This is a genomic window from Stenomitos frigidus ULC18 (assembly GCF_003003795.1).
Taxonomy (GTDB): Bacteria; Cyanobacteriota; Cyanobacteriia; order Leptolyngbyales; family Leptolyngbyaceae; genus Stenomitos; species Stenomitos frigidus_A.
This window is the reverse complement of record NZ_PVWK01000126.1, coordinates 1-57,671: the sequence shown is the minus strand read 5'-3', so window position 1 is coordinate 57,671 and position 57,671 is coordinate 1. Positions and strand designations below refer to the sequence as shown.

Annotated in this window: 52 protein-coding genes, 1 tRNA gene and 1 pseudogene (1 of these 54 running past the window's edge); 27 read left to right on the top strand and 27 right to left on the bottom strand. The window is 51.4% G+C overall.

The genetic code is table 11. The features are described from left to right. Both C7B82_RS23755 and C7B82_RS23750 read right to left on the bottom strand, forming a co-directional pair. Positions 1-844, bottom strand: partial view of a hemolysin family protein gene (locus C7B82_RS23755; protein ID WP_106259146.1) — the 5' portion only. 593 nt of this gene lie to the left of the window's left edge; 844 of the gene's 1,437 nt are visible here — the first part of the coding sequence; it begins with the start codon at positions 842-844; its stop codon lies off the left edge, out of view. A 132-nt stretch (positions 845-976) separates the two neighbouring features. Beyond that, entirely contained in the window at positions 977-1,711 is a 735-nt protein-coding gene (locus tag C7B82_RS23750) for a hypothetical protein (protein WP_245940065.1), read from the bottom strand. 152 nt (positions 1,712-1,863) lie between these two features. Here C7B82_RS23750 and C7B82_RS23745 point away from each other — a divergent pair. Next, positions 1,864-1,936: transfer RNA gene (locus C7B82_RS23745), tRNA-Ile, on the top strand. Positions 1,937-1,976: 40 nt separating this feature from the next. Here C7B82_RS23745 and C7B82_RS23740 read toward each other — a convergent pair. After that, positions 1,977-2,468, bottom strand: a complete 492-nt coding sequence (locus tag C7B82_RS23740) for a hypothetical protein (protein WP_106259144.1) — start codon at positions 2,466-2,468, stop codon at positions 1,977-1,979. 210 nt (positions 2,469-2,678) lie between these two features. Between C7B82_RS23740 and pyrE the strand changes: the two genes are divergently transcribed. Further along, the gene (gene pyrE / locus C7B82_RS23735) at positions 2,679-3,299 is read left to right on the top strand and encodes an orotate phosphoribosyltransferase (RefSeq protein ID WP_106259143.1); all 621 of its coding nucleotides are present in this window, start codon (positions 2,679-2,681) and stop codon (positions 3,297-3,299) included. 156 nt (positions 3,300-3,455) lie between these two features. Next, positions 3,456-4,181: a DUF4333 domain-containing protein gene (locus tag C7B82_RS23730; RefSeq protein ID WP_106259141.1), complete on the top strand. Its 726-nt coding sequence runs from the start codon at positions 3,456-3,458 to the stop codon at positions 4,179-4,181. Here C7B82_RS23730 and larC read toward each other — a convergent pair. Next, positions 4,178-5,677, bottom strand: a complete 1,500-nt coding sequence (larC, locus tag C7B82_RS23725; protein WP_106259139.1) for a nickel pincer cofactor biosynthesis protein LarC — start codon at positions 5,675-5,677, stop codon at positions 4,178-4,180. The two genes, C7B82_RS23730 and larC, sit on opposite strands and share 4 nt — an antisense overlap. A gap of 231 nt (positions 5,678-5,908) precedes the next feature. Between larC and C7B82_RS23720 the strand changes: the two genes are divergently transcribed. The 4 genes from C7B82_RS23720 to C7B82_RS32635 all read left to right on the top strand — a co-directional run bounded on the left by C7B82_RS23720 (position 5,909) and on the right by C7B82_RS32635 (position 11,294). After that, a complete protein-coding gene (locus C7B82_RS23720; RefSeq protein ID WP_106259138.1) occupies positions 5,909-6,592 on the top strand; it encodes an L-threonylcarbamoyladenylate synthase in 684 nt (227 codons plus the stop codon). A gap of 364 nt (positions 6,593-6,956) precedes the next feature. Continuing rightward, positions 6,957-8,240 (top strand): HetZ-related protein, encoded by a 1,284-nt coding sequence (locus C7B82_RS23715; protein WP_106259211.1) that lies wholly within the window; start codon positions 6,957-6,959, stop codon positions 8,238-8,240. A 124-nt stretch (positions 8,241-8,364) separates the two neighbouring features. Then, positions 8,365-10,590: a PAS domain-containing sensor histidine kinase gene (locus tag C7B82_RS23710; RefSeq protein WP_106259136.1), complete on the top strand. Its 2,226-nt coding sequence runs from the start codon at positions 8,365-8,367 to the stop codon at positions 10,588-10,590. Positions 10,591-11,108: 518 nt separating this feature from the next. Further along, on the top strand, positions 11,109-11,294 hold the full coding sequence (locus C7B82_RS32635; protein ID WP_181357634.1) for a response regulator: 186 nt from the start codon (positions 11,109-11,111) through the stop codon (positions 11,292-11,294). A gap of 138 nt (positions 11,295-11,432) precedes the next feature. Here the strand turns inward: C7B82_RS32635 and C7B82_RS23700 are convergent, their stop codons facing one another. Together C7B82_RS23700 and C7B82_RS23695 are read right to left on the bottom strand one after the other, a co-directional pair. Continuing rightward, positions 11,433-11,804 carry a Lin0512 family protein gene (locus tag C7B82_RS23700; protein ID WP_106259134.1) on the bottom strand — a complete coding sequence of 124 codons (372 nt, stop codon included), beginning with the start codon at positions 11,802-11,804 and terminating at the stop codon, positions 11,433-11,435. Between the two features lie 93 nt (positions 11,805-11,897). Further along, the gene (locus tag C7B82_RS23695; protein ID WP_106259133.1) at positions 11,898-14,432 is read right to left on the bottom strand and encodes a sigma 54-interacting transcriptional regulator; all 2,535 of its coding nucleotides are present in this window, start codon (positions 14,430-14,432) and stop codon (positions 11,898-11,900) included. Between the two features lie 355 nt (positions 14,433-14,787). On the opposite strand from C7B82_RS23695, the gene C7B82_RS23690 reads away from it, so the two are divergent. The 7 genes from C7B82_RS23690 (at position 14,788) to C7B82_RS23660 (ending at position 21,702) form a co-directional block, all read left to right on the top strand. Then, the gene (locus tag C7B82_RS23690) at positions 14,788-15,990 is read left to right on the top strand and encodes an ABC transporter substrate-binding protein (RefSeq protein ID WP_245940064.1); all 1,203 of its coding nucleotides are present in this window, start codon (positions 14,788-14,790) and stop codon (positions 15,988-15,990) included. Between the two features lie 61 nt (positions 15,991-16,051). Further along, positions 16,052-16,957 carry a carbohydrate ABC transporter permease gene (locus C7B82_RS23685; protein ID WP_245940063.1) on the top strand — a complete coding sequence of 302 codons (906 nt, stop codon included), beginning with the start codon at positions 16,052-16,054 and terminating at the stop codon, positions 16,955-16,957. Positions 16,958-16,980: 23 nt separating this feature from the next. Further along, the gene (locus tag C7B82_RS23680; RefSeq protein ID WP_106259128.1) at positions 16,981-17,808 is read left to right on the top strand and encodes a carbohydrate ABC transporter permease; all 828 of its coding nucleotides are present in this window, start codon (positions 16,981-16,983) and stop codon (positions 17,806-17,808) included. Positions 17,809-17,940: 132 nt separating this feature from the next. Further along, on the top strand, positions 17,941-18,750 hold the full coding sequence (locus C7B82_RS23675) for a YebC/PmpR family DNA-binding transcriptional regulator (RefSeq protein ID WP_106259126.1): 810 nt from the start codon (positions 17,941-17,943) through the stop codon (positions 18,748-18,750). 96 nt (positions 18,751-18,846) lie between these two features. Beyond that, positions 18,847-19,254: a hypothetical protein gene (locus C7B82_RS23670; protein ID WP_106259125.1), complete on the top strand. Its 408-nt coding sequence runs from the start codon at positions 18,847-18,849 to the stop codon at positions 19,252-19,254. A gap of 95 nt (positions 19,255-19,349) precedes the next feature. Further along, positions 19,350-19,988, top strand: a complete 639-nt coding sequence (locus C7B82_RS23665) for a DUF1003 domain-containing protein (RefSeq protein WP_106259123.1) — start codon at positions 19,350-19,352, stop codon at positions 19,986-19,988. 229 nt (positions 19,989-20,217) lie between these two features. Continuing rightward, complete coding sequence (locus C7B82_RS23660; RefSeq protein WP_106259122.1) at positions 20,218-21,702, top strand: family 10 glycosylhydrolase; 1,485 nt, start codon at positions 20,218-20,220, stop codon at positions 21,700-21,702. Between the two features lie 80 nt (positions 21,703-21,782). On the opposite strand, the gene hemB is transcribed toward C7B82_RS23660, so the two are convergent. Further along, on the bottom strand, positions 21,783-22,766 hold the full coding sequence (gene hemB / locus C7B82_RS23655) for a porphobilinogen synthase (protein WP_106259121.1): 984 nt from the start codon (positions 22,764-22,766) through the stop codon (positions 21,783-21,785). Positions 22,767-22,896: 130 nt separating this feature from the next. After that, entirely contained in the window at positions 22,897-23,466 is a 570-nt protein-coding gene (locus tag C7B82_RS23650) for a class I SAM-dependent methyltransferase (protein WP_281259036.1), read from the bottom strand. Positions 23,467-23,644: 178 nt separating this feature from the next. Here C7B82_RS23650 and C7B82_RS23645 point away from each other — a divergent pair, with 178 nt between their 5' ends. Then, positions 23,645-24,031 (top strand): nuclear transport factor 2 family protein, encoded by a 387-nt coding sequence (locus tag C7B82_RS23645; RefSeq protein ID WP_106259118.1) that lies wholly within the window; start codon positions 23,645-23,647, stop codon positions 24,029-24,031. A 202-nt stretch (positions 24,032-24,233) separates the two neighbouring features. Here the strand turns inward: C7B82_RS23645 and rpiA are convergent, their stop codons facing one another. Continuing rightward, a complete protein-coding gene (gene rpiA / locus C7B82_RS23640; protein WP_106259116.1) occupies positions 24,234-24,947 on the bottom strand; it encodes a ribose-5-phosphate isomerase RpiA in 714 nt (237 codons plus the stop codon). A gap of 192 nt (positions 24,948-25,139) precedes the next feature. On the opposite strand from rpiA, the gene C7B82_RS23635 reads away from it, so the two are divergent. Further along, positions 25,140-26,135, top strand: coding sequence for a tetratricopeptide repeat protein (locus tag C7B82_RS23635; RefSeq protein ID WP_181357633.1), 996 nt, complete (start codon positions 25,140-25,142; stop codon positions 26,133-26,135). Between the two features lie 22 nt (positions 26,136-26,157). Here the strand turns inward: C7B82_RS23635 and C7B82_RS23630 are convergent, their stop codons facing one another. From C7B82_RS23630 to C7B82_RS23585, 10 genes are all read right to left on the bottom strand, one after another. After that, positions 26,158-28,803, bottom strand: coding sequence for a single-stranded-DNA-specific exonuclease RecJ (locus tag C7B82_RS23630; protein WP_106259113.1), 2,646 nt, complete (start codon positions 28,801-28,803; stop codon positions 26,158-26,160). A gap of 145 nt (positions 28,804-28,948) precedes the next feature. After that, positions 28,949-30,838 (bottom strand): glutathione-regulated potassium-efflux system protein KefC, encoded by a 1,890-nt coding sequence (gene kefC, locus C7B82_RS23625; RefSeq protein ID WP_106259111.1) that lies wholly within the window; start codon positions 30,836-30,838, stop codon positions 28,949-28,951. Further along, positions 30,831-31,466, bottom strand: a complete 636-nt coding sequence (kefF, locus tag C7B82_RS23620; protein WP_106259110.1) for a glutathione-regulated potassium-efflux system oxidoreductase KefF — start codon at positions 31,464-31,466, stop codon at positions 30,831-30,833. Before kefF ends, kefC begins: the two co-directional genes overlap by 8 nt. A 160-nt stretch (positions 31,467-31,626) precedes the next feature. Beyond that, positions 31,627-32,529: a DMT family transporter gene (locus C7B82_RS23615; protein ID WP_106259109.1), complete on the bottom strand. Its 903-nt coding sequence runs from the start codon at positions 32,527-32,529 to the stop codon at positions 31,627-31,629. 51 nt (positions 32,530-32,580) lie between these two features. Beyond that, a complete protein-coding gene (locus C7B82_RS23610; RefSeq protein WP_106259108.1) occupies positions 32,581-33,036 on the bottom strand; it encodes a GNAT family N-acetyltransferase in 456 nt (151 codons plus the stop codon). A 40-nt stretch (positions 33,037-33,076) separates the two neighbouring features. Further along, positions 33,077-34,630 (bottom strand): phytoene desaturase family protein, encoded by a 1,554-nt coding sequence (locus C7B82_RS23605; protein ID WP_106259106.1) that lies wholly within the window; start codon positions 34,628-34,630, stop codon positions 33,077-33,079. A 69-nt stretch (positions 34,631-34,699) separates the two neighbouring features. Then, positions 34,700-34,951 carry a UPF0175 family protein gene (locus C7B82_RS23600; protein ID WP_106259105.1) on the bottom strand — a complete coding sequence of 84 codons (252 nt, stop codon included), beginning with the start codon at positions 34,949-34,951 and terminating at the stop codon, positions 34,700-34,702. A 207-nt stretch (positions 34,952-35,158) separates the two neighbouring features. Continuing rightward, positions 35,159-36,817 carry a hypothetical protein gene (locus tag C7B82_RS23595; protein ID WP_106259103.1) on the bottom strand — a complete coding sequence of 553 codons (1,659 nt, stop codon included), beginning with the start codon at positions 36,815-36,817 and terminating at the stop codon, positions 35,159-35,161. A gap of 154 nt (positions 36,818-36,971) precedes the next feature. Continuing rightward, entirely contained in the window at positions 36,972-39,725 is a 2,754-nt protein-coding gene (locus tag C7B82_RS23590) for a valine--tRNA ligase (protein WP_106259102.1), read from the bottom strand. A gap of 17 nt (positions 39,726-39,742) precedes the next feature. Beyond that, positions 39,743-40,039 carry a hypothetical protein gene (locus tag C7B82_RS23585; protein ID WP_106259100.1) on the bottom strand — a complete coding sequence of 99 codons (297 nt, stop codon included), beginning with the start codon at positions 40,037-40,039 and terminating at the stop codon, positions 39,743-39,745. Positions 40,040-40,128: 89 nt separating this feature from the next. On the opposite strand from C7B82_RS23585, the gene C7B82_RS32630 reads away from it, so the two are divergent. Further along, positions 40,129-40,281 carry a hypothetical protein gene (locus C7B82_RS32630; RefSeq protein WP_181357632.1) on the top strand — a complete coding sequence of 51 codons (153 nt, stop codon included), beginning with the start codon at positions 40,129-40,131 and terminating at the stop codon, positions 40,279-40,281. A 75-nt stretch (positions 40,282-40,356) separates the two neighbouring features. On the opposite strand, the gene C7B82_RS31640 is transcribed toward C7B82_RS32630, so the two are convergent. Then, positions 40,357-41,298, bottom strand: a complete 942-nt coding sequence (locus C7B82_RS31640; RefSeq protein ID WP_146141245.1) for a pentapeptide repeat-containing protein — start codon at positions 41,296-41,298, stop codon at positions 40,357-40,359. 474 nt (positions 41,299-41,772) lie between these two features. Here C7B82_RS31640 and C7B82_RS33960 point away from each other — a divergent pair, with 474 nt between their 5' ends. From C7B82_RS33960 to C7B82_RS23560, 4 genes are all read left to right on the top strand, one after another. Next, positions 41,773-41,994, top strand: a complete 222-nt coding sequence (locus C7B82_RS33960) for a hypothetical protein (RefSeq protein WP_245940062.1) — start codon at positions 41,773-41,775, stop codon at positions 41,992-41,994. After that, on the top strand, positions 41,889-42,113 hold the full coding sequence (locus tag C7B82_RS35280; protein ID WP_422632163.1) for a tetratricopeptide repeat protein: 225 nt from the start codon (positions 41,889-41,891) through the stop codon (positions 42,111-42,113). Before C7B82_RS33960 ends, C7B82_RS35280 begins: the two co-directional genes overlap by 106 nt. A gap of 50 nt (positions 42,114-42,163) precedes the next feature. Continuing rightward, complete coding sequence (locus tag C7B82_RS23565; protein WP_106259097.1) at positions 42,164-42,391, top strand: hypothetical protein; 228 nt, start codon at positions 42,164-42,166, stop codon at positions 42,389-42,391. Between the two features lie 125 nt (positions 42,392-42,516). Then, positions 42,517-42,819: a PIN domain-containing protein gene (locus C7B82_RS23560; protein WP_219904663.1), complete on the top strand. Its 303-nt coding sequence runs from the start codon at positions 42,517-42,519 to the stop codon at positions 42,817-42,819. A gap of 45 nt (positions 42,820-42,864) precedes the next feature. On the opposite strand, the gene C7B82_RS23555 is transcribed toward C7B82_RS23560, so the two are convergent. From C7B82_RS23555 to cysH, 5 genes are all read right to left on the bottom strand, one after another. After that, complete coding sequence (locus C7B82_RS23555) at positions 42,865-43,314, bottom strand: type II toxin-antitoxin system VapC family toxin (RefSeq protein WP_106259095.1); 450 nt, start codon at positions 43,312-43,314, stop codon at positions 42,865-42,867. After that, on the bottom strand, positions 43,298-43,525 hold the full coding sequence (locus tag C7B82_RS23550) for a hypothetical protein (RefSeq protein ID WP_106259093.1): 228 nt from the start codon (positions 43,523-43,525) through the stop codon (positions 43,298-43,300). The genes C7B82_RS23555 and C7B82_RS23550 overlap by 17 nt, the downstream gene beginning before the upstream one ends. Positions 43,526-43,636: 111 nt before the next feature. Then, positions 43,637-44,944, bottom strand: coding sequence for an exonuclease subunit SbcD (sbcD, locus tag C7B82_RS23545; protein WP_106259092.1), 1,308 nt, complete (start codon positions 44,942-44,944; stop codon positions 43,637-43,639). Between the two features lie 177 nt (positions 44,945-45,121). Then, a complete protein-coding gene (locus C7B82_RS23540; RefSeq protein ID WP_106259090.1) occupies positions 45,122-45,937 on the bottom strand; it encodes an SDR family oxidoreductase in 816 nt (271 codons plus the stop codon). Positions 45,938-46,106: 169 nt separating this feature from the next. Continuing rightward, positions 46,107-46,838 carry a phosphoadenosine phosphosulfate reductase gene (gene cysH, locus C7B82_RS23535; RefSeq protein WP_106259088.1) on the bottom strand — a complete coding sequence of 244 codons (732 nt, stop codon included), beginning with the start codon at positions 46,836-46,838 and terminating at the stop codon, positions 46,107-46,109. Between the two features lie 154 nt (positions 46,839-46,992). Between cysH and C7B82_RS34400 the strand changes: the two genes are divergently transcribed. The 3 genes from C7B82_RS34400 (at position 46,993) to C7B82_RS23520 (ending at position 50,186) form a co-directional block, all read left to right on the top strand. Further along, positions 46,993-47,364, top strand: a complete 372-nt coding sequence (locus tag C7B82_RS34400; RefSeq protein ID WP_339375294.1) for a glutaredoxin family protein — start codon at positions 46,993-46,995, stop codon at positions 47,362-47,364. Positions 47,365-47,556: 192 nt separating this feature from the next. Further along, entirely contained in the window at positions 47,557-49,083 is a 1,527-nt protein-coding gene (locus C7B82_RS23525; RefSeq protein WP_106259087.1) for a UDP-N-acetylmuramoyl-L-alanyl-D-glutamate--2,6-diaminopimelate ligase, read from the top strand. Positions 49,084-49,214: 131 nt separating this feature from the next. Further along, a complete protein-coding gene (locus tag C7B82_RS23520) occupies positions 49,215-50,186 on the top strand; it encodes a hypothetical protein (RefSeq protein ID WP_219904662.1) in 972 nt (323 codons plus the stop codon). A 108-nt stretch (positions 50,187-50,294) separates the two neighbouring features. Here C7B82_RS23520 and C7B82_RS23515 read toward each other — a convergent pair whose 3' ends face one another. Continuing rightward, positions 50,295-51,329, bottom strand: a complete 1,035-nt coding sequence (locus tag C7B82_RS23515) for an STAS-like domain-containing protein (protein ID WP_106259084.1) — start codon at positions 51,327-51,329, stop codon at positions 50,295-50,297. A gap of 274 nt (positions 51,330-51,603) precedes the next feature. Between C7B82_RS23515 and C7B82_RS23510 the strand changes: the two genes are divergently transcribed. The 3 genes from C7B82_RS23510 to C7B82_RS23485 all read left to right on the top strand — a co-directional run bounded on the left by C7B82_RS23510 (position 51,604) and on the right by C7B82_RS23485 (position 57,302). After that, a complete protein-coding gene (locus tag C7B82_RS23510) occupies positions 51,604-52,236 on the top strand; it encodes a Uma2 family endonuclease (RefSeq protein ID WP_106259082.1) in 633 nt (210 codons plus the stop codon). 134 nt (positions 52,237-52,370) lie between these two features. Then, positions 52,371-52,895 (top strand): hypothetical protein, encoded by a 525-nt coding sequence (locus C7B82_RS23505; protein WP_106259081.1) that lies wholly within the window; start codon positions 52,371-52,373, stop codon positions 52,893-52,895. Between the two features lie 225 nt (positions 52,896-53,120). After that, positions 53,121-57,302 carry a DUF2157 domain-containing protein gene (locus C7B82_RS23485; RefSeq protein ID WP_181357631.1) on the top strand — a complete coding sequence of 1,394 codons (4,182 nt, stop codon included), beginning with the start codon at positions 53,121-53,123 and terminating at the stop codon, positions 57,300-57,302. Between the two features lie 114 nt (positions 57,303-57,416). Here C7B82_RS23485 and C7B82_RS23480 read toward each other — a convergent pair. Beyond that, positions 57,417-57,671: pseudogene (locus tag C7B82_RS23480) on the bottom strand (photosystem II q(b) protein); the annotation flags it as partial.

Sequence of the window (57,671 nt, the reverse complement as noted above, 5' to 3'; positions counted from 1 at the left end):
ACGGTTCTTGCGCCAGTGGCTCTGCTAATTCTTGAAAATGAATGAGACCACGTACGTCATCGAGCGACTCACCGATGATGGGGTAGCGTGAGTGTCCCGATTGCGCGACTTCCTCTAGCAGTTGCTTGAAGGTGGCATCGTAGGGGATCGCATCAATGCTCGTGCGCGTCACCATCACTTCACCTGCGGAGGCGTCACCAAACTCAAACACATTGCTGAGCAACTGCCGCTCTTCTGCTTCTAGCCCAGTCGACTCGCTTGACATCGCAATGATGAGCTGCAACTCTTCGGGCGTCACCTGGTTTGACCACCCTTGACCAGTGTATTGAATGCCGCCTAACCGCAGCAGCAGACGGGTCGATTGGTTCAGAATCCAGATAAACGGATGGAAGAAACGGGCGATCGCCAAACTCGGAGCTGCAAGAAACCGTGCCAGTTGTTCTGGATACAGTAACGCTATAGATTTGGGGCACAGCTCACCCAGCACAATTTGCAGGTAAGCGAGCAGTAAAAACGTCGCTGGAATGGCAATCGAATGGACAAGTACGTGCCTATTGCCCTCTGCTAGGGGGAGTTGGTTCAACCATTGGGCGACCAGAACCGCCAGTGCGCTCTCTCCAATCCAGCCCAATGCCAAACTGGAGAGTGTGATGCCTAGCTGCGTGGTCGACAACAACCGCTCAATACTTTGCTGCAACGCTTGCACCGTTCGCGCCTGCACATCCCCTGCATCCACTAGCTGGTTGATCCGCGATCGCCGCACGGAGACCATCGAAAACTCAGCCGCGACGAAAAACGCATTGATGGCAATGAGCAACAGCACTGATAGTATGCGCACTAACATGGACGACCACGTGAGTTGAGTCGTGGATGGGTCAAGCAGACCGATACTAACCACAACGCCAATGCGCAGACAGCCTATTATGTGTAGCACGGCCGAAGGGTCTCTCCTGTAGAAGCATGAAGCGAAAATCCTCTACCGGACAAGGGGAATGTTCGACAACTGTAGCTGGAGCCGCTTGTCTGGATAGTCAGTGAGTGAGAGGGACACTTTTTGAACGCCATCCAGAAGGTTGGCAGAAATGCTAACGGTGCCAGGAAACGCGCGGCTGGCGGCTGGTAGTTCTGCAGGCAGCCCTTCCATACTGGCTTTGAGCGTCCGCCCCTGCTCATCAGTCACATTCAACGCATCGTAGACAAAGCGGATGGATTGCTTGCCCCCATTCTGGAGACTCACTGCTAAAACCATGAGTTCTCCTTGCTGGCGCGCCGACTTCACCTCCAGCATCACATCTTGACTGGTAACGGACAGGGGCAACTCAGTCTTTGCTGCGCTGGTCGTCGCCGCTTTGGTCGTTGCAACAGGGCTTGCTTTTAGGTCTTTGCCTGTGCCGCCATTCATCCGAACTTTGACATTGGCAATAATGTCGCTTTCGGGCAAAACAGCAAGTTCTTCACGTCGAGTCGTACCTGCCCGATTACCGGCCTTATTGTTGCTTGGGCGCGTGTCAGGCTGCGTAATGCCTTTCAGCGCTTCCCGCCCTAATGAAGAGCCCCAAGAGGCACTGACTAAGCCAGCGGCAACCATTGATACGAGGAGAATCAGGGTCAGTGCTACGGTCGAATTTAGCTTCATGGGCGTGGGCAGTGGGAGGCGAGGGGCACGATCACTGGCAATGACGATCGGAGTAATCGCTCCAATTGTAGACATACACGCTCACAATGCGGCGTAAACATTCTCAACAGCCAAACGTCAAGGCGCATGGGTTCTCCCTCCGCGTGCCCAAACATCCCACAAACCTGAATCAGCCTAGAGGAATAAGTTAAAAAATCGAGATACAATATTGGCACTCAGACTGATACCCAGGGTTGGCCGAGCGGTTTAGGCAGCGAACTCATAATTCGCCTCAGGCAGGTTCGACCCCTGCACCCTGGATCTGGTTTCACCGTCAAAGTGCCAAGTTTGCGCCACTGTTCTACCAGAGAGCCGGTACGCGTGGCTTGGTCTGTAATGGTGTTGCGGGAATCGGTGATGTGGATTCAGTTGGTGGAAAGTTAGTGGTCAGCGGACGGGCTGCTTCGACAGTAATCTCACGAATCGATTGGTTGAACGGAGTCGGTAAGTCAGGCGTGCGAATCACCGGACGACTTGACATCTGACGCGCTAGCAAATCTTGATAGAACAGATAAATCGCTTTGCCATCACGTGCAATCTCGTTTTCGGGGAAGGAGTTGCGAATGAGGATGCCGGGACCAAACATGTAGCTAACCTGTCTCGGAATCGAGCGATTGCGGAAATAATCACGATCGTTGGAGAACTGTACCTGATCAAGCTGATCGGGAATATTGCTAGGCACCCCCGTAGTGGGAGTGTCAAAGGTTTCTTGAGCGATCGCTGCTGAAGCTGCAACGGTAGACAATGCAATGACTGCGAGCCCAACAATAGTGCCCTTATAGCCGATGCCCATAGAATCACTCCTCAATGTTTTGATCTGTGGATGTTTACGTTTAGAACTAAGATCAAGCTTGAATACCTGGTTTACAGTTTGCGGCTCAAAACGTTTAAGCTCAGCTACTTCACAACCAATTATTATTAGCCCACTTGCTAAGCGATTGCTTGCAGTCTACCCAAGTTCGTTCTCTAGTCTGCATCAATTCTACTGAGTTTACGTAAATTTATGACCAAAAATAGTCGATCACTAACGGACTTGTCGCAATCAATTGCTACCGTCGATTTAATTACCTTGCGTCAGCAACTTTTGGATCTATTTTGTCAGGTTGCTTACCAAGAAGGAGACTTTCTACTCACATCGGGTCAGCGGGCTTCTTATTACATTAATGGCAAACAGGTAACCCTCCATCCCCAGGGTGGCTTAGCGGTCGGTCGTCTTGTGCTGCCGCTGTTACCCGCAGGCACGCAAGCAGTCGCTGGCTTGACGTTAGGCGCTGATCCCATTGTGACCGCGGTAAGTGTTGTAGCTGCCTACGAAGGGCGATCGCTGCCTGCCTTAATCATTCGTAAAGAAGCTAAAGGGCACGGCACCCGCGCCTACATTGAAGGGCCTCATTTACCCGAAGGTAGCGCCGTCACCGTCCTGGAAGATGTGGTCACGACCGGGCAGTCTGCACTTAAAGCCGTTGAACGCTTACAGCAGGCAGGATATCAGGTTAATGGCATCATTTCATTGGTCGATCGCCTGCAGGGTGGCGCTGAACTTTACGAGCAAATTGGCTTACCCTTTCAAGCAGTTTTCAAGATTTCAGAAATTCAGCAGCGATCGGCGGCGTTGAAAGGATAAGGGAGAGGAGGGAGCAAGGGAGACGGGGGAAGTGGGGGAAGCGTTTTGAGTTGGAAGAGAGAAGTGAAGCGACTTCTTCTACCGTCTTCCCTTACTTAACGCATCCTTTACCCAAGACCGCTAGTGTAGTTTGGGTGACTGTAAGGATGGTAAAGCGTGAACCGTTTTGTACTGCTGACGTTGGGTGTGTTGCTGCTATCGGCGTGTGGCAAAACGCTTGATGACGATCGTGTGGCTCAATCAATCCAGCAAGATGTGATTAAACAGGGTGGCGTTTCGCTAAAGACGGTTACCTGCCCCAAGAACATTAAGCCAGAAGCTGGGCAATCCTTTGAGTGCATTGGTGAAACCGATACAGGCTACACGTTTACCATTCCAGTGAAGCAGCAAGATGCTCAGGGCAACGTCCTATGGGATGTGCCGAATGCGAAGGGTTTGCTAAATTTGGCAAAGTTTGAAACGATCGTGCAGGAATCAGTGCAAGGTGAGATTGGTTCTCGCCCCTTGATTCGTTGTGGCGGCATCTATAAAGCAGTCAAGGCAGGGCAGACGTTTGAATGCGCGATCGAGGTCAAACAGCCAACGCTAAAGCCAAAAGTAATTGATCCAAAATCGCAGGCAGCGAAGCTCAAGACCGTCGCTGTCAGACCCAACAAGCCTGATACGATTCGGGTCACAATCGATCCTGAAAACAATATCAACTGGCAGCGCATCATCCCAGGAGTAGTGAATCCGACGACTGGCAAGTCACCTGCAACCAAAGCCGCTCAAGCCGCCGCGAAGGTGACTCAACCGACCAGCGCAACGACCAAAGCAGCCCCCCCCGCCAAGGGCAATGCCGACGACTTCCTCAACCAGCCGGGTGCTGCCGATCAGTTTTAGACTCCGCTTGAGGCTTTACTATGGTGCGCGTACCAGGCTTCTAGGGCTAAGCGATGCACATCTCGCCAAGGAAGCTGGTGCTGTCGCGCCAGGCGGGCACAATCCTCATACTCAGGCTGCACATTGGTTGGCTCTAGCTGGCTGCGATCGAGCCATGCCACCTTCACTTGCACCGTGCCGTACTCTGTCTGCACCGACTGCATCTCTCGATGGAGAGCCGTACGCTCCTGGATCGATCGCCGGATGCCCAACGTTGTCGTCTCCCGAAACATCACCGCTTCGCAGGCCGCTACAGCCTCTGGATGACAAACGATCGTCAGCAAAATTCCCGGTCTCGATTTCTTCATGCCGATCGCCTGCGTAAACACATCCAACGCACCCACCGCAAACAGCGCCTCATAGAGATAACCGATCGCTTGCGGATTGAGGTCGTCGATTTGAGTCTCTAGAAGGGCGATCGGGTGGGAAGAAGTTTTGAGTTTTGAGTTTTGAGTTTTGAGTTGATCGCGATTACTGACCGCTGACCGCTGACCGCTGACCGCTGACCGCTGACTGCCTTCTCCCTCCCCTGCCTCACCAATCCACAGTCGCAAAATATTGGGCAATGGCAAACTGATGGAGCCTGCCCCCAGTCCCACGCGGTGCAGCGTCATTGGTGGTGGCGAACCGAACTGGGTGGCTAGAGTAGTGGCGATCGCGGCTCCGGTTGGAGTGACCATTTCGCGATCGATGCCGTTGCTGTAAAGCGGTACCTGGCGTAGCTCAAACAGTTTCAGTACCGCAGGTGCAGGCACTGGCAACCGACCGTGGGCAGCCCGAATGGTACCGCCACCAGTCGGCAGTGGCGAACAGTACAGTCGATCGATGCCCAACCAATCCAGTCCTAAACAGGTGCCGACAATATCCACGATCGCGTCCGTTGCCCCCACTTCATGAAAATGAACCTGCTCAGGCGGTACACCGTGGATCGCGCCTTCTGCTTCTGCTAGCTTACGAAACACGGCTAAGCTCCACGTTTCAGCTTGTGCAGGCAGGCCAGCCGCTAGAATCAAATGCTCCACTTCGGGCAGGTGACGTACTAGTTCATGATGCGTATGCTCATCCGTTATGACAGACGGATGATGACTATGGCTATGGCTATGCGACGGATCGTGGCTGTGCGAATGGGACTGTGCACCGTCCGTTTCAGTTGCCGCAACCCGTTCTGTAGCAGAATAGGTATGGTCATGGCTGGCGCGAGGTGCTGTGTTGCTACTGGCAATCGCGGCAGTTTCATCGTGCATGGCTGCATCAAGGAGCAAATCTACATGCACTTTCGTCGCTTGCTGACCGTTACGATTAACCCGCTCTGCTCGTAGTTGATATTCCTTCTCAATACCCAATTGACTAAGCTTGGCAATCAAATAATCCAGCGGCACTCCTGCATGAACCAGTGCACCCAGGCACATATCACCTGCAATGCCAGTCGGACAGTCTAAATACGCAATTTTAGTCATCGTTTAGAAGGTCAGTGGTTAGTGGGGAGGAGGCAGAAGGCAAGAGGCAGAAGGCTAAAGGCTAAAGGCTCAAAGTATGATCAGCAGTCAGTAATCGCGATCAACTCAAAACTCAAAACTCAAAACTTATTCCTTCCCCCTCACTCCTCCTTTAAAACTTAAAACTCGAAACTTATCCTTTATCCTTTATCCTTTCTCCTTCATCCTTTATCCTTTCCACTTTCCCCCTCCATGTCTACTCTGTTTTCGCTTCATCCTGACAATCCACAGACGCGGGTCATTGACCAAATTGTCGATGCTCTGCGGGGTGGTGCTGTCATGCTGTACCCCACTGACACTGTTTACGCGATCGGTTGTGATCTTAATTCTAAAAGCGCCATTCAGCGAGTGCGGCAAATCAAGCAGCTCTCCAATGACAAACCCCTCACGTTTCTCTGCCCATCGCTCTCTGACATAGCCCAATACGCAGTGGTAAGCGATCCGGCATATCGGATTATGCGACGGCTCATTCCAGGGCCGTACACCTTTTTGCTGCCGACGACCAAGCTTGTCCCCAAGCTGGTCATGAGCCCAAAACGGAAGGCAACAGGTATTCGAGTGCCTGACCACCCGCTTTGTCTAGCCTTGATGAATGCCTTGGGCAATCCGATTATTTCGACCTCTGCTCACATGATTGCTGATGATGCCACGCCGAACAAGGGCAAAAAAAGCGGCGGCAACAAAACAGAGCAGGAGGTTTTGCGCTTCGAGTTGTTTGACTGCCTGGAAAAATTGGTTGATGTCATTGTCGATAGCGGCACCGAACCCGGCTACCATGTTTCAACTATTTTGGATCTCACTGGCGAGGAACCGATCGTCGTCCGGCGTGGTCTGGGGTGGGAGGCAGTAGCCGCTTGGGCAGTAGAAACGGGTTAAACCAATTAGTTTAACTGTCCACTAAAGTAACCGAACAATTATGACGTTTCTAAGTAGACGATCGCACGTATCGAACCATTAGCCGCTGATGGGTGTAGGCTAAATCAAGCACTGTCGATTGCATGTTACCCGCGGTACAGAATCCGAGCCTCTGGCTAACCACCTGAGAAAGTGACATACCTCGACCCGCCTTGAACTGTAGCGGCTCATTTTCTATGTGTAGATGGAAGTGCTGGGTGAGAGAGTGATGAATTTTAAGTGTGTAAGCATTGAGCTAATCATTTCAACTCAAAACTCAAAACTCAAAACTTTGAACTACCCCCTGCCTGATCTACTGTCCTCGCCCCTGTGCACTACCAGCGCCATGAACTTCGACTCAACCTCTTCCCGCCCCCAAGCGGCCGCTTCGGCAAATGTAGTCCCCACTGATGCCGTCGCCGCGACCGCTGAACAACATCCTGACCTTCGGGATGAGCCTGATCACGATGCTGCACTGTCAAAACCTAGAAGTGCAGCCGATTTTTTAGACATCCCCGCACTGACGCAAATTCTGTCGCGGGAACTTCGTGCTGAAGTGACTACGCCTGGTGGCAATATTGAGCGGCTCGCCAGCCGGATTGCAACGGAAGTTGACCGCATCTGCCACAAAAGTGGACGGATTCAGAACTCTGGTAGGGTGCGATCGTGGCAGCTCTCGCTAGCCCGCCACCGCTTGCAAAAGTGCTTGAATTACTATCAGCTTGGCTCTCGCCGGGGGCGGGTGGAGCTGCATAGTACACTTGGCTCAATGATTTATCGTCACATTGCGCCTAGCCGGATGCAGCTTGGTTTTCAGGCACGCTACAGCCTGGTTGAAGACTTTTTACAAGGATTTTATACTGAGTCTCTCAAAGCCTTCCGGCGCGAAAACGAACTGCCAGAAGACTACCAACCCCGCACACGGCTGGAGTTGGCGGAGTATATGGCGTTTACAGAGCAGTATGCGAAGCGACGCATTTCACTGCCGAACGGCCATAGCCAGCAGTTAGTTGTCTTACGTGCTCAACGCTTTGGGCAACGTCAACCGCTGGAAGTGTCGATCGATATTGAGCAAGCGTTGGAGTCACCAAAAGGCGAGGAGTCTGAGTCGTACAATCGTTCGCCTCTAGCGCACCAGTTACGCGAACGGATGGTGGCTGATGCCGTCGATGCCCCTTCTGAAGCAGTACTACGCGATCGGGTCATCGTCGAACTCATTCAATACCTGGAAGCTCAGGGACAGACCGATTGCGTCAACTACCTCACCCTCAAATTGCAAGACCTTTCGGCTCCTGAAATCGATGATGTGCTGGGTCTTTCGGCTCGTGAACGTGATTACTTACAGCAGCGTTTCAAATACCACGTCGAGAAATTTACCCTTTCGCAAAATTGGAAGCTCGTACACCAGTGGCTGGGTGCTGACATTGACCAAAACTTGGGGCTATCGACCCAGCACTGGCAGCTCTTTATCAGCCAGCTGTCACCCGACCAGCGGCAGCTGTTGACGTTGAAGCAAGCGCAGTCAACGGATCAAGAGATTCTCAAAGCGCTCAAGTGTACGCCCAAACAACTTCAAAAGCGTTGGGGGCAGCTTCTGGAATTGGCACGACAGACGCGAAATCAGAATTAGGGAGTCAGGTGAAGCTTCAGCATCCCAACCTCAAATTTTTATTTTACGATTGAATAGAAATCAGCAGACTCGGTAGCCCAGTGCTCATAATACGAATGTTGGCTATCGCCTTCGGCATACCTCCATGCACGATGAAAGCGCCCATTTCAAACGTCCCGTTGCTTCTGAATTGCAGCGTCGATCGCTCAGGTTGCTGCCCCAAAAGCTTGCTGGAGCCTATTTTATCGTCGCTGTTTTGTGGATTGCTCTATCGCATTTTTGGCTAGACACGGTTGTCCCTAGCTTGACAGTGCTACCCTACTGGCAAGATGTCAAAGATTTGATCTTTGCTGGCACCACTGCCTGGATGCTTTACTGGCTTTCACGCCGATCGCTTCGCACCCAACAGCAAACAGAAACGCTGCTGCGAGAGAGCGAAGAACGGGTACGCTTAATTCTGCAAAACATGCCTGTGATGCTCGGTGCCTTTGACAATCAGAACACAATGGTTGTCTGGAACCATGAGGCTGAGCGGGTCACTGGCTACAGTGCGGCGGTAATGATTGGCAATCCACAGGCCATGGCGTTGCTCTACCCTGATGCAGGCTATCGTCAGCACATGGTCGACACTTGGGCAGGGCGTGGTAACGATTACCGTGATTGGGAATGGGACGTGACGTGTCGTGATGGCAGCGTGAAAACCGTTGCCTGGTCTAATATCTCCGATCGCTTTCCCATTCCTGGCTGGAGGGCGTGGGGTATTGGTGTGGATGTGACCGATCGCAAACGCTCTGAAATGGCTCTGCGCGAAAATGAGGCGTTCTTTAAGCTTGCTCTCGACTTTACCCACATTGGCATTTGGGACTGGCACCTACCCACAAACGAGGTCATCTGGAACGAGAACCACGCACGCTTGTTAGGGTTGGTGCCTGGTGAGGTGCAACCGAGCTACCAGGCATGGCGCGATCGGGTTCACCCTGAGGATATTGATCGGGTTGAGCAGGCAATCACACAGGCCTTGGAAACGAAGACTAACTTTGAAGCGGAGTACCGTGTCATTCATCCCGATGGGAGCCTGCACTGGCTGATCGGTAGAGGGCGTGGTCTTGATGATGCATCGGGTCAAGTGATCCGCATGATGGGAGCGGTGCTTGATTTTACCGATCGCAAACAGGCAGAAGCCCAAATTCGACAGCTCAACCAAACCCTAGAGCAACAAAATTTAGAGCTGGAGGCACTCGTTGAGCAGCGCACTGCTGAACTCATGACCTTTATCAACATGCTCCCTGACGGCATTTTTGTGGTCGAGCGCGACACGATGCGGATGCTCTTCGGTAATGATGCGCTCGCTCACTTAATCGGTTGGGAGAGTCGCCACCAGCTTGCTGGTAAAACGATCTTTGAATGCTTTGCCCCAGACTTGGCCGCCACGTTTGCCGAACAAAACCACCAAGTCTTTACGTCTGGCGAAACCCTACATTTCCAGGAATGCTACACGACGCCGTCAGGTCTGTTGCATTTTGACACCTACAAGATTCCGTTAAAGAAGCCAAATGGGGAGGTCTACGCGCTCATTGGTTCCTCCCGCAACATTACAGAACTAGTTGAAGCACGTCAGACGCTGGTCGATCGCACGGCACAGCTTGAAATTGTCAATCAGGAGCTAGAAGCCTTCTCCTACTCGGTTTCCCATGATTTGCGCGCGCCCCTACGGCACATCAGCGGGTTTGTTGCAGCGTTAACTGATCGCCTACAGCAAAATGAGTTGCTGACTGATCCAAAAGTAATGCACTACCTTGAAATTATTCAAGACAGCAGTCACAAAATGAAAGAGCTGATCGACGGTCTGCTGACGCTCTCGCGGGTTGGGCGACGGCCGATGGCAGAGACGCTCATTGACTTGAATCAGCTAGTGCTAGCAGTTCTCGCTCAACGACCAGAGGCGATCATAGTTACCAGTACTACAGAAGTAGTAAGTGATCCCCAGCAGATACAGTGCAGCCTTGGCGCACTGCCTACCGTAAGCGGTGACAAAACCCTGCTTCGACAAGTCTTTGTCAATCTACTGGATAACGCCATTAAGTTTACTCGTCAGCAACCGCCTGCCCACATTGAGATCGGCACCTTGCCTGACGACATTATCTATGTGCGCGATCGCGGCATCGGGTTTCAGATGGCGTATGCTGACCAGCTTTTTGGTGCGTTTCAGCGCTTACACTCGCAGGCAGAGTTTGAGGGTAGCGGTATCGGGTTGGCGATCGTTCATCGTATTATCCAGCGCCACGGCGGTCACATTTGGGCAGAAAGCCACCCCGGTCAGGGCGCTACGTTTTATTTCAAACTGGGCGATCGTCCCGCCGCTCCCAGTTAGTTTGGCTATAGTGCAGATAGTTTAATCGGCAGCAAGTTAAAAACGCTACTCAGTGTCCACGTCAAGTGAGAGCGATCGCTTTAAACTCACTCCGATCGCTCTGGAAAATGACTCCAGTCAATGACGGTCTTGCGTAGCGCAAACTCACATCCCGCTAGTGGACGATGCTCCTGGCTTTGGAACTGATTCAATCGCTACTGATTGGCTACAAGCTGCTTCACCAGATTGATCTCGTAGCCAATGGCGCATAGGCGCTGTACCATTCACTGGGTCGGGAAAGGATGCGTCTACGAACCTTACCGTGTCGGGGGTTATGAGTCGATCTGAAGCCATCCAACATGAGCGTTGTTGACCGACTACAAGCGCTCCGCAAGTATTCCCACAGCTAACGCTGAGCCAGCTGTGATCGTTTGGCACTGTCGATCTCAACCCACTGATATTGTGCTGATGGATGTCAATCTACCTGGAGCTGAATGGGAAGGACAAGCCGTTATAGCGATCGTCACAACGTTTAGGACATGTGGATCAAAGGGGGTGTGGGGGCGTTGCCCCCAGCCAGGGGTGGAACCCCTGCACCCCGTCCTAACCCATCTGTCTATTGCTATAGTGGTGCAGATCTGGCACACTTTCTGAAAAACACCCCCGAAACGGCGCATCTTCCCATTATTCTCGTCACTGCCTACGCCATGCTCAATGAGCGCTAGGCCTTGTTAGACCGTTCTCAAGCCGATGCGCTCTGTGTCAAGCCAATCACTCATTACCAAGCATTGCTAGAACTCATCGATCGCCACTGTACCGGCAAACCGCTTCCACACAAGGGATGAAGGGGAGGAACCGGAAGGCTACGCATCCGGCATTTCAACCAATACCGTCACAGAGGCGACGGCGACCAGCATTTCATCGTTCTTGTCATGCAGCGACGCGATCGCGCGGCCTTGAACAATCATGCCGCCCGCCTCTACTTTTAGCGTTTTGCGTCCAAAAGGCAGCACTGCCAGCACATCTGCTTGTCTTACCTGGTCAGGGTATGGGACAGCAACCTGCACTTCGACCAGCATCTGATCAGGATCGCTTAAACCAGCGACTTCCCAAATGCCAGGAAGGGCATTATGAGCGATCGCGTTACGGACAGCGCGAGCCGCCGCTACTGTCGGTTCCTGCCCGTGTTGATCAACACCCATACCCATTTCAATCACAAAGCGCTTGCGAGCCATGACACCTCTCATAAAACTGGACATCAAGTCTGAACTGGAAGACCACCAGCCTTGCATCACACCAGCATTGCATGATGAAGGGGTGCCTTGAACTCACCAACCGACCATCACCTTCCACAAGAGAGAGCTGATCGCCAGCATTGCCAGATACTGTGGCAGGAGATTCACCAGCGCCTGACGGGCAATTTTTTGGGTCAAAATCACGCTGAGCCAGAAAGAAAAAATCAATGTCACGCTTTGCAAGAAGGCAATGACGGCAGGATCGGCAACAGCGATCGGTAAATTTGCTGTGCCAAACCCAAAAGTAGCGAAACTAACGGGAATCACCTGTCCTGCTTCAGCCAGTCCTAAGCGCAAGTAGTGTGCCAGACTTGCGCCTAAGACAAGGGGCAGATAGCCATACGCTAACTCCAAAAAAGGTCGGGGTTTGTAGCTGCGTTGAAGTAGTTGGATGAAGGCATGGGCCACCAGGGCGATCGCACCCGGCACCAGCAAGGCCAGCAATGAAACACCCGCATGAATGCCAAAATTGTCCAGGTGTAACTGCCAGCCAAACTGCGCCTCAATCTCAGGCAGACGATGCAGAAACACCGCGCCAAAGAGCAAGAACAGCAGGCAAATCTCAGCGTAGGTTGGCTTATGGGTTGTCCATAGCTCAATGCCAGGTGGTCGCAGGTTTAACTCCACCGATCGATGGGGACAGGCCTTCAAACAGGTCATGCAGAGTACGCAATCCCGGTTGTCTTCAAGCTGCGCCGGATGGGAATAGAGCGGACAGCCGCCCGTTTCCTGACCTTCACCTTTCTGTGGGCCGCCTTTATAGCACTGATAGGTCGTGCAGGTTGCGGAACAGATGCCCTGCTGTGCCCGGAGTTCGACCATCGAGAGTTTGGCAAACAGTCCATTCATGCCGCCGATCGGGCAGAGGTAGCGGCACCAAAAGCGGCGTTCAAACAACAGCGAGAAGATGACTGCACCAGCCGTGATCAGTAAGAGCAGGCAACCGGACAAATAAGCGGTGTCCTCTAAATTCCACAGTTCTTCCCACAGCAAAATCAAGGTGAACAGGCCAAACAAAAACCAGCCGCCCCATTTTTCGGCTTGCTGTCGGGGCCAGGGCAACAGCTGCCGGGGATAGAGCCAGAGCGAAAGCTTCTGGGCTAATTCGCCGTAGATCATAAACGGACAAACTGAACACCAGAGCCGTCCGACAAAGGGAAACGCCAGCAGCATGACAGGCCACCACCACGCCCAAAACATATTCAGAGCGACGTTGTCATGACGGCTCTGCGGCCCCAGCATCAGCACGGCGACAACGACCGCAAAAAAGCCGAGGGTGAAGCCATAGTTGATGCGATCGGGATACCAGGGACTCCGTAAAAACTGACGTAGCTTTGGTGACGTATTGAGCAAATTGACGCGAAAGCGCCTGGTTTTCACACTGACCGACCAGAACACTTCTTCGGTGAGTTCTGAAGCGCCGTCTGATTGCAGCACCGCCCGTTCTACCAGGTTCTCCAACTCCGTTAAGTTGCCAGGGAAGTCGTAGCCTTGAAGCCGGCGCAGTGCCTCTGGCGTCACGTTTGGTTTCGCAATCCCTCTAGAACGACAGAATAAGCTTAGATAATATTCTACCTGAGATAAAATATCGGCTTTTCGCACTCGTAACGGTGGGACGCGAATGATATGGCCCACCAGACCTTTGCGCTCCAGCGTTGGTAACACCTTCTCGGATGTCATGACGATCCGTGCCTGACATTGGCGGGACGGTGCAGGCGGTTCGCCATCGCGCCCAACCAAGTCATATTCTCCGGTTTCCAAGAGGCGCACCAGTTTCGTCTGCAAGTCCGGCGTTAACTCCTGCACATTGTTGAGCAGCAGGGTTCCTTCACCCAACCAATCAATCAGTCCCGCTTTGCCACCCACTCGCCCAAACAGCTCTGAGCCATTGGCTTGCAGGGTATCGCAGTCGATCTTAATGATGGGATCGTGGCGGTAGCGAGAGCCAAAATGAATCAGCGCAGTCGCGTTGTCTTTGCCCAATCCTGGTTCGCCGAAGACCAGCACCGATCGGCGATCGCCTGCCGCCTTTTTGATCTCCTGGCGCAACCGTGTGGCATAGCGACTAGAACCGACAATCCCCCGCTTCACTTTGGGCACCAGATAGGGGCGCAATGCCGTCTGTCGCTCGCGTTCATACGCCAGTTGTGCTGATACCTCATCCAATTCGCTGGCTAACTGCCGCGACAACGTTTGAGTAATTTCGGGGTGCTGCTGGACGATCGCCAAAAATTCCGCTCTAGGAATCGTCCACAAAACACAGTCGCTGAGTGTGATGACCGTCGCTTCGACAGGTTGGTCTAACGCCAATTCTTTGAGGTGCAGAATGGTTCCTGGCAGAAGGCTAACCGCATTGGCAAGCCCTGTTTTACTGGTGTGGTAGCTTTCCAACCGTCCTGACTTGAGAATGTAGAGCGATTCAGGCGGTGTGTCCTCCAAAACCAACCGTCGATTTTCTTGTACCGTCTCTTCGTGAATAGCTGCTGCGATCGCCTCCAAAGCACTCTCTGAAAGGGCATTCAGGCTGGTATTCTCGCGTAACCAGGCAACCGTTTCTGTCTGTTCCATTCTATCTACCTCTGGTAGCTGATCAGCACCCGTTCGGCACCACTTGGCGCTAACTAAGCGCGATCGTACCTGAATTGCTGAAATAGACAGCAACCCTCAATATTTCGACGCATGTGCCCTCTGTAGAAACGTTACATGTTCTGTAGGGACGTTCCATGGAACGTCCCTACAGACAGAATCAATTATTTTTTGCTCACGTAGCAAGACGATCGCGCTATAGATTAGGAAGAAGCTACTCTAAACACGCGATCGCTGATTAGGAATCATGATGCTTGGTCTAAGACAAACTGGCTTAGGTTGTTTATTTCTTATTGCGATTGCGTTAGCGAGCTGTCGTCATCAAAAGACAGCTTCGTTGAGCCAGAACACACTCAAACAAGCTAAATCACCCATTACAGTCACGCTAAGCGGGTGGCAGAGCAGTCCCGATGAAAACCAGCTTTTGAATCGAGTGCTTCGGGGCTTTGAGGCCAAGTATCCTAACATCAAAATCAAATACGAAGTGATTAACAGTGAGTACATGGATGTGATCAAGACTCGCCTCATTGGTGATGTTGCTCCTGATGTTTTCTATCTGGATGCACTTGAGGCTCCGTTACTCATGAAATATAGCGTCTTAGAACCATTAGATGCATACATCACACCCGAATTTAAGCTCGCTGATTTTGAACCGCTAATGCTGAATGCTTTTAAGCACAAAGGCAAGCTGTACGGGCTGCCAAAAGACGTTTCGACATTGGCACTTATTTACAATAAAAAAGCCTTTGCTGCTGCTGGTATAGCGCAACCACCGAAAACTTGGGACGACCTAGTGTCTGATTCTAAAAAACTCACGGTCGATCGCAATCATGATGGCAAAATCGATCAATATGGCTTTGGGATTGCCCCTGAATTGGCGCGTCAGGTTTTTGTGATTAAAGCGTTCAATGGCAACTTAGTAGGACAAAATGGTTACGCATCGTTTGCAGAAGCTAATAGTTTAAAGGGCTTGCAGTTTGTGATTGATCAGTATCGACGCGATCGCACGGCAGTACAACCCACTGATGTTGGCGCGACATCAGGGAGCGATATGATTGGACAAGGAAAAGTGGCAATGACGCTTGAAGGTACATGGGCCATTCCATATCTCAAAGAAACGTTTCCAACTATTGATATGGCCACAGCAGAAGTGCCTACAATGAATGATAAAAAAGGCACGATGGCATTCACAGTTGCGTATGTGATGAATCGCAAAGCAAAGCATAAAGAAGCGGCCTGGAAGCTGATTGCCTATCTCACTGGAGCCGAAGGCATGAAAGCCTGGGCAAAACAGGGTTTGGCACTCCCTACGCGTCGATCGGTTTTAGCAGGGTTAGGGTATGACAATAATCCGCTTTATGCGCCCTTTGTGAGGGGTACAGAGTATGCCACGATTTGGCAAGCAGGCGAGAATTTACCCACGATGCGCATGAATTTTAACAATCAATTTATTAGTGCTCTATTGGGGGAGCAACCACTACCGCAAGCAATGAAAAAAGCTCAGGAAACCGCTAATCGAGAAATTTATTTGGCAAATTAGAGGAAGCCAGACCTCCGATTTCTTGAAGAAATCGGAGGTCTAAAGAGAGGAACCGATCACGATGAATATATTGATTAAAGATAGTTGGAAACAACGGAAGACAGAAGAGAGCATAACAGGCTATCTGTTTATGACTCCAACCATTCTGATTGCTGGAGTGTTCTTAATACTGCCGATCGTCTATGCAGTCGCTTTGGCATTCCAGAAAGTGCAGCTCTTGGGCGAGGTCAGCTATCACTTTACGGGACTGAAAAACTTTGCTCGTATTGCGCAAGACGATCGCGTTTGGATTGCGCTGAAAAATACGGCTGAATATGTGGCGATCGTGGTTCCCATCCAGACCATTCTTGCATTGGGATTGGCTCTCATTCTCAATAGCCAGATTAAAGGACGTTCCTGGTTTCGAGTCGCGTTTTTTCTACCCACCGTCACATCATCAGCGGTACTCACCCTGATTTTCATGTGGATTTATAATTCCAACGGGTTACTGAACAGTGTATTGAGCCTTTTACATCTGCCAACTTATAACTGGTTGGGCGATCCAGGCGTTGCGTTGAAGGGCATCATGATCATGAACATTTGGTCAACGGCACCCTTGTTTATGGTGATTTATCTAGCGGCGTTACAGGATGTTCCAGAAACCTTGTATGAAGCAGCAACGCTGGATGGTGCCAGTCGTTGGGAGAAACTACTATACATCACATTGCCCTTCTTACAACCCGTTACATTCTTCGTAATTGTCATGGGAATTATTGGCACGTTTCAACTGTTTGATCAATCCTATATTTTCTCAGCAGGGTCTGGTGGCCCAAACGATTCAACGCTGACGATCGTGCTTTTAATCTATCAATATGCCTTTAAGAATTTAGATATGGGCTATGCGTTAGCGTTGACCCTGGTCTTAGCTGTAATCTTAATGCTTTCAACACTAATGCAGCGCGCTTTATTTAAAGAAGAGCAGTTTTAAAGCAGAACAGTTGGACTAAAAAAATGAAAAGTATCCGTTGGTCAACCGGCCTTTTGTATGTTGTTTTAATTGCCTACACAATCATTACCCTATTGCCGTTTACCTGGGCATTTTCCGCCTCATTCAAATCGTTAGCTGAAATTGCAGCAGGTGGACTCAATCTACTGCCTGAGCACTTTACGCTGAAGAACTATCAGACCATTTTCACACAGGAGCCGTTGTTTGGTCGCTGGTTGATGAATAGCGCGATCGCAGCTATTTCAGTTACCTTACTAAATCTTCTCTTTAACTCAATGGCAGGTTACGCACTGGCAAGAATCCAATTTCCAGGCAATCAATTCTGGTTCTTTCTGATTCTGGCAGTGCTGATGGTTCCCGGACAAATTACCCTCTTACCCAAGTTTTTGATTCTAAAGTCTCTCGGTTGGCTGAATACCTATCAAGGGTTAATCGTGCCGTCTGCGGTCAATGCCACGTTTATCTTTATGATGCGACAGTTTTTTATTAACTTTCCCAAAGAGCTAGAAGAAGCGGCTGCACTGGATGGTTTGGGACGCTTTGGCACCTTTTTTCAAATTGTTCTACCACTCGCAAAACCTGCGTTAGCCGCACAAACTATTTTTGTTTTTATGGGTTCCTGGAATGAGTTTCTGATGCCGCTAGTCATCCTGTCTGACCCCGAAATGTTTACTCTGCCGCTGGGTTTGAATGCCTTTAAGGGACAATATATTAGCTATTGGAATTACATCATGGCAGCCTCCATGATCTTCACCTTGCCAGCTTTAGCCGTATACGCATTCTTCAACCGCTACTTTATTCAAGGCGTGGCGTTTACAGGTGGGAAAGGGTAAGTAAGTTTTGAGCTTTGAATTTTGAATTTTGAGTTTTGAATTGCGTCTCCTGCCTCCCTTGTCTCCCTTGCTTTCCCGATTCCCCAACCTTTTGTCTATCCTATTGAATGGAGTTAGTACGATCGGTGCGACATGGCAGGACACAGTAAGTGGGCGAACATCAAGCGGCAGAAAGCCAGGGTTGATGCGGTAAAAGGCAAGGTGTTCACGAAGATTTCGCGAGAAATTATCGTAGCAGCGCGGAGTGGCGTGCCTGATCCAGAGGGTAACTTTCAACTGCGAACGGCGATCGATAAGGCAAAGGCAGCAGGTATTCCTAACGACAATATTGATCGGGCGATCGCCAAAGGGGCGGGCAAATTAGGAGCCGACAATGCCGCGCTGGAAGCGATCCGCTACGAAGGCTATGGTCCCGGTGGCGTGGCGATTCTCATTGAAGCATTGACCGATAATCGCAACCGGACAGCAGCAGACCTGCGGGTTGCTTTCAGCAAAAACGGCGGCAACCTGGGTGAAACGGGCTGTGTGGGCTGGATGTTTGAGCAGAAAGGGATGGTTGAGGTTTCTCTAATGCCCGTGGAAACGGGACGCAAGCGTCGTACAGACAACGCTCCCATTCAGGAAGAGGAGCTACTGGAAGCGTTTTTAGAGGGTGGAGCCGATGCCTACGAACTGATTGATACGGAAGATGGCACCATTGCCGAAGCGATGACTGAAGCAACCAATTTGGAAACGTTGAGCCAAACACTGAAAGATCAGCATTACAACGTGAGCCGCGTTGAACTGCGCTGGATTCCCAACAACACGCTGGAGGTGAGCGATCCTGACCAGGCACGATCGCTCTTGAAGCTGATGGATGCACTGGAAGACCTGGATGACGTGCAGAGCGTGACCGCCAATTTTGAGATGACCGATGAGCTGATGTCGCTAAGCGTTGCCTAACGTCTGCGTCGCCTAATTTCCGCTCAATTGTTGAAAAAAACGTCTGCTGTGACCCATGCAAGCTAGGATAACGGTAAGTAAAAAGGGATTCTGGTGATGGTAGAGCGTCCAATTAAAAAGTCTGAGCGTCAGGCTAAGCCCGAAGGCGAAAGCAGCGAAACTGTTGCAAAAGCATTGCCAACACGGAATGTCGAGCGTCCTACGCTCAGTAAAGACAAAGAGAAAAAGACAGAGGTAGCAGCCCCCAGCAGAGAGGGCGATCGCAGAGAGGGCGATCGCGGCAAGGGCAGAGGCAAAGGCAAAGGGCGTGATGAAGAGCCCAGGCAAGTGATGAACCCGGCACTATTGCGCGGACCAAAACCCACGAAGCCAAAACCAGAGCCTGAAGTCCCTGAAGTTGAGGAAGTTGAGGAAGTACTGTTAGACGTGACTGAAGCAGTCATTGCGGAAGAAGCCGCTACTGAAGAGACACCAGAAGCTATGGTTGCAAGCGAGAACGCGTAGTTGGTTAGCGATCGTTCTGGGTGTAGCAGCTTGGCTTCACGTCAAGCTGTTAGCTGTAAACAGTCGGTTAAGTACAAACAACGGAATGCCGATCGGTGAGGGATACCCGTATTTCCAAGCACCAACCTGAAGACTCTCGTACAAGCTATCGAGCGAACAAGACGATCGTCCCAACGGCTCCTTTGCCAGACCACATTGGGCAGAATATTGAGACGATCGTTGCGCTTCATGCCAAGGCTGAACAGGATGTGCCTCGGTTACAGCGAAGAGTGGAAGCCGTCGCTAGCTTTTTCAGCCGTCCGCTCTTTCTGTTTGGCATTCTTTTTGTCGTTGCTGCTTGGATTCTCGCCAATCTACTGCTTCAACGCGCTCACCTGCCGACCTTTGATGCACCACCCTTTAATCTCCTGGAGCTTGTGTTGAGCTGCGGTTCCCTTTTAATTGCAACCGGGGTGCTGATTAAGCAAGAGCGCCAGGAAAAGTTAGCAGAGCAGCGCACGCAGCTAATCTTGCAGCTAAATTTGATTTCCGAACAAAAAATCGCCAAGCTCGTCGCCCTGCTTGAAGAGTTGCGTCGCGACCTGCCAAACGTGCAAAACCGCCCTGATCCAGAAGCGGATGTGATGCAGCAAGCCGCTGACCCGCAAGTCGTGATGGCAGCCTTAGAAGAAACCCTGGCAGAGGAATTAGCCGATCTGCAACCGCAAGCACGATCGGAGCCAGCAGCCGATTGATCACGGGCTTGATCATCACTTTAAGAGACTTCTAGCAAACAAAATACCCGTAGGAGCCGGTTTGACCCCAAAAGGATCAGTTGGAGGCAAAGACGCTGGCAAAACCTGCCTCCTGCCCGGCACCTTTTTTCTCGGAAATCACTTTAAGAGCCGCAACTTCCGGGCTGTTTTAGCATCAGAGTGTAGATTGTATTTCTACTGTTAAGACAGACTCAATCTAACGTTCTCTATGACGCGTCGGAAAAGCATTTTAGCGAGTTTGGTGGCAATCGCCTTCACCATGAGCCTTTGCAGCCACTGGCTGTTCGGTCATTCTGCTCAGGCACAGGCATTAGATGATTGCCAGGTGGCAACCGCCGCCATCAACCAGAAAGCGATGTTGCGACAGGCGGCCTTGGCTGGTGATGCAACGTCGCAAAAATCCTATCAAGCCTTGCTGGCTCAGCACGGACAGAGCCTGATGCAGTGCCGTAGCCAGAGCCAGTTTCAGACGCAGGCCGTTTGGTTACGCCTGTATCCTTGCGATAGCAAACCTGGAGTGCTGGAGGCAGTGCTCGATCGCATTGTCGATCGCGGCTACAACCAGATCTATGTGGATACCTTTTCTAACGGTCAGGTGTTGCTGCCATCGGGCGCAAACCCAACGCCGTGGTCTTCGGTCGTACAGGCACCCGGCTATGAGCAGACCGATCTGCTGGCGCAAATCATTCAGAAAGGGCACGATCGTGGGCTCAAAGTCTACGCCTGGATGTTTGCCTTGAATTTTGGCTATACCTACGCGCTACGACCCGATCGACAGCAGGTGTTAGCTCGCAATGGTCAGGGCGACACTAGCCTGACGGTGGGCACAAAAGTCAGTCAGGACACCAGCGTTGATCTGACGGTACAGGATGAAATTTTCGCCGATCCCTACAACACACAGGCGCAAAGCGACTACCTTCAGCTTGTGCAGACAGTGCTGCGACGTCAGCCCGATGGCATCCTGTTCGACTACATCCGTTATCCCAAAGGGATTGGATCTGCCTCTATTGCCAGCAAGGTGAAAGACTTGTGGATTTACAGCGAGGCATCACAGCAAGCGTTATACCAACGGGCTCAGAATCAAAAGGGACTGGAACTCATTCGTCGCTATGTGGCACAGGGAAATGTGACAGCGAACGATATAGCGGCTGTGAATAAGCTGTATCCCACCGAAAAAGAACCGCGCTGGCAAGGGCGAGCAACAGGAGGAGCGTCAAAAGGGCTAACCGCAATCCAGGCTGATCTGTGGAATCTGGTCGTTGCCCATGCGATGCAAGGCCCAATCGATTTTCTGACTGCCGCAGCCGCTGCTGCCCAACAGCAAGGTATTGCCGTCGGTGCCGCGTTTTTCCCCGAAGCAAATCAGGCAATCGGTCGAGGCTTTGATTCTCGCTTGCAGGCATGGGATCGTTTTCCCGCCGCGATCGAGTGGCATCCGATGGCATACGGACTGTGTGGCGATCCAAGCTGCATCAACGCACAGGTGCAAAAAGTACTCGGCCAGGCTCCATCTGGCACGATCGTCGCGCCTGTTTTAACTGGACAGTGGCAGCAGGCAACCGAACGTCCGTCATTAGAAGCGCAAATGTGGGCATTACGATCGCTCTCGCCACCCATTCGTTCCATCAGCCATTTCTCGTTTGGTTGGCAAGAACGCCAGTTAGAGCGCGATCGGCAGTTCTGTCGGCTTTAGTGGAGCGAAACAGACGGTCGCTCCTACGCAGTGATGAATAGGAGCGACCGAAATAATCAGCAAATTTTACTGGAAGTCGCTCAGGCTCCCAACCAACGAGCGGCATCCTTTGCGTGATAGGTCAAAATCATATCGGCACCCGCACGCTTGAAGCCCGTCAAGGTTTCCATCACCACACGCTGTTCGTCAATCCAGTCGTTGAGAGCCGCCGCTTTGACCATTGAGTATTCGCCAGAGACGTTGTAGGCGGCAACAGGTAGATTGGTTGCCTCTTTCACACGCCAGATGATATCCATGTAGGCCAGCGCAGGCTTCACCATGAGCATGTCTGCCCCTTCCGCGATATCGAGTTCGATTTCCTTGATCGCTTCGCGGGCGTTGCCAGGGTCCATCTGGTAGGTGCGTCGATCGCCAAACTGAGGGGCAGAATCGGCAGCATCGCGGAAGGGCCCATAGTAAGCCGACGCATACTTGGCAGCGTAGGACATGATCGGTGTGTCTTCAAAACCCGCTGCATCTAACCCGGCGCGAATTGCCTGCACAAAGCCATCCATCATGCCAGAAGGCGCAATAATATCCGCTCCTGCTTGTGCCTGGGAAACCGCTGTTTTCTTTAACAGTTCCAGAGTGGGGTCGTTCAGCACCCGTCCGCTCAGGTCGCCAACTTCAAGGTAGCCACAGTGGCCGTGGGACGTGTATTCGCAAAGGCAGGTGTCGGCAATGACGATGAGATCGGGAACCGCTTGCTTAACCGCAGTCGCCGCTTTTTGCACAATGCCGCAGTCATGCCATGCACCCGTTGCATCGGTGTCCTTGTCTTCAGGAATGCCAAACAAAATAATGCCGGGAATACCCAGATCGTAGACTTCCTTCGCTTCTTCGACAATTTTGTCTACTGAGAGTTGAAAGACCCCAGGCATGGAGCGCACTTCTTTCGCAAAGCCCTCTCCAGGCACTGCAAACAGCGGGTAGATGAGGTCGCTAGTCATGAGAATTGTTTCGCGTACCATCCGACGAAGCTGAGGATGGCTGCGAAGGCGACGAGGGCGCTGGTTTGGAAACATAGGAGTTGCGATGTTGAATGCTGGCCGTCTTAAAAGTCTAAAACGTTCTGCTCACGGTCGACTCACTGCTTTCGTAACGTTCTGTTGCAACGATCGCTCCCTTCACCTCTGAAAACAGACGCAAAACCGTTCACAGCGCTTTGGTTGCGATGCCTTGATAGAGGTAGCCCAACACTTTGGGCGTGTGCTCTGCGTAGAATGTCTCTAGCGTCACTGAAGCAAATTGTTGCCGCACGAGCTGCTGTATGTTGCGGTTGAGATGACAGCCATCGGCAATCACCCTTTGCAATGGTGTCAGGCGATTTTGCCAACGTTGCACCGTTGGGTCGTCGCTCAGCCCATGTTCAATGAAAAAGAAGCGCCCACCTGGTTTCAGTACCCGATGAATTTCCCGCAGGGCTTGTTCCACGTTGGCAATGCTGCACAGTGTCCACGTGCTAACCACACTGTCGAAGGTGTTGTCTGCCATCGGTAGATTTTCGCCATTGAGTACGCGGTTATCGATCGCGATCGTCGAGGCACGAATGCGCTTTTGTGCCAGTGCATTCGCTCCAGCGTTGGGATCAACGGTCGTAATTTTTTCTACGCGATTGGGATAGTAGGGCAGATTGAGTCCGGTGCCAAAGCCAATTTCCAAAACCTCGCCCTGCACGTTTGCTAGAACCTGCTGCCTGTAGTGGGTAAAAGTCTCGCTGGACATACTCCAATCCAGCAGATAGGGAAAAACTTTCTGCGCATAAAAACCCATGTCAATTTTGCTCAACTGATTGGTTTTCGGGTACGCTCTCAAAGTACTACGGATGCGATCAACACTGCATCGCCGTGTTCTTCATCTGAAGTACTTAGTTTGAGCGCTAATAGTGTCGTCCCCAATCATGATGAGTTCTGAACCTGCCGTCCTTGCCGCCAACGAAGCGTTTTACCGAGCCTTTGAGAAAAAAGACCTTGAGGCGATGACGGCTGTGTGGTCACAGGGTACAGGTAGCCTTTGCATCCATCCGGGGCGAAACGCGCTGCGTGGCTGGGATGCAGTGCGATCGTCGTGGGAAGCCATTTTTCGGCATACCAGCTATCTGGAAATCGAGACAGAAATTGTTCGGGTTGATGTGAGCGGTGATCTGGCTTATGTCGTGTTAACTGAAACAGTGCTGCAAGTAACGGGCAGACGGCAAAGCAAAGCGCAGTCAGTCGCAACGAACGTGTTTGAGCGCATGGGAGAAAAATGGTATCTCATTCACCATCATGGAAGCCCGTTGCTGGGGTAGAAGGCAGAGGGCAGAAGGCAGAAGGGATTTTGGGTGGAAGGAGCAGGGGAAGCAAGGGAGGCAGAGGAAGCCCTTCAAAACTCAAAACTCAATTAATTAACTCTCCTTACACCTATCTTCAACTCAAAACTCAAAACTCTCTAGCTTGTCGGCGCAAAGCGCTACTCAAAACTTTTAGCCTTCAGCCTTCAGCCTTTCCTACTCAAAACTCTCTCACCGATGGCTTGCCGTCCTTGACTTCGCCCACCATGATCAGGGTCGCAACGCCAACAAACAAGCCGTTTTCGAGGACACCAGGGATATTGTTAAGGGTTTTCTCCAGTTCGGCAGGGTTGTCGATGCCAGCGTCAAATTTGACGTCAATGACAAAATTCCCTTGATCAGTGATGACGGGGCCCGCTTTTTTGACGCCCATGCGGAGTTGAGGTTTGCCGCCTAGCGCCACGATCGCCTTCATTACAGGACTCATCGCCATGGGAATGACTTCTACAGGTAACAAAAAGGTCGTGCCGAGCTTATCCACTAACTTGCCACTATCGACTACGACGATGAACTGATCGGCAAAGGCATCGACAATTTTTTCTTGGGTGTGAGCCGCGCCGCCCCCTTTGATCAGGTTCTTCTGCGGATCGACTTCATCCGCGCCATCGATCGCGATATCAATGCGATCGACTTCATCCAGCGTCGTCAGAGGAATGCCGTATTCTTTCGCCAACACGATCGCTTGAAACGATGTGCTGACCCCTTTAATGTCCTTCAGGTCGCCACTTTTGAGGCGCTCACCCAGTGCCTGAATCGCGAAGGCTGTCGTTGACCCAGTGCCCAGGCCTACAATAGAACCTGACTGCACCCGTGCAGCAGCAGCTTCTCCAACCTGCTTTTTCATTAATGTTGTGGGGTCAAGTTCAGTACTCATAGCGGCGTTATTTTGGGGTGAGGAGTAAGGAGTGAGGAGTGAGGAGTGAACGGTTAAAGAAGCAGAAGCGTCACAAAACTCAGTGGGTGTCGGAGCAAAAATCTAATGCTGAAAGGCTTCGATCGAAGACAGAGCGGCTCACACCTCTCCCCTCACCTCCAAGCCAGTTTACTATCGATAGGCAATCTTCCTATGAGTTGGCATGAAGATTTTTCCGAAGCAGACTATCAAGCCTATTGGCAGCTTTCACCTGAAGCGCGTGGGCAGAGATTGGCAGCTGAGCAAACGTCTGACGCGTTGAAGGCATTGCTACTGTATCAGCAAGGGCGACAAACGTTAGACAGTGATGACATGAATACCGCGATCGCCAGCTTTGAAGAGGCCCTACTCTTGCGACCCGGTTGGCATGAGGTGTGGACAGGGCATGCGGCGGCGTTGCTGAAGGCTGGTGAAAAAGAAACCGCGATCGCCAGCTGCGATCGGGCCCTGGAACTGGAGCCAAAAGCGGCTGAGGCCTGGCGCATCAAAGGTGCAGTGCTGTATCGCCTGGGACGGTATGAAGCAGCAGCTAACAGTTGCGATCGGGCCCTGGAACTAGATCCTGACGATCATCAGGCATGGAGCACCCTTAGCGATGCCCTCAATCGTCAAGGACGTTATGACGAAGCGGTAATCAGCTATGACAAGGCGCTGGCTCTGAAACCCGATGAACCCTTCACCTGGGGCAGTCGAGGCACTGCACTACAAAAGCTAGGACGCTACGAAGAAGCCATTTCTAGCTACGACAAGCTTTTGCAGGCAGAGCCAAACCGCTACAAGCTCTGGCACCAAAGGGGGCTTGCCTTGCGAAAGTTGCATCGCGTTGAGGCAGCGATCAAAAACTTCGATGAGGCTCTGAACATTCAGCCGGACTTCTACCCTGCAACGCGCAGTAAGCTTTTCACCCTCCTGCAAACGGGGCAACTGCTTCGCTATGTCATGAGGAGCAACATGACAGAACGGGGCAGCGTGAAGCGAGATTTGCAAAATGTGGTTGATTCCCTGGTCAAAACGAAACTACCAACGCTGGTTGTGATTGGCTTGGTGGTGCTTTCTAGTACTCACAGTCGGCTAACGGCGCTGGCGATCGCGGGTATTTTCCTGCTCATTGCCGCGATCGGTGACCTCATTGCGGAATCTCAGCAATAATCCAGTCCCGCTCTTTAGCCCATCACGTCTGCTCCGAAATTCCCCGCTCTCCCGATAAATCCACTGTTTGAGCCGCGATCGCCTGTATAGTTGCCAGGGGAATTTGGTAAAAGTACTGGCGACGAAACTGCTCTTCGTTGACGGCGATCGCAAACTGCTCTACCGCTGCTGTCAGTTGGGTTTCTGTTTGGTGAGATGCTTGCTCCTGCCAGGTCATTTGAAACGCGTTGTCGGCGTAACGAAGGGTAAAGCCGAGGTACTCCAGCGTTTGAAAGCCTAATTTGAGGGGGCGATCGCCAATACCTAGTTTGTCTAATAGTTGCGTGCGAGTAGCAGTCTGCCCTGTGCGGCTGAGATATTTTGCAATGCCAACCAACTGTTGCCAGATCTCCTGTGGTGCTTGATGGGGTGGCATAGGGTAGGCGATTGCCAGCGATCGTTGCTCCTGCATCGCACGGCGAAACCATACCTGTAAGTCAGTCCAGCTTGTAGGACATTGGTGGAGGATGAGGAGCGAGGAGGGGGGAGGAGACCCAGAGGGGGCGAGAGACGCAGGGGAAGCAGTAAGAGCGTTTTTTGTATCTTTGCTGCGCTTCAGTTGCCCCACTACTTCCCCCACTACAGATGAGACATCTTGTAACCCTCGCCAATCGAGAATCCATGTTTCCTTGGTAGGGTTGGATGTAGTCTGCGTTGTATTCTCACAGGGACGAACAGCGATGAGGCGAATTTCATATCGTTTTTTGTAGGCATTGAAATCTAACTCGCCGATCGCATCACATCTGCCTTTGGGCACCTCGTCTTGATAGTGCTCCCACCAAAGTCCTGGAAAGCCTGACTCGGCTGAATCATCCCAAAGCTCAAATTCAGTTTTGATATAGCGGACTTTGCCACCCTTCCAGTCCTTGATGTTCTGATTCCGCACCTGCTCAAACCAGCAATTTTGAAGGAACAGCCTGGGTGGTGGGTTGCCCATGCCGCAAGGCTCCAGCAGTTTTAAAGCTTGAAACAGCTCTTTCCCCAGGGCAGCGACTGTCACCGTTAAATCTGCTTTTACGGCTGGACGCGCCAAGTCACCAAGTTGCAGTGCCTGCTGATTCACCGCTGCGGTAAAGAGGGGAATGTTTTCTACAGACAAACTCAAGCCTGCTGCGTAAGGATGCCCACCAAACCGATGCAGCAAATGCGCCTGATCTTTCACTAGTTGGTAAAGGTCGATATTGTTGACCGAGCGAGCCGAGCCACGGGCGAGAGGGGAGCGAGGGGAGGAGAGGGAGGCAGGGGAAACAGGGGAAGTAAGGGGGGCAGGAGGGGCAAGGGAAGCAGGGGAAGCGAAGGAAGTAAGGGAAGTAAGAGGGGCAGGGGAGGTGTTGAGTGTTAAGTGTTGGGTGGTGGATTCTAAGTGTTGTTCCTGACCGCTGACCGCTGACCGCTGACCGCTGACCACGAACCGCTGACCACTGACTGCTAACTCCGTATTCAGCAAAATCGTCGGTCGCCCATACTCCTGCGCAATTTGTCCAGCAACCAGACCTAAAACGCCAATTTGCCATTGCTCATCGGCAAGTACGATAACGCTGGTGGTGGACAGGTCGAGTTGGGTCAGTCGGGCTGTGACTTGCTGAGCGACATCTTTTTGCAGGGCTTTACGGCGTGTGTTTGCCAGTTCCGTGGCTTCTGCCAGGTGATTGCAGAGGGTGACATCCTGACTGGTCAGCAGTTCGACGCAAAAGTGGGCGTCGCCTTGAATGCGGCTGACGGCGTTGATCCGGGGACCCAGACCAAAGGAAATATCGGTGGGCCGATCGCCGCTGCGTTTACACAATGCCAGCAGCCTGGAAAGCCCTGGTCGTGTAGCTGTTGCTGGATCGGACTGCTTTTGCAGTTGTTCAATGCCACGCTGTGCCAGATAGCGACAGTCTCCTTTAAGTTCGACCAGATCCGCAATGAGCCCGATCGCCACCAAATCGAGCAAGGTCTCCAACGGCTTCTGTGGCACTTCTGGCAGCGTTTCGTATAGTGCCTCGACGAGCTTGTAAGCAACCGCTACACCAGAGAGGGTTGCTAAGGGATGGTCAACAGGCAGCGTACGGGGATTAATGATGGCAGTCACTGGGGGACGAGCTTCTAAGAGCGTGTGGTGATCGGTCACAATCACATCAATACCCAGGCTGCGAGCAAACTCGATTTCAGTCAGGTTGGTGCTGCCCGTATCGCAAGTCACGATTAAACGACAGTCTTTGGCATGAAGCGCTTCGATCCCTTGCTGAGAGAGCCCATGCGATTCAGTCAAGCGATTGGGAATGTAGTAGAACAGTGTTTGCTGCGGTACAAAGAATTGCCCCAGCCCATCCCATAGGACTGCGGTTGCCGTCACACCATCGGCATCAAAATCACCCCAAATGGCGATCGGCTCCTGACGGGTACGTGCCTGCTGCAAACGCTCCATACCCCACTGCATTTCCTGCCCAAACGCAAAGGGACTGGTCGGTTGATAACAGTCAGCCTTGAGAAAGCCTGCCAATGTCTCCAAATCCTGGATGCCGCGTTGCCACAGAAGCTGAGCGACATAGTGCCCCGATCCATTGGGCGCATACTCGCTTACCGCCTGCACAAACCACTCTGGCAGGGGGACGATCGGTTGAATTTGCCATGAAACGACTGACATGAGGGGTTAAGGGGGAAAGAGAGTTTTGAGTTAGTTTTCTCCGGCCTTCTGACTTCTGACTCTTTCTAACAACCAACAACTAACAACCAACAACTAACAACTAACAACCAACTAACAACCAACCAACAACTGTTCAACTCAACCCTCACGTTTCTTTTCTCAGTGCCGATGTATCCCATGCACGATCGACATCATGGACTATTTCCCGATCGTCGGACTGCAACACGCGTTCAAGGTCTTGTCTAAGTTGCTGCGATCGCGCAAACCTCACGGTATCGTCCTCTAAGTTTGCCATTTCCCAAAGAGCCTGCTCATCATGCTCTCTAAAGATGCGGGCAGAACGATGAGCCTTGTAGGAACGAGTACCCAGGAGTTTGAGGGCTTCTTCCCCCATGACCAAAGCGGAATCGAAGGTTTCGCGCTGTACGGCATCTACGCCGCGTTGAATGAATTCGTAAGCATGACGACGATCGATGGCACGCGCCAAAATTTTGAGGTGGGGGAAATGCTTCTGTACGAGTTCAACGATGTAAAGCGATCGCTCACGATCGTCGATCGCAACGACAAAGAGTCGTGCCTGTCGTGCGCCAGCGGCATGGAGTAAATCAATGCGGGAGGCATCACCATAGAACACTTTGAAGCCAAAGCGTCGGAGCAGCTCAATTTGAGTGGGACTGTGATCCAGAACCGTGGCACTAAAGCCATTCGCAATCAGCAGCCGACCGACAATTTGCCCAAAGCGACCAAAGCCCGCGATGATGACGGGGTTCTCGTTATCGTCGATGTCGTCGGCTTCTTCTTCGATTTCGGCAGCAACAAAACGGGGCTGAATCAGCCTGTCATTGATGATCATAATGAGCGGCGTGAGTGCCATTGAGAGCGCTACAGCAACTACCAACGGACCGGCTACATCGGCTGTGAGCACCTTGTTTTGCGTTGCGAAGGAAAACAGCACAAAGCCAAACTCGCCGCCTTGCGCCAGCGCACAGCCAAACAGCAAACTTTGGCTTAACTCTAGCCGAAAGAAGCGTCCCAGACCGACTAACACGGCAAATTTGACGATCGCCAACGCCAGCACTAAACCCAAAATCAACAACGGCTGTTGCAGCAGCAGACTAAAGTTAATGCTAGCTCCCACCGAGATGAAGAACAGCCCCAGCAGCAGCCCTTTGAACGGTTCGATATCGCTTTCCAGTTCGTGACGATACTCGTTTTCTGCCAACACGACTCCTGCCACAAAGGTACCCAGTGCCGGAGACAACCCCACTTTCTGCATCGCCAGCGCAATGCCAACGACGAGGAGCAGCGCCATGGCTGTAAAAATCTCCCGCTGTTGCGTTTTGGCGATGATGCGAAAGATGGGGCGAGTCAGAAACTGTCCCCCTAAAATAATGCCGCCGACAGTGCCGATGACCAGCAATGCTTGTTGCCACGCTGGTAACGCGGCGCTATGGGCTTCTGATTCTGCCACTACAAAAATGAGGTCACTGCTTGCCATGGCTGAGGCGATCGGCAGCGCCAGCAGCGGCAAGAACGCCAAAATGGGGATTACCGCAATATCTTGAAACAGCAGCACAGAGAAGGCAGACTGTCCGGCTTGCGTTTTGGTTAGCCCTTTTTCGTTAAGGGTTTGCAGGACGATCGCGGTTGACGACTGCGCCAGGATCAAGCCGACTGCCAGCGCTGTTTGCCAGGGTAATCCCGCGATCGTCCCGATCGCCGCAATCACCAATGCCGTGACTAATACCTGCAAACCACCTAAGCCCAGAATGGGGACGCGCAATCGCCACAGCAACGAGGGTTGCAGCTCCAGGCCAACCAGAAACAGCATCATGACCACGCCAAACTCAGCGAAGTGCATGACATCGCTACCCTCACCACCGCCGACTAACTTTAAAGCGAAGGGACCAATAATAACGCCTGCAATGAGATAGCCCAGTACGGAACCGAGTCCTAAGCGTTTGGCGATCGGCACCGAGGCGACTGCCGCTAGCAGATACACAAACGCCTGCAAAAATAAGTCTTCGTTATGCATGGTGCGGCACCTCTGGCGTTTTAAGCAGATATCCGAGCGCTTGGTTCAGGTGTTTCATTTGTCGTAACTGTTCCGAATCAAGCCGATTGTCGCGCAAAGCCGTAATGACAGCGCGGTAGTCTGCTGCATGTTTCTCAATCTGGTGGCGTTCTTGCAGTTGATGCGTGCCCTGCACCACAAAGGGCGGTAGATACTCCATGCCGCAGAGACGCGCCGTTTGCTCAAACGGTACCAACAATTCGCGGATGGTGAAGCGGTTATAGCCTTCCTGGCAATACGCCTGCTGATCGCCCCCAGTGGTAATAGCGGTGAGAAACTTTTTGCCTTGCAACGCTGTACCGCCCTGTCCATAAGCAAAGCCATGCTCCAGCACCAAATCTTGCCACTCCTTCAGCATCGCTGGACTGCTGTACCAGTAAAACGGATGGTGGAAAACAATAATGTCATGTGCCAGGAGCAAGTCCTGTTCTGCCTTCACGTTGATGTGAAAATCAGGATACTCTTCATACAGGTCGTGGATCAGAACAGCATCTAACCCCTGCACTGCCTGGATTAACTGTCGATTGATCCGTGACTTTTCCAGGGCAGGATGGGCAAACAAAATCAAGATCTGGTTGGGGTTGTCCATGATGGCATCGGCGTAATCAGGTGACTGAATCGTTGCGAAGAAAGATCCCAGGCGGTGTAGCCTGTTGCAGTTGACTGTGAGTGAACGATGCTGGAGCTTTTTGTAGTGCGTTCATCCTACGATTATTCATTCCTTTTCTGCTGGTCGTCACAGAGAAACGTTAACTGAACAAGAGCCAGATGCCGATGATCGCAACAAGCACCCCTACAATGGCTCGCAGGCTGACCTTCTCACCCAGTGCGATCGCCAGCGGGATGACGAAGAGCGGACTGGTCGCACTGAGCGCTTGAGCAATGCCTGCTGCCGTATATTTCAGCGAAATCTGCTGAAGCCAGATGGCAAGATAGGTACTGGCGAAGGCAGTCACAGTCAGCAGGAGTAGGAAGCGCGGCGATCGCAACGGCTTCAGGTCTTGGACGGTGCGTCGCTGTAGCAGTAGCCAAATCACCAGCACCAAACCTCCCGCCACTAAACGAATCAAGGAACTCCACAGCGGGTCTATGGTAGTGCCAGCCAGCGCTGCTCTGGAAAGTACAGCACCACTTGCCTGTCCCAATGCTGCCAGCAACCCAAAAGCTGTCCCCCTCCACCGATGGCTTTGGGGCTGCAATGTGCCCTGCGTTCGTTCAATGATGACCCAGGTGACACCGACGATCGTCAGCGCAATGCCAGCCCAGGCTCCCACGGCAAGGCGTTCCTGCAAGAACACCAATGCCATGACAGCCGCCAACGGTGGCGCAACCGATTCCAGCACCAACGCTCGTCTTGCGCCCAGGCAGTTAAGCGCCTCGAAATAAGCGGTGTCGCCAAACCCAATGCCAACCACTCCGCTCAGGAAGAGAAGCCCAACGGCGGTGAGGCTGATCTGAGGCAGTAGCCCGCCTTTGAGCAACAGTGTGAGGATCAGGAGCACGATCGCAATCAGCCCCTTGACGAAATTCAGCACCAGCGGCGATAGCTGTCGACCAATCCCGATATAGATGACAGAGGCGATCGCCCAAATCAACGCTGCACTCAGTGCTGCCACTTCACCACGAAAATCGATGAGAAATGATAAAGCCACTATGTTCTGTTTGAGTCCACTGATTACAAATGCTCCTCAGCCACCAATGGATTACAAACGATCCTCATACATAAGAGAGTCTGAAGGCAGCATCCCTAGCTTCTCGTAAACCGCTTGTGCTTTTACGTTGCCTTGATACACATAGAGACGTAGCCCACACGCGTTCGACCGAGTCGCCTGGTCTTTCAAATATTGATAGAGCGCACGGAAGATGCCTTGCTGACGGTGGTTTGGTTCTACATAAACGTCTTGCAGCCACCAAAACCAGGCATTGCTGAAATCGCTCCATTCAAAGGTCACCAGGACGGCTGCAACCACTTGATCGTCCATCTCAGCAACGGTATAAAAGCCACGATAGCTATCCTTCAACACCGCTTGAACGCCCTTCTGAAGCGTTGTGGGATCAAGCTCTTTACCTCTCGCCTCTTGGACTAAGGACACATTAAAACGGACGATCGTTGCCAGGTCTTCGGGTTTTGCTCTACGAATCATTAGAGGTACTGTCATGGCTAATCAGGTAGGGTGGCACTGTTCATACTCACGTTGCTCACGCTTCACGCCTCACCAACTCCAATTGTTTCAGCAACGCCTCCGTCTGCTGTGGCTTTACTAAACTGTTCGCGCATAGAATGCCAGATGCAGCAACCGCAGGGACACCAATCCCAGGCGTGGTGCTGTCTCCAACACGATACAAATTTGCAATAGGGGTTTGGGTGCTAGGAAACATGCCTTGCCCAGCGGCGATCGCGGGTCCATATGTCCCCAAATGACGACGCAGGTAGCGGGCATGAGTGAGTGGTGTGCCGATGAGTTCTAAAACGATGCGCGATCGTAGATCGGGAATGACTTTTTCTAACGCCCGAAACAATGGTTCTGCGCGTTCTTGCTTCCGTTCCGCATAGTTACTGTCTCGTTGCCACCCAGCATGGGATTCCAGCGTATAGGCATGGATTACATGGTGTCCCGGTGGTGCGAGACTGGCATCCCACACAGAAGGAATAGAAATCATGCAGGTATTGCCCGGAACGGTGATGTCCTGTTTGGCATCGTGGAGAACGACATGATGCCCGGTGAGGTGCTCCATGTCATCCGATCGAATGCCCAGATGCAGATGCATGAAGCTATCTACAGCGGGTGTTTCCAATGCATTTTGACGATAGCTGGCTGGTAAGTCTTCTGGTTTTAGCAGGTGACTATAGGTGTCCCAGATGGTCGCGTTGGAGAGGACGATCGCTGCCTTCAAAATCTCGTCATTCCGCAAGCGCACACCCACCGCTTTGCCAGATTCCACGAGAATTTGCTCCACGTGAGCACCTAACCGCAGCGTGCCGCCCCATTTCTGCAAGCCTCGTACCAACGCCTGCACGATCGCGCCACTGCCGCCGATGGGATAGTCGATGACCGATCGCGTCCGTTCGCCAAACATGAAGGCAACTTCGGGTGCGATCGTCCCTTCAGCTTTTAGGCCAGAGAGCAAAAAGCATTCTAGATCAATCAAGCGCCGTAACCAGGGGTCGTGCAGGTCGCGCATCAAGTCAGCAACTGAACTTTGGACGGCACCCAGTTGGGGTAGAAGTTTGAACAAGGCAGGCAGATAGCGACTCAACAGCACAGGCACCAGCTTAAGGTCTGCCCGTAGCGCCAGAGTGGGAATGCCTCGCAGTGCGTCGTACAAATCCAGCAGTCGTTTCTCTAACCGAGCCAGTTCTTCTGCACCTTGAGGCGTGATTTGCGCGATCGCCGCTCGATAGCGATCGGCATTGCCATAAACCGGGAAGGTGCCTTCGGGAAAGTGGTAGTGCCCCATCGGGTCATAGGCGATCGCGAGGACTGTTTCACCCAACACATCCAACACCTGTCGCAATGGATTTAGCGAATGGCGATCGCTCAGCCCACAGTAAAATGAGGGGCCCGAATCAAACTCAAATCCCTGCCGCGAAAAGCTGTGAGCCGCTCCACCTGGAATGGTGTGGCTCTCACAAATCAGAACTTGTTTGCCATAACGAGCCAGCAACGCGCCTGCAACCAAGCCACCAATGCCGCTGCCAATGACGATGACATCGAAATGATGATTACCCCAATGTTGTGCTGCTTGCCCCATACCTGCATCATTGCCCTAGAAACGCGCCTCTGGCATTGTAACGACCTGTACGATGAAATTGGGGGAGGTCTAACTACGGGCATAGCTAAAGTCATCATCTAATTCTGCAAGACCGTAATGTTGCATGACTCCACGAAGTGAAAGCAACTGCCCAAATTCGTATTTGTCCATCTCGGCTAGCTCGCGGGTTTTGCCAAAGGAGAGGATATCTTGCATGTAAAGCGCGATCGCTAATTCTCGACGCAATTCCTGCTCGATGCGCTGTTCCGGTAGGCGAAGCGCTTGCACAATGGAGTCAGAGATTGAGATTTTCAGCCCCATCTTTACTTAAACTCGTAACAATACCGACTGTTAATATCACAATGGCAATTCGTAGTTTACTCCCGTAGGACGTTACATGCACTACCGAAGATTGTCGGCATAACGACCTCGATCAGCGGTGGCAGTTAAACTTGCACTCAGACTGACGGTGTTCGAGGATCCGCTGCATTGGGATTTTTATACAGTGTATCTACTTGGTTCGTTATGTTACCTCTTTTTTTTAGATTGTTGAAAGAGTAAGCCAACCGGGGATGTTTTTATCGTTTTTGCTTCTTTTTGAATCTCCTGAAATTTGTTAGGCAATTCCTTCAATTTAGGTACATCCAGCAATTGATCAGCAGCAAATGCTAGTACACCAAAGGTTGGCGCACCGCTAAGAGCCGCTGCAACCTCAATAGTTCCAATTGCGATCCAACTCCCCACATCAACACCTGCAAACTTCCAAGTTTTATTACGAAGCTTTGTCATGTTTTGCTGGTGCTGCTCAAAAGCGCCACGAATGTTATCAACTACCTGATCAGTTGTCTGAAAGAAATTTGCTGGATCAGATGCTGAAATATCAGATACTCCTCTGCTTAAAATTTCTCGGAGTTCTTCAGTGGCACCCTGTTGTCTCATTTCAACTAAAGCTTCTGGTGGGATATTGCCAAGCCATTGCATCTCACCTCTAGCAGCAGATTGAAGCCCTCGCACAACGTGTAGGGGAGTTAAGTCAGTGCTTGATAAACGATCTGCATCGTATTCAAGTTTCCAATTGAGATATCTCCAAGACGTTTCAGCATCTATGAGTGGGGTTCCTCTAAGTTCTAGGCTCCGCCTCAATAAATCGTTGGCTTGCGACATCCGACCAATGAAATTCGGAAGAATAATATCACCCGCACGTTGTGGATTAAAGACTCTGCCCTCTCCTTGCATATACTCGTGAATCTGCTCATCTAGACTTTGTGAGGCTTCGGTATCAAAAAGAAGAAGATCAGGATTGGCAAGTGCAGCAACAAGATCACTAGGTTGCTCAAACTGTTTTGCATAATCTTGTAGCTCGTCAATTGACTCAAAGTTTCTTCCAAACATTGCAGAAACGTGCTTTAAACAATCACCCTCTGCCATAGAGTGAATAAACTCTGAATAACCTTCCTCTAAATCAAGCTTGTCAGGAACGATTGCAATGATTGGTGTATCAACTTCTGCAAGTGCTAAAGAGCGATAACGTAATATTTGTAAACCAAAGCGAAGCACTTCATATACTAACCTTTTAGGTTCCCAGTGAGGCGCTAACCGTGATATTCGCAGTAGAGGATCAGGAAGAATAATTGTATCAACGTATAGACCGCAGCTAGAGGCAATACTATGCCCTCCAGCAGGAAAGAGAGAGCCTCCATAAATTGCTTTAATTCCATTTTGATCCTCGCTGTGCATCCAAGCAGGATCGGCTATGTTTTTCCAAAACTCCTGAATTTTTTCAAGAAACTCAGGAAGATTTTGAGCAACTTCCTGTACCCGATTAGCATCTTGTACATAGGCTCCAGCAATTTGATGAGGTTCAGCATTACGCTCTTGCATAACCTGAAATAGTTCACCAAATTGATGATCTATTGCCCTGAAAAAGGCTTCTTGTACTTGTTGTAGCGAAATAGCCTCTTTCCACTCTTCCCGATCTTGAAAGTGAGCCATCATAAGAGCCATAGCCCGCACCGTCCCATCTACGGTATTCGGATCTACTAGCCCATCTGGTGCAAGGCGTACCCTTTCTAAACGTTCCAGAACATTATCGGCAAGGTGTTCTGCAAGGTGAATTTTGCCTGACTGAGCCTTGTCTCGAAGAATCATAATTCGCCGATGAAGTTCTTCTCTATCAGTATCAGACATAGCTAGAGGGTCCCTTAGCTCTACATATAGACGATTTTAATCAATTTACTTGGGGGTTGACCTAAACACAGTGTGACTATCGTTGAAGTCTGAATATTGCGCTCTAACAGGAAATCTTCAAATACTGTCTTGAGCAGGGAACGAAGCTGGATAACTAAAGCTTGCCAAGCCGATCGCGCAAAATCTCTGCCTGTTTCTCAGCTTCTGCCAGCGTTGCCCGTGCGCCTTCCACGACATCCGCTGGCGCTTTGTTGACAAACCCCGGATTACCAAGCCGACCGGATAATGCTTGGACTTCAGCCTCAATCCGTTTAAGATCGCGTTCGATCTTGGTACGTTGTGCCTCAAGGTCAACCACACCTGCCAGCGGAATGACGACCTGCACGGTGCCGACGACACCCGCGATCGCCTGTGACGCGTCCGTGTCTACCTGCGTTGCATCATTGATGGTTGTAATCGTCAGCGTCTCCACTTTTGCCAGTTCTTTGATGTATGCCTGTCCCGCCGTGAGGATTTGCTGTTCGCGATCGCTCTCGGTTTGCAGAATGGCAGTCACTTTCACCGCTGGCTTGATTTCCGCTTCTGCGCGCAAATTGCGAATCGTGCGAATGGTGCCGATGAGCAACTCAAATTGCTGCTCCAGTTCGATGTCGATCAGGCTGGAATCCTTTTCTGGGTAGGGTTGCAGCGCCAGATAGCGATCGTCGCCTGCTTGCGTCAACGTATGCCAGATCTCTTCGGTAATGTGCGGCGTGAAAGGATGCAGCAGTTTGAGAATGCCTTCCAGGACGAAGACTAGAACCTGTTGGACGGTCTGTTTTGACTCGGCAGCTTCGCCCTGTAACCGAGGTTTGACCAATTCGATATACCAATCGCAGAAGTCGCCCCAGATGAATTCATAGAGTCCCTTCGCGGCTTCTCCCAAACCGAAATTGTCGATCGCGTCACGGGTTTGCTGCGTGACTTGATGGAAGCGGGAGAGAATCCAGCGATCGGCGAGTTCGAGGGAATTGTGACTAGGAAGCTGATTCTCCCCACTCCCTACTCCCCACTCCCCACTCCCCAAATTCATCAGCACGAAGCGGGAGGCGTTCCACAGCTTGTTGGTGAAGTTGCGGGAGGCTTCGACGGTGGCGGATTCGTCGGTTTTACGGTTGTATTCCAGGCGAATATCCTGTCCTGCGCCTGCGACTTCGCGGATCAGCGTGTAACGCAAGGCATCGGTGCCGTATTTGTTGATGAGCAACAGCGGGTCGATGCCGTTATTGGATGATTTGGACATCTTTTTGTTGTTTTCGTCCCGCACCAAACCGTGAATGTAAACGGTCTGGAAGGGCATCTGTCCGGTGAAGTGCCCTGCCATCATGGTCATCCGGGCAACCCAGAAGAAGATGATGTCGAAACCCGTCACCAGGGTCGTAGTGGGATAGTACCGCGCCAGATCGGCCGTTTGTTCAGGCCAACCGAGCGTGGAGAAGGGCCACAAGCCGGATGAGAACCAGGTGTCGAGCACATCCGGATCTTGCACCAACTGTACGTCTGCACCAAATTGGGCGATCGCCTTCTCTTTTGCTTCTGCTTCATTGCGTGCGACGACAAAGGGCGTGTTGTCTCTGATTTCGCCGCCCGTTTCATTGACTGCATACCAGGCAGGAATTTGATGCCCCCACCAGAGTTGGCGTGAGATGCACCAGTCGCGCAGGCTCACCAGCCAATCGCGGTACACTTTCGTCCAGCGATCGGGGATGAAAGCAGGCGACTGCTGCTGATCCAGAAACGCCAGCGTCTGGTCTGCCATCGGTCGAATTTTGACGAACCACTGGGTTGAGAGCAACGGCTCGACGGGCACTTTGCCGCGATCGCTGTAGGGCACCGTATGCTTGTAGTCCTCGATCTTGACCAGAAAGCCCTCTGCGTCTAACTGCGCGACCACATTTTTCCGCGCCACAAAGCGATCCTGTCCCTGAAACACGCCTGCATTCTCGTTCAGAGAACCGTCCTTGTTCATAATGTTGATAAAGGGCAGATTGTGGCGTTTGCCCATCTCAAAGTCGTTGGGGTCGTGGGCAGGCGTGACTTTGACGCAGCCCGTCCCAAAGGTGGAATCGACATACTCATCGGCAATGATGGGGATTTGCCGACCCACCAAAGGTAACGTCAGCGTTTTGCCAACGAAAGACTGGTAGCGATCGTCATTGGGGTTCACTGCAACAGCCGTATCGCCCAGCATCGTTTCGGGTCGCGTCGTTGCGACTTCCACAAAGCCAGACCCATCGGTAAGTGGATAGCGAAAGTGCCACAGGTGCCCGTTCACTTCCTGGTTCTCGACTTCCAGATCGGACACGGCGGATTGCGTCGCAGGGCACCAGTTGACAAGGTATTTACCGCGATAGATCAACTTTTCATCGTAGAGTTTGATAAAGGCTTCCAGCACCGCATCGGACAAGCCCTCATCCAGCGTGAACCGCTCCCGCGACCAGTCTACAGACAGCCCCAAACGGCGCAATTGACCGACGATCGTGCCACCCGATTCTTCTTTCCACTCCCAGGCACGTTCCAGATACGCTTCTCGTCCCACATCCTGACGCTTCTTGCGCTGCGCCTTGAGTTCCTTATCCAGAATGGTGCTGACGGCAATGCTGGCGTGATCGGTGCCTGGTAGCCAGAGGGTGTTGCGCCCCAGCATCCGGTGATAGCGAACGAGCACATCAATTAAGGAGTGCTCAAACGCATGACCCATGTGCAAACTGCCCGTCACGTTGGGCGGCGGAATGACGATGCAGTAGGGTTCGCCGGGATTGTTGGGGTCAGCTTTGAAGACCGCATTGGCTTCCCATAATTGCTGCCACTTGGCTTCGGCGGTTGCAGGGTCGTATTGGCTGGGCAGATTGGGGGTTGCGGCGGTCATGGGAGAAGCGTGTGTACTTAACTTTGATACATTCTGCCACGATGCGCGGTTGGGATGCGAATGGAATGGGGTGTCGAGCTAACAAAAGCAATGTCAGTCCATGCGGAGGAATTGTGATGCCATACAAACGCAATGTGACCCAGCGCCATTCGATTGCGAGGCGATACATTGCCAATGTGACCTATCACAACAGCATTGTGGGGCATGACAAACGGATTGTGACTCGACACAATGCCAATGTGAGGCGATACAAAAGGATTGTGATCGATCGCAATAGCAATGTGAGGCGATACAAAAGGATTGTATGCCCCCATGCCCCAATTGCCACGATTGGACTACCGTACAAGATTGAATCGTATACTGCGGCAAGAAGCCCAATTTCTGCGGTTGAAGGAAAGCGGCAATGAGTGACGACAACAAAACCAACGTTAACTTGGGAGCCTATCTGACCAAGTTCAGCGCTCCCATTGCAGGCATTATTGCCTTCATCACCAGCCTCAACGGGTTCCTCAAGCTCTTTGCCGACAAAGATGTCGGACTACTTAGGGCTTGTTAAAAAATAATCTCATGGTGGTGCCTTACGCTGGCGCTAAAAGCACCCTACGGTACGATCAACCAGTGAAGTTTTTAGTTACTGGGGCGGTTGAAATCCTTTTGGCAGAATCGCCCCTGATAAATCTGCATTTGTTAGATCGGTCTTAGATAAATCGACATTGCTCAAATCAGCACCACGCAAATTGGCGCTCTTCAAGTTAGCACCTTCTAGATTAGCGCCCTGCAAGTTAGCACCCTGCAAGTTTACATAGGATCCATTAAAACCACGCAGATCTGCACCACTAAGATTCGCACCGTTCATGGCACTATTAGCACTGACTCCTCTAAGGTTTGCACCGCGCAAGTCAACATCTGACAAGATTATGCCACGCATATCTATCCCCACCAGATAACATTTGGGGCATCGTTTAGTTTTCTTTAAAGTTTCAAAATTCTTCGTTGTATTGTCTGGGTCAGATGAGCCAATCGGTTGGTTGGAAGAAGTAGAGGTGGAATCAGGTTGATTTAGAGTTGTAATAGGTGTAGAAGAGTTCGGTAGAGTTGGAGTTGCAGTAGTTGTTGGCAAGTTTCCTGGTGACAAAGGCGTTATTTCTGGCTGGCCAGATTGTTTCAACCGAACCGTTCGGGTTATGCTTTGGTCGTTTTGCAAGTCAACGGTGAACTCTTGAGTGGGATACCCTTTCTTACTCAAAATTAGCTTTACATCACCTTTGCTAGGAACTTTAACTCTAGCAAAACCATTGTTATCGGTATATTGAACCTCCGGTGCTCCTTGAGAAATGTATTTGATTTCTACCCCTGGCAAAGTCTCGCCTGTTTCCGCTTGGGTAATAAACTGAATTTCTTGTTGCTGTACTGTACATGAATCTGATTTCAACCCAACAAAACATCTGACCTCTGGGACTGTGAAACTAGATCCTATTCCAGCAATCGCAATCAGTGTGCTTATAACCAAGCCCTTTTTAGTATAGTCAGGCTTTTTTTTGGGATTTTCTTGAGGTTTAACAGGTTGGCTCATGGATTTACTAGCAAATTCACAGATTAGTTTTTTGCGTTGGCAGATAATTTTTTAATAGCCCATTAGGCGTAGCCTAATTCTCAATCTAGAAAAATCTAGAAAAATTTAGGAAAACTTTAAGCTTTCTTTTCAACTTTGACGATCGCCGCCACCTTCTAATTTTTGCCCTTAATCCCGGATTTTTCACCACGTTTTTCACAATAGGGTCATAAGGCCTGCCCTCCAGAGCTTTTGGCCCTTACCCTGAAAAACAGTCTGTCACTTTGCTTGATCAGCCAGAAGCTTCTTCAATACTGGGTTCAATGCTATTTTCGCTGAGTCTTGTGAGAAATCCGGATTAATATCGAGCCCGAACCGCCGATCGCAATTGCTCGATCTCGTCACCTAGTAATGGCTTGGCAACTTTTCCAGCTCCCGATTTGACAAACTCATCAAAGGTGAACGATGAAGCCGTGATTTCCCTGGTAGTTCGCAATGGAAAAACCCCGTATCGACACAGCGTTGATCGATACGGGGTTCACGGGCTTTCTGAGTTTGCCAGCAAGCATCATTACTGAACTCAACCTACCCTGGACTACCGCGATCGAGGCATTGCTTACAGCGACAAACAGGACTACGACAAAGCCACTACTGACCACACTCAAGCGCTCAAGCTCAAACCAGACTATGCAGAGTCTCACCTGTGGCGAGGCGTGATTTACAGTCAACGGGGCGAGAAGCAGAAGGCAGTAGATGACCTGAAAGCAGCGCTCAAGGGATTGGATGATCCGAAGCTCAAGCAACGGGCTGAGGAGGAGTTGAGGAAGTTGAAGTAGGGAGTCGGGAGTAGGGAGTAAAATGGGTTTACATCCGTTGGAGCATCGGTATGGTTCCCGTAGAATTTCAGGCAACGATCGAGAATGGGGTGATTGTTGTTCCTGACGAGTACAAGCAAGACTTGAGCGAGGGCAGCAGCGTCAAAGTGACTGTGGTTAAGCAGCCTAAGAAACGAATTTCAGAAACCGAGATTCTTGCAGAACTCATGCGTAATCCCATTTCAGTACCGGGTGTACGCTCGATCACCCGCGAGGAAATGCACGATCGGCATCTATGACCGAATCACCTTGTTTTATTGACTCGAATGTTTGGCTCTACAGTCTCCTGACTGACATAAAAGCCGCTGGGCTAGAGGCCGTTAGAAAATATTCTCTAGCGACTTAACTGATTGGCTCAGTCGATTTGATTGTCAGTACTCAAGTAATCAATGAGGTTTGCTCGGTCTTAGTAAGAAAGGCTGCATTCACTGAAATTCAGCTTAAGCAAACAATTCAAGATTTTTACGACAGTTGCTCTGTAGTTGAACTGAATGCAGAGATCTTGCTCAATGCGTCTAATTTACGCCGTCGCTACGGTTTTTCATTCTGGGATGGCTTGATTGTTGTCAGCGCCTTATCTGCTAATGCAGAGATTCTTTACTCGGAAGATATGCAAGATGGTTTGATTGTTGAGCAGCGGTTGACGATCGTGAATCCTTTCAAGTAAAAACGTTCTGCACATAGCTGGACGCGATCGCGAAACGCTAACTTATCACTCCCCTAATGGCAGCACAGTGATCAAGGTAGCAAACCGTTCAAAGTCGATCGTGTTGTGAGTCAACAACTGCTCAATGCCATACGCCTGCATCGTTGCCACAATATTGGCATCATGTACCTGCTTACCACCCACAGAAACTTGCTGCATCAGCGCCAATAAGCTTGCTGTTACCTGGGCATTATCCTCCGCTACCCGAAAGCGAGACTGGTATACCTGAATTTCCTCAAGCAATGTTTCCATTGGCAATGGATCGGTAAAGGACTGGCTTCGAGTCAGCGTGGCTAAATACTCACGCAAAATTTGGCGGCTGATCCACAACTCTGCTCCAGAATCATACCGTTGCTGAAGAGCTTGTCTGGCAACTTGGTGTAGGGGCGATCGTACCGTACTGGCATAGACCAGAATGTTGGTATCGACAAAGACTGGCTTAACGTCCCCAGTCATCGTACATATCCTCACGCCTTAAAGAAAGATTATCCGGCCACGCTCCAACGCTATGCGTCGGGAAATCAAACGGTGGGCGTTTCTCAGTGGTGACGGGTTGTTCATCAATCACCAGCACCAGCTTGTGATTTCCCGGTGGGATCGTCGCTGGCAGTTGAATCGTCACCTTGCCCTCTGGCGTTACCGTCGCGATCGCCTCGATTGTAATCACAACCGTTCTCCTAACAAATGAGCGGATCTTAGGTTTAATCTAGCAGGAGAGAGAGGCTCAATGAGTCATAAAACTTTGTCGGAAGCAGGAAACGATCGCGCTCATTCAATGTTAGAGCAATCGTAATTGCGTTTCTTGCGGTTCCGCTTGAGCCTCTGTTGCCGCTTCCTCTTCAGCCGCGATCGCAGACCTCAACCAGGCGTGTTCTTCTTCTGCCAACAAGCTCTGGGCGACCGCCAGCATCTCATCTTCAAGCTCTTGCAAATCTTCCCGATTGGCGAGATAGGCTTTGAGGGCATCGAGGGGTGCAATGTTGGTGCCGCTGCCGATTTCGGGTAGACGCGCACGCGAAAATTGGCTGACGATTTCGGGATGAATGGTATAGCTGTGGGCAGGGCTGAGTGCTTGATGGATGGTGTTGGTATCGATCTGATCAAGCTGTTCCGATCGTAGATGATAGACCAACCGCACCACTGCCTCCTGAAGGCGATCGGGCTTGAGCGCTTTCAGGAGCTTCGCTTGAGGGTCGTCGGCTTCAGACAGGTTTACCTCGATCGTGCGAAACGCTCGTACAGGTACAGGGCAAAACTCAAAGGTCGTCTGTCCTTTTGCCAAGGCGATCAGCACAAAGCCTTTGTCTTCCTTTTCTTCGCTGAAATCAACGCGCTCGATGCTGCCGGGATAGACGATCGGCGGACTTTCGCAAAGTACCTGATGGCGATGGACGTGACCGAGCGCCACGTAGTCGAAACAGTCCCGCGAGAGCAGTCCCAACGGCACAGTGAAACCTTTGCCGACTGCCAAAAAGCGCTCAACTCCAAAACGGGCATTGTCCGCCATCAGGTGAGCTAATAAAACAGTGGGAATTTCCGGGTCGAGACGACGGATTTCGCCTTCCAGGGCAACGCGGAGGCGATCGATCAACAATTGACCGACTTCACCGAGCGATAATCCTTCGGCATCGGGTCTTGTCAATAAAGCCGATCGCGTCAGCCAGGGAAGCGTAATCACCTGCACGGCACCACTGCGCGTCTGGATGCAATGAGTTTCCAGCCGATCGCCCACTACAAAACCTGGGACTGCCAGCGTTCGGTAGATGGACAGACTCGCGCCGCCTTGTCCTTGCGCGTGCTGGTCATGGTTCCCCACCAGCAGCACAGCCGGAATTTGGGCGGCAACCAGGCGTTGAAACTGCTTGGCAAAGGCTTCTTGGACAAACGGCGGTGGCGTCGCATCGGGAAAGGCATCCCCACCAAACAGGACGAGATCGACGGGTTCAGCTAGGGCGCGATCGATGCAGCGTCCCAACGTGGCAACAAAATCCTCCAGACGAGAATTGAGTCCGGTTTCGGGGTTCACTCGCCCGTGCGAAAACCCGCTGCCCATGTGGATATCTGACAGATGGAGAATTTTAATCACGCAGTTGATTGGGATGACTGGTTGTTGCTATCCAGTGTAGAGCCACTCTTTCAGATAGTACAAAATTATCAACTAGCCAGAACTTACAACTTTTGACCAAAACCTCGGAGGTTTAAGCGACCAGCTTATTACGATGCTTGATTCTTGGCAAAACCTCCGAGGTTTGCGTAAGTCCTATTAGCGCAGCATGGCACCCCGGATAATGCCACCGAACAAGCGATCGGGCAACAGTTTACGTAAGAACAGCAAGGCTCCCGCATTACCACCTGCCGGGTAGCGCAACCGCCGAGAGCCATCCTTTGCGGCTCGATAAATCACCTGTGCTGTTGTTTCTGGTGGCGATCCTGTATCACCTGCATTTTTCATCGCTGCCATGACCTTTGCAGTAAAGGCATCGTAGGCAGTCAGCCCTGGTTTAGTGGCAAGATCCGCCGATCGCTCGTAAAAATCGGTCTTAATCGGACCTGGTTCAATAATTTTGACTCGTATATTGAACGGCTCTAGTTCATATTGCAGCGAGTCCGAAAAGCCTTCAACAGCCCATTTTGTGGAGTGGTAGAGGCTGTACAGCGGGAACGCCATGTGTCCACCAATGGACGATACATTCATGATGATGCCCGATCGCTGCTCCCGAAAATGCGGCAAAAGTGCCCGTGTCACTGCCATCAAGCCAAACACATTCGTCCCAAACTGACGCTCAATTTGCTCAATGCTACAGGCTTCAAACGCACCAATTAAGCCGTAGCCTGCGTTGTTAACCAGCACATCGATCGAACCAAACTGTTGTAACGCCTGCGCGATCGCCTGCTGAATCGACTCTGAATCAGTCACATCCAGTCGTAAACAACACACGTTCTCCAAAGCAGCAAGCGCACCCGCCTTCTCAGGCGATCGCATCGTTGCGACCACATTCCAGCCCCGTTGCTGAAACAACCGCGCTGTGGCATAGCCGATGCCCGTCGAAGCACCTGTGATCAGAATTGTTTTAGTCATGAGGGGAAGAGGAGAGTTTTGAGTTTTGAGCTGAGGCAGTTGTTGGTTTTTAGTTGTTAGTTGTTAGTCATTAACAGAGGCTTTGCTGCACTCTTGTGTTTTCTTGCTTCCCCATCATTCGTTCCAACAACCAACAACCAACAACTAAAAACTTCTTCTGCCTTCTGCCCTAAATATGAATCCCACACTCCGTTTTGCCCATGCCCCGCCAGCGTCCAGCGCGTTCGTCTTCGCCTTCGGCGATCGCTGTGGTGATAGGTTCATCGCCAATGCTGGGATAGCCCTGGTCGTGCAGTGGATTGTAGATGACATCGTGCTCAAAGACATACGCCCAGGTTTCTTTGCGCGTCCAGTTGGCGATCGGATTAAGCTTCAGACGCTGTTGGTTGTCGAGTTCAAAAATCGGCATATCGGAACGCGTTTGTGCCTGATCGCGACGGCGTCCCGTAATCCAGGCGATCGCGCCCAGTTCTGCTAACCCACGCTGAAGTGGCTCAATTTTGGTCACTTGATGAAACTTGGCGATGTCAGCATCCCACAACGCGTCGCCGTATTTGGCAGCGAACGCTTCGCGGCTATCCGCTTCGGTCGTTTTGTAGATCTTCAAATCAAGGTTGTAGAGTGCCTTCGCCTTTGCAACCAGTTCCAGCGTTTGAGGGAAATGGAAGAGCGTATCTAAAAACAGCACGGGTACTGGCGTGGCTGGCTTGAGTTCGCGGTAAAACAGATCGGTAATCAAGATGTCATCAACGTTAAACGCGCTGGTTTGCACCAACCCTGTAGGGATGTTCTCGACGCTCCAGGCAAGAATATCTCTAGGATGAGCGTTCTCAAAACGCTGGTTGAGTTTTTTCAGGTCGAGGCTGGTAGGTTGAATAAGCGGTTTCGTAGATTGGGTCATCGCGACGAGTTACCTCGAGTCTTCTGCATTATCTACGATAGCGAACTAGGGTAACGTTGTGGAAGCGATAAATAGCGGATCGATCGTGTTCTAGCATCAACCGCCTGCCGAAACGGTATCGTCATCGCAGTTAGCATCCTTAGGAAGTCACGCTTTGAGCATCCACCTCATCCTCTATAGCAAACCGGGCTGCCATTTGTGCGAAGGGCTACACGAAAAGCTCGCGCAGATCCAAAGTCTCGACCTTGATCTGGATGTGCGCGACATTACAACCCGTGACGATTGGTTTCAGGCGTATCAGTATGAGATTCCGGTGTTGGTGCTGGAGAGAAGGCAGAAGGCAGAGGCAGCAGGGGAGTCGAGGGAAGTAGGGGAGGCAATTCAGAACTCAAAACTCGACACACCGCAAAGCGGAAGCAAGCTACAAAACTCAAAACTCGAAACTTTATCTCTCATCCCTCTTCCTCGTCCATCTCCGCGTGCGTCGGTGCAGCAGTTGGAGCAGATGTTGCGGAAGTATTTGTAGAAACATTTGGGAGTAGGGAGTGGGGAGTAGGGAAGGCAAACGGCTAAAAGAGTTTTTAGAAGAAAGCTGACGGCTGATTGCTCAGTCAACTCAAAACTCAAAACTCCCTCTCCGTTGCAAAGCTCTGCCCACACTCTAAAATCTAAACTTTATAGCCGTGCATCGTTTACAGCGTAGAGAGGAAGCACTGATATGAAGTTGCGAGAGTTGCTGACGATCGTTCCAAGTCTTACCCCGTTGTCTGACCATCCGGCATTGGATGCTGAGGTGAAGGGCTTGGCAACGAATTCTCATGCGTGTCAGCCAGGAGATTTGTTTCTGGGAATGCCCGGAACGCGAGTCGATGGGGGCGATTTTTGGGCAGGCGCGATCGCGGCAGGTGCGATCGCGGCGATCGTCTCTCCTCAAGCGGCACGAAAGGCAACTAATGAGAAATCCCCACTCCCCACTCCCCACTCCCCACTCCCCACTCCCTGCATCATTCCCGCCAACGATATGGTTCAGGTTTCTGCTCAACTGGCAGCGGCGTTTTATGGCAACCCGGCGCAGCAACTAAAGTTGATTGGCATTACAGGCACGAATGGCAAAACGACAACCACGCATCTCATTGAGTTTCTGTTGCAGCAGGCGCAAAAGTCTACAGCACTGCTGGGGACTCTTTATACGCGCTGGCAGGGGTTTCAACAGACTGCTTTGCACACAACTCCGTTTGCAGTAGATCTACAGCGGCAGTTGGCAGAGGCATTGGCAGCAGGAAGTGAGTTTGGTGTCATGGAAGTAAGTTCCCATGCGTTAGCGCAGGGCCGAGTGCTGGGCTGTGCGTTTGAGGCGGCAGTCTTTACCAACCTGACGCAAGACCATCTGGATTTTCACCGCGACATGGATGATTATTTTGCGGCGAAGGCGTTGCTGTTCAGTCCTGACTATCTGAAGGGTAAGGCGATCGTCAACTTAGATGATCCGTATGGGCAGCAATTGATTCAGAACCTTGATCAAGCACGCACCTGGAGCTATAGCACTCATGACGTAACGGCAGACCTATATACAAGCGATCTGAAGTACGAGGCGGATGGGGTAAGTGGTGTTTTGCATACGCCTCACGGTGAAGCAGCGTTTCGATCGCCCCTCGTTGGTCAATTCAATTTGGCTAATCTCCTAGCAGCAGTAGGAGCTGTGCTACATCTAGGTCTGGATTTGAACGACGTTGTAGGAGTGTTGCCTCAGTTTGGTGGCGTACCAGGACGCATGGAACAGGTACAGATTGCACCCGATCAGGACATCAGCGTGATTGTGGACTATGCTCACACGCCCGATAGTCTGGAAAATTTGCTCCGAGCCGCACGACCCTTTATTCAAGGCAAGATGATCTGTGTGTTTGGCTGTGGTGGCGATCGCGATCGGGGTAAACGTCCTCAGATGGGTCGCATTGCAGCCGATCTTGCCGATCAAGTCATTGTGACGTCGGACAACCCGCGTACTGAAAACCCGCAGTGCATTTTGCAGGATGTGGTCGCTGGGATTCCTGATGCAGTCAAACCAGTTGTGATGGGCGATCGGGCTGAGGCGATTCGCCTCGCAATCCTGGAAGCTCAACCAGGCGATGGGGTGCTGATTGCTGGGAAAGGTCACGAAGATTATCAGATTTTAGGGACTGAGAAAATCCATTTTGACGATCGGGAACAGGCGCAGGAGGCTTTAAAACAGCGACTAGGACTTTAAGAAGTTGTTATGCGGCACAAGAACATATTCCCAACCGCACACTGGACATTGTCACATCCGCCCATCTAATCCATTTAAGATTGAGAGCATATCTTTAGAGCGAGATTGTGGAATTCAAACAACGCACTCTAATGGCAATTGCGGACATGATCTGCGGAAATTTCAAGGTAGAGGAAAGCTTTTTCGTTTATCGCAGCAGTAGCTATCTGACGCAATTTTTTCAGGATTGCGGTACTGAGTTTGCGCATGACGGTTCCACACGCAACTATTGGGTCGCTAATACTCTTCGGCAGATTTTGGTTGAGCCACATCCAAACGCGCAAACGCCACCAGTGGCATTCTTGCGCGTCATACAGGCATTGATGGATTCAGCAGATGCACTGAACGAAGGAAGTGATAGGTTGGGTGCGCTGGCTTTACTCAACAATGTTTTGGGGCGCGAGGGTTTTGAGGCCTTCTATGCTGAGGATAAGCAGTGCTATTTGCAGCATATTGCAACCCAAAAAATAGTATCGGTTACCACTGACCCGCACCGCCCGTTCTCAGCATCTGAGCTGAAAAGAAGAGCGCAGCTCCTCATCTACTTGGACATAGCATCGGAAGACGAACTCATCGAGGAGGTTCTACTGCCCCTATTCCGTCAATTGGGATTCCACCGCATCACGGCTGCTGGTCACAAAGACAAAGCACTGGAGTACGGCAAGGATGTGTGGATGAAATTTATCCTCCCGACACAGCATGTTCTTTATTTTGGCATCCAAGTGAAGAAGGGCAAGATTGATTCTTCAGGCGTTACTAAGTCGGGCAATGCCAATGTGTCTGAGATCCACAACCAAGTCCTGATGATGCTAGGGCACGAGATCTTCGACCCTGAGATTGGAAAGCGCATCCTTGTGGATCACGCCTTCATTGTTGCTGGTGGAGAAATCACCAAAGCAGCCCGTAATTGGCTTGGTAACAAGCTTGATGCCTCAAGGCGTAGTCAGATTCTCTTCATGGACAGGGAAGATATTCTAAATCTTTACGTCGTCACAAACCTACCGCTCCCACAAGGGGCGATGCCCGAAACTCTCGCTAACGAGGAGGATGAACCACCTTTTTAGAGCTGGTAGTTGGTAGGGTGGGCAGTGCCCACCCTTTGAAGTTATCGACAGCTAGAGTTTCTTTATGGAATTCGAGTGGAACCCAGCAGCGTCTATCACCCTAACTTGCTAGGTAGCGTCACTTTCTGCCCTGCTGATCATCTGTGCTACCTCTTGGCTAGCGTTTAAGCTCATGATTTGCATGTCTGGATGTTGGTGCTTGAAAACACGAAAAACTTCATCGGCAAAGGCTTGTCCGATCGCTTCTACTCCAGAAAAATCAAACACCACTACTCTAAATTTATCGACACCCGCTAATAGCCTTTTTGCTTGCGATCGTGAGACTAATCGTTCCTCACCATATTGAGCTAAACGAACCGGTACGACTGTTTTTGTAAACGCGTAGTCATCACCTGATGAGAAACTATCAAACACCTGTTTAGACGTTCTTGATGCATGATTATGCAGTTTCATAAAAACAGTGGTTCCAGGTTGAAAGCCACCGCTCTCGAAAATCCAATCTTCCGCTGTATTGAACTCATGCGAGAAATAAACACTGCCGGACAGTATTGCAAATTTATCAAACATGCGTGACGTAAAAAATATACCCTGACCACTATGACGAGTTGGGTCTGTTGTCAATTTACCCTTGGCTAATTCAAGGACTGCATGGCGATCGTCGTGAAGCTGTAGCGCTTTTTGTATCTTCTTGAAAATGCCTTCTCCGTCATCCTGAATGATGATTTGAGTGTCAACCGCTGTTTTGTCTAGTTGAACACTAACCGTTTTTCCAGATGAGTGATCGATGGCATTATTCAACATTTCAGTAAAGCCATAGATCCAAATATCTTTAACATTATTGGGGAGGTCAACCATTAGAGGCTTGATATCGGCACCCCAAACCATGTCTTCCTCAAGGTTGTTAGCTAGCTGATAGGTTTGCATCCATTCAACTAATGGCTTTAGGTGATAGCTTCTATTCTTTGTAGAGCCTCTAACAACAATTGCCTTTTGTTCAACAAGACGTTGCATATGCTTGTTGACAGCTTGCCTAGTAATACCAAATTCTTGAGATGTCAAAGCAACAACATCTCTTGAATGCTCTTCTACATTCGTCAAAATAAACTGGCGAATTTGCTCACCACGCCTACGCACGTTTGACACGGCCCTCTCCGTTAGCAACTATTTAGCTCTTTATTGTCAACCTTGCGAGATTTATTGTCAACTTAATGGGCGGCACTTGATCGCTAGCCATCTGGTTTGATACCTAACAAGCCCAATTTTCCGATCGCCCAACGTTGCCCAACGCTGCTTGAGAGTTTAGGACTACTTGCGACGGGTGATTTGGCACGGTAGTTTTGAGGTGAGTCTGAAGTTTTTCTCAAACGCCACTCACCTCAAGTGCCACTCATCGAGTCATTGAAGCGAGGTTATTGCCATGCTGCTAGAGCCTCCCCCCAAACCGATCGGTGAAAAGCGGATTGCCTTTCGCGATCTCGATTGGCAGTCATTTAAGCAAATTCAGCAGTTACTGACTGAGCGCACCCGTGCTCGCTTCATCTACGACGACGGAGTGTTAGAAATTACCACGTCGCTTGAACGTCACGAGCGCTATGCACGGCTGATTGAACGGTTTATCTTAATTTTGGTTGTAGAGCTGGGTATGAAACTTAAGACGATGGGGTCAACGACGCTCGATCGCGAAGACTTACTCAAAAGTGCCGAGCCCGATAACGGCTACTACATCCAAAATTACGCGCTGGTTGCGGATCATGAAATCAATTTGGAGCGTGACCCTGCTCCAGATTTAGTGGTTGAAGTAGACATTACCCACACCGACATTAATAAAAACCGACTCTATGCCAGTATGGGGGTATCAGAGTTTTGGCGGTTTAATGGGCAAGAGTGGAAGATTTTGTGCCTGGTGGATGGGGTCTATGTGGAGCGCGATCGGTCTCCCACCTTTCCCCTGGTTGCAAAAACAGATTTGTACCAATTTCTAGAAGCGGCGTTATTGGATGAAGTGTCCGCTGAAGTGAATTTTCGTCAGTGGATGAAGCAGCAACAGTAAAAGTGCTGGATGCTGAGAATTAGAACCGTTCAAAGATTTGAAGACTTCATCAAGAAACCAACTGCTAAAGGAATCTCAGTTACTGTCAAGGCATAAAGCTGATTAGTTAGCCAAATACCTGGAGAAGATTCAAGATGCAACAATCTACTCAATTAGAGGCTGTTTTTTCCAAAAAAGTCCTTCAGAGATGGCACTTAGTCAACATTTTCCTACTTGGGAGTTCCTTCATAGTGCCGATGGTTTACGAGGCACCAGAAGCGGACGGCTTGCTTGAAGGTTCTAACAATTTGTTGACTTTTATAGCCTCTTATGGATTGTTTACGCTAGCGAGTATACCTGGAATTCCCTTGATGTTTCCTGAAGAGGGGCTATTGCAAGCATTACTCTCTTATTCCTCTGTGCTATTTATCAACACTGGTTCCATTAGCCTGTTAGTCTACACAGTGTTGAAAAGCATTTTATGTTTCAAACGATGGCAGTGGCGATTTCAATTACGGTTCTGGCTGCTAGGACTGTCTTGCCTCTGGGCTACGGTTTTCGGGTGGCTTGCTTGGAATAATTCTTTTCTACTTTGGGGCTTTAAATTGCTGGTCTGCGCGTTAGTATCAGCAGTACTCTGGGAGGGCATAAACTACAGGCTCTATCGCCGCAAAACATAGAGCATCGCATATTGAATTTCTACCAGAAGCCAACCCCATATAGTATTCCTATTTGCTTTCTGAAAACTTTGACGATCGAGAACCGGTACGGGAAGCCCTAAAATCATGTCTGATAACAGGTTTAAAGTTTTTTGGTTGTTGACCATTAGGTTTCAATCTAGAGCAGAGCAACTATCTAGTAACTAAAAAATTAAAGCTAATCATTTTCTAAACTCCGAATAATTAATGGTTTCTCCATCCGATCGCCCCATCGTCCTCGAACTGATTGTCAGATCGGGGCATCCCGCACTTCTAGAAGGATTAGACGCTTGGCTGCGGCTGGGATTGCTATCGGATGAAGCCGTGCAGCAACTTTGTCAGGAGCATCTTAGTTGTCTGCTGTCTGAGGCATCCGCGCGCTCGAATATTGCTGTCGTCGGCAATGATTTTGCGCCCAATGATTTCGTGGCTGAGGAAGCGCGTGTGCCAGTTGGGGCAGGTGCAGCGGTTGAGCGTCCGCCCAGCCAGATCGCGCGTGGCATTCAGTCCTTTATGGCAGAAGTCAGCGTCATCTGGCTGCTGTTCCTGGGCGTGTTCATGGTGGTGGTGTCGTCTGGAGTGCTGGCAGCAACCCAGTGGCGCAACTTTTCCCCAGTGGGGCAATACGGGATTTTGTTTGCCTACACTCTGGCATTCTGGGCAGCAAGTGTCTGGACAGGAAAACTACCAAGCCTACGTTTGACGGCAAGAATGCTCCAGATCGCCACGCTGCTGATCATCCCCGTTAACTTTTGGATGATGGATGGCTTTCAACTGTGGCAGAGCGGTCTGGGCTGGGTAATAGCAGCGATCGCGGTGATCGTTCTCACAGGCATTACGGTGCAGTTGTTGAAGCCGGAGGTGGGGAGTCGGGAGTGGGGAGTGGGGAGTGGGGAAATGCTGCCGTTGGGGGCGGCAATCGCGCTCAGTTGGCTGCACTGGGGCTGGGGTTGGGCTGGCTTTCCGCTGGTAGCAAGCTATGTAGGGACGATCGCGGCGACGATCTCGCTGGTTTATGAGGAGCGGGAGTGGGGAGTCGGGAGTGGGGAGTCGGGAGTTGGGAGTCGGGAGTCGGGAGTCAGAAGTCAGGAGGGAGAGGCAGCAGGGGAGGCAGGGGAGGCAGTTCAAAACTCAGAACCCAGAACTTCACCCCTCACCCCTCATCCCTCACCCCTCATCCCTCACCCCTCACCTCCCCTATCCACCATTACGATCGCGATCGCCACTCTCCTCCTCCTCGCCCGTGCCGTTTTAACAGCGGGAGTGCCGCTCGATCGGCTTGGCTTGGCAGTGGGCATTTGCGGCTGGCTGCTGTATTGGCTGGGACGACGGGATGCTAGTCGCCTGGGGTGGCAGCGAGGCGGGATCGGTTTGCTACTGGTAGGATGGCTGATTGCGGTGACGGTGACTCCACCCTGGCAGGCGATCGCGATCAGTGGGCTTGGCTTGTGGTTGCTGGCGGATTATTTGCGGCGATCGGGACAAGTGACGTCTTTGACGGCAGGATGGTTGGTAGGACTGCAAACCGTTTGGCTGCTGTGGCGAGCGGTGCCTCCCGATTGGCAACAGCGTCTCATTACGACGGGCATTCGATTGGCGGGAGAAACCGCAATGCCAGTGGCACTACTAGGGCTATGGTTCTTCCCCTACGTGCTGCTGACGATATGGCTGGCGTTTCGGCTGCGCCGCTGGCAAAGAGTCGATCTGGCAAAGCACGCAGAATGGTTGGCCTTAGGGTTGGGCGTTGTTCTGGCGATCGTGAGTATCGACAATGGGCTGACGCGATCGCTCAATCTGGTGTTATCGACCCTTGCTCTGGTCATCGTCTTGTTGGGGCGTACGCGTCCCGAAGTTCCACTCATTTACTTAACGCACGGTACAGGACTGGCTGCGATCGCGGCACTGATCCACTTCGGGTTCCCAAAGCTCAGCCTGAATAGTTGGGCTAGCATTCTTCTGGTAGGCACAATCGCGGAATGGGGCTTGAGCACGATTCTACCTGCCTCACAGACATCGACCGAACGGCAGCTTTCAACCGCCGATCGTCCTCCAACAACTTCTTCAGTGCATCTTTCATCCGTTCAAAGTTGGCAGCACAGTGCATGGCACATTGGTTTGGTTCTCGCTGCCGTGAGCTATTGGTTCTTATGCTCTACGGTTTTACCTGAGTTGACGCCGTGGGGGTTTTTAATCCGTGCGTTTGGGGCTAAAGCAGCGACAGATGGTGGCCTATGGTTGGTGACGCCAGTTGCATTAACGGTGTTAGGTAGCCGCAGATTCTTTCCGCAACGCCGACAGGCTAGCTGGCTGAGCGTATGTGCTCTGTTTTTAGTACAAGTCTTGATGGCTAACTCCACCGCAGCACAACTGACCAGTTTAGGAAGCGCGTCCGTCCTGATGTTCATTAATACGCATCAGTTACGAAAACTGATTGCGGCAGCCGTGACAGTTGGCTTTGGGTTAGCGTTTGCAGCTATCGCAGGATGGGAATTAGCCAAGAATCATCTCACCGTTGGGCTGATCGTCAATGCATTCGCGATCGCCCTGCTCTTCCTCTGGCTGCTATGGGGTTGGCTAAAACGCCGCAACACAACTCTGGCAAGCTTTTATCGACAGGCAACCGATGGCTGGGCGATCGCCCTTTCAGTCGTGACCTTGACCGTCCTGACGCTCTGTCACTTAGCCGTCTACATTCAGCTTGATTCGCCCCACTGGCAGTATTTGTCTGCTGCTGGCATACTGTTCGCCGCAACCAGCTATCGCACCTGGCAACGTCCTCAGAATGCTGGCTTCTACGCGATCGCCTGGAGTCTGGAACTGATTGTCACAGGCATTGTTTCTCTTACGGGACGATCGCTGGATGCGGTGGCGATGGCCAATCTGGCACTGGGGTTGGGAACGCAACTGCTCGGTGATTGGGGGATGAGGAGTCAGCCGTCAACTGTCAGCCGTCAGCCGTCAGTTTTGTCCTCCCCCTCCCTTCCCCCCTCACCGCTCTCCAGTTGGCACCTCATCCCCCTCCTCTACGCCCTTATCGGACTGTGCCTCCAGCACCGTTCCTTTACTGCTACCACCGGACTCTACACATTGGCGGCAGTACTCGTCGGCATTGGTGTCGGGCGGCGACAACCGTTCAAACCACTGGTTTATCTCTCGTTATTGGGTGGGACGATCGCGGCTTATGAACTGCTGATCTACCAACTCTCGCAGGCAAAAGGAGGTGAGGTGGGGGATGGGTTTGTACTCATGGCAGGGCTGGCAGCCGCGATCGCGATCGTCGCTCGGCTTCTGCAACGCTGGCTGATTCCATACTTACGGCTTGCAGTTCAAGAGGTGGCGGCGATCGCGCATCTCCATTGGGTGCTGGGCAGTGCGCTGATGCCACTCACTCTTGTCAGTTCACTAAGTGGCTCTGGTGAATGGCTATGGACTGGTATTGCAGCCACTCTGGCAGCGTATGCGTTAGCGATGGGGAGAGAGGGCAGAGGGCAGAGCGGAGGGGAGAGGGGAGCAAGTCTCACACCCCACACCCCACACCCCACACCCCACACCCCATCCCCCATCTGGACTTATACAGGTATTTTTGAAGCGATCGCCGCACTCACTCAACTCTTCCACCAGTGCTTGCCGGATGCGGTACTGCTCACGTGGGGAGCTACGATCGCGGCAGGACTTGCCTTCGTCCTCTACCAGTTACCGTGGCGACGATGGGGCTGGCAGCGCGAACCGTGGGAGCGATCGGCAGCTATATTACCCATCGTGGCGACTATGCTGACGATTGGCTCGATCGCAGTTCAAGGGTTGCTGATTGTGGCAGCGTTCTACGCCTGGTTAGCAAAAGCAGAACGACAGATCCGTCTCAGCTACATTAGTGTGCTGCTGGCAGATTGGGCCGTGCTGCGGTGGCTCCACAACCTGAAGGCAGAGGAACCGTTGTGGGTTGCAGCGTTGTTGAGTGTATCACTGCTCTACGTCGCGCAAGTTGATCCAGGGTTGCGATTGTCGAGCGATCGTGACAAGCGGCATCTATTGCGGAGTCTGGCAACGGGGCTGGTATGCCTGACTGCGTTTTATCAAGCAGAGATTGGCATTGAGGGTGCGCCAGCACTGCTGCCAGGCTTCCTGAGCATTGGTCTTCAGCTTGGGTTTGTTTTGGCTGGCTTGTTGTTGCGCATCCGGGCGTTTCTATTTGTCGGCACGGCTGTCTTTATGATTCAGGTCTTGCGACAGCTCTGGCGCTTCATCGACGATTACTCATTGCTGCTATGGGCACTAGGTATCGTTCTGGGGCTGGCGTTCATCTGGGTAGCGGCAACGTTTGAGGCAAGGCGATCGCAAATCTCTGCTCTGATGCAATATTGGGTCACTGAACTTGAAGCCTGGGAATAATCGGCCATCGCTTTTCGTTTCAACAAGCTTGGAGCCAAATGCAAAAAAGGGTTCCCTCATATGAGGGAACCCTTTTCAATCAATCGTTAACTCAGACTATCAAGCGGTTAGAGACTAACCGTTGATGGAGGGAGCGGAGAGCGCAACCGGAGCCGCTTCGCCTGCTGCCAAGTCCAAGGGGAAGTTGTGAGCGTTACGCTCGTGCATCACTTCCATACCCAGGTTCGCACGGTTCAAGATGTCCGCCCAGGTGCCCACGACACGACCCTGTGAGTCGATGATGGATTGGTTGAAGTTGAACCCGTTCAGGTTGAACGCCATCGTGCTGATGCCCAAAGCGGTGAACCAAATGCCAATCACTGGCCAGGC

Bases quoted from the DNA above. Each gene is read 5' to 3' on its own strand.
- C7B82_RS23750 (WP_245940065.1), bottom strand. From the start codon at position 1,711: ATGTCTACAATTGGAGCGATTACTCCGATCGTCATTGCCAGTGATCGT.
- C7B82_RS23740 (WP_106259144.1), bottom strand. From the start codon at position 2,468: ATGGGCATCGGCTATAAGGGCACTATTGTTGGGCTCGCAGTCATTGCA.
- pyrE (WP_106259143.1), top strand. From the start codon at position 2,679: ATGACCAAAAATAGTCGATCACTAACGGACTTGTCGCAATCAATTGCT.
- larC (WP_106259139.1), bottom strand. From the start codon at position 5,677: ATGACTAAAATTGCGTATTTAGACTGTCCGACTGGCATTGCAGGTGAT.
- C7B82_RS23720 (WP_106259138.1), top strand. From the start codon at position 5,909: ATGTCTACTCTGTTTTCGCTTCATCCTGACAATCCACAGACGCGGGTC.
- C7B82_RS23715 (WP_106259211.1), top strand. From the start codon at position 6,957: ATGAACTTCGACTCAACCTCTTCCCGCCCCCAAGCGGCCGCTTCGGCA.
- C7B82_RS23710 (WP_106259136.1), top strand. From the start codon at position 8,365: ATGCACGATGAAAGCGCCCATTTCAAACGTCCCGTTGCTTCTGAATTG.
- C7B82_RS32635 (WP_181357634.1), top strand. From the start codon at position 11,109: ATGTGGATCAAAGGGGGTGTGGGGGCGTTGCCCCCAGCCAGGGGTGGA.
- C7B82_RS23700 (WP_106259134.1), bottom strand. From the start codon at position 11,804: ATGGCTCGCAAGCGCTTTGTGATTGAAATGGGTATGGGTGTTGATCAA.
- C7B82_RS23695 (WP_106259133.1), bottom strand. From the start codon at position 14,432: ATGGAACAGACAGAAACGGTTGCCTGGTTACGCGAGAATACCAGCCTG.
- C7B82_RS23685 (WP_245940063.1), top strand. From the start codon at position 16,052: ATGAATATATTGATTAAAGATAGTTGGAAACAACGGAAGACAGAAGAG.
- C7B82_RS23680 (WP_106259128.1), top strand. From the start codon at position 16,981: ATGAAAAGTATCCGTTGGTCAACCGGCCTTTTGTATGTTGTTTTAATT.
- C7B82_RS23675 (WP_106259126.1), top strand. From the start codon at position 17,941: ATGGCAGGACACAGTAAGTGGGCGAACATCAAGCGGCAGAAAGCCAGG.
- C7B82_RS23670 (WP_106259125.1), top strand. From the start codon at position 18,847: ATGGTAGAGCGTCCAATTAAAAAGTCTGAGCGTCAGGCTAAGCCCGAA.
- C7B82_RS23660 (WP_106259122.1), top strand. From the start codon at position 20,218: ATGACGCGTCGGAAAAGCATTTTAGCGAGTTTGGTGGCAATCGCCTTC.
- hemB (WP_106259121.1), bottom strand. From the start codon at position 22,766: ATGTTTCCAAACCAGCGCCCTCGTCGCCTTCGCAGCCATCCTCAGCTT.
- C7B82_RS23650 (WP_281259036.1), bottom strand. From the start codon at position 23,466: ATGTCCAGCGAGACTTTTACCCACTACAGGCAGCAGGTTCTAGCAAAC.
- C7B82_RS23645 (WP_106259118.1), top strand. From the start codon at position 23,645: ATGAGTTCTGAACCTGCCGTCCTTGCCGCCAACGAAGCGTTTTACCGA.
- rpiA (WP_106259116.1), bottom strand. From the start codon at position 24,947: ATGAGTACTGAACTTGACCCCACAACATTAATGAAAAAGCAGGTTGGA.
- C7B82_RS23635 (WP_181357633.1), top strand. From the start codon at position 25,140: ATGAGTTGGCATGAAGATTTTTCCGAAGCAGACTATCAAGCCTATTGG.
- C7B82_RS23630 (WP_106259113.1), bottom strand. From the start codon at position 28,803: ATGTCAGTCGTTTCATGGCAAATTCAACCGATCGTCCCCCTGCCAGAG.
- kefC (WP_106259111.1), bottom strand. From the start codon at position 30,838: ATGCATAACGAAGACTTATTTTTGCAGGCGTTTGTGTATCTGCTAGCG.
- kefF (WP_106259110.1), bottom strand. From the start codon at position 31,466: ATGGACAACCCCAACCAGATCTTGATTTTGTTTGCCCATCCTGCCCTG.
- C7B82_RS23610 (WP_106259108.1), bottom strand. From the start codon at position 33,036: ATGACAGTACCTCTAATGATTCGTAGAGCAAAACCCGAAGACCTGGCA.
- C7B82_RS23605 (WP_106259106.1), bottom strand. From the start codon at position 34,630: ATGGGGCAAGCAGCACAACATTGGGGTAATCATCATTTCGATGTCATC.
- C7B82_RS23600 (WP_106259105.1), bottom strand. From the start codon at position 34,951: ATGGGGCTGAAAATCTCAATCTCTGACTCCATTGTGCAAGCGCTTCGC.
- C7B82_RS23595 (WP_106259103.1), bottom strand. From the start codon at position 36,817: ATGTCTGATACTGATAGAGAAGAACTTCATCGGCGAATTATGATTCTT.
- C7B82_RS23590 (WP_106259102.1), bottom strand. From the start codon at position 39,725: ATGACCGCCGCAACCCCCAATCTGCCCAGCCAATACGACCCTGCAACC.
- C7B82_RS23585 (WP_106259100.1), bottom strand. From the start codon at position 40,039: ATGGGGGCATACAATCCTTTTGTATCGCCTCACATTGCTATTGCGATC.
- C7B82_RS32630 (WP_181357632.1), top strand. From the start codon at position 40,129: ATGAGTGACGACAACAAAACCAACGTTAACTTGGGAGCCTATCTGACC.
- C7B82_RS31640 (WP_146141245.1), bottom strand. From the start codon at position 41,298: ATGAGCCAACCTGTTAAACCTCAAGAAAATCCCAAAAAAAAGCCTGAC.
- C7B82_RS33960 (WP_245940062.1), top strand. From the start codon at position 41,773: ATGGAAAAACCCCGTATCGACACAGCGTTGATCGATACGGGGTTCACG.
- C7B82_RS23565 (WP_106259097.1), top strand. From the start codon at position 42,164: ATGGTTCCCGTAGAATTTCAGGCAACGATCGAGAATGGGGTGATTGTT.
- C7B82_RS23555 (WP_106259095.1), bottom strand. From the start codon at position 43,314: ATGACTGGGGACGTTAAGCCAGTCTTTGTCGATACCAACATTCTGGTC.
- C7B82_RS23540 (WP_106259090.1), bottom strand. From the start codon at position 45,937: ATGACTAAAACAATTCTGATCACAGGTGCTTCGACGGGCATCGGCTAT.
- cysH (WP_106259088.1), bottom strand. From the start codon at position 46,838: ATGACCCAATCTACGAAACCGCTTATTCAACCTACCAGCCTCGACCTG.
- C7B82_RS23525 (WP_106259087.1), top strand. From the start codon at position 47,557: ATGAAGTTGCGAGAGTTGCTGACGATCGTTCCAAGTCTTACCCCGTTG.
- C7B82_RS23520 (WP_219904662.1), top strand. From the start codon at position 49,215: ATGGCAATTGCGGACATGATCTGCGGAAATTTCAAGGTAGAGGAAAGC.
- C7B82_RS23510 (WP_106259082.1), top strand. From the start codon at position 51,604: ATGCTGCTAGAGCCTCCCCCCAAACCGATCGGTGAAAAGCGGATTGCC.
- C7B82_RS23505 (WP_106259081.1), top strand. From the start codon at position 52,371: ATGCAACAATCTACTCAATTAGAGGCTGTTTTTTCCAAAAAAGTCCTT.
- C7B82_RS23485 (WP_181357631.1), top strand. From the start codon at position 53,121: ATGGTTTCTCCATCCGATCGCCCCATCGTCCTCGAACTGATTGTCAGA.